The 56697-nt window shown below is 65.1% G+C and carries 50 protein-coding genes and 3 pseudogenes (1 of these 53 cut by a window edge); 25 read left to right on the top strand and 28 right to left on the bottom strand.

Annotated elements, in window-relative coordinates; all coding sequences use genetic code 11:
* A protein-coding gene (locus ACFQ9K_RS01915) for a rhodanese-like domain-containing protein (protein ID WP_378982786.1) crosses the window boundary here: on the bottom strand, positions 1-22 show its start. It extends 356 nt beyond the left edge of the window; the window shows 22 of its 378 coding nt (coding positions 1-22); it begins with the start codon at positions 20-22; the stop codon falls past the left edge of the window.
* An 11-nt stretch (positions 23-33) separates the two neighbouring features.
* Positions 34-558: a cysteine dioxygenase gene (locus ACFQ9K_RS01910; RefSeq protein WP_378715803.1), complete on the bottom strand. Its 525-nt coding sequence runs from the start codon at positions 556-558 to the stop codon at positions 34-36.
* 381 nt (positions 559-939) lie between these two features.
* On the opposite strand from ACFQ9K_RS01910, the gene ACFQ9K_RS01905 reads away from it, so the two are divergent.
* From ACFQ9K_RS01905 to ACFQ9K_RS01885, 5 genes are read left to right on the top strand one after another with little or no spacing between them, the layout of a single operon-like run.
* Positions 940-2265: an aromatic ring-hydroxylating dioxygenase subunit alpha gene (locus tag ACFQ9K_RS01905; RefSeq protein ID WP_378715855.1), complete on the top strand. Its 1326-nt coding sequence runs from the start codon at positions 940-942 to the stop codon at positions 2263-2265.
* Positions 2252-2866, top strand: coding sequence for a 3-phenylpropionate/cinnamic acid dioxygenase subunit beta (locus ACFQ9K_RS01900; RefSeq protein WP_378715805.1), 615 nt, complete (start codon positions 2252-2254; stop codon positions 2864-2866). The genes ACFQ9K_RS01905 and ACFQ9K_RS01900 overlap by 14 nt, the downstream gene beginning before the upstream one ends.
* Positions 2863-3165 (top strand): hypothetical protein, encoded by a 303-nt coding sequence (locus ACFQ9K_RS01895; RefSeq protein WP_378715807.1) that lies wholly within the window; start codon positions 2863-2865, stop codon positions 3163-3165. Before ACFQ9K_RS01900 ends, ACFQ9K_RS01895 begins: the two co-directional genes overlap by 4 nt.
* Positions 3162-3965 carry a 3-(cis-5,6-dihydroxycyclohexa-1,3-dien-1-yl)propanoate dehydrogenase gene (hcaB, locus tag ACFQ9K_RS01890; RefSeq protein ID WP_378715808.1) on the top strand — a complete coding sequence of 268 codons (804 nt, stop codon included), beginning with the start codon at positions 3162-3164 and terminating at the stop codon, positions 3963-3965. Before ACFQ9K_RS01895 ends, hcaB begins: the two co-directional genes overlap by 4 nt.
* A 2-nt stretch (positions 3966-3967) precedes the next feature.
* Positions 3968-4393 carry a hypothetical protein gene (locus tag ACFQ9K_RS01885; RefSeq protein ID WP_378982675.1) on the top strand — a complete coding sequence of 142 codons (426 nt, stop codon included), beginning with the start codon at positions 3968-3970 and terminating at the stop codon, positions 4391-4393.
* Positions 4394-4657: 264 nt separating this feature from the next.
* On the opposite strand, the gene ACFQ9K_RS01880 is transcribed toward ACFQ9K_RS01885, so the two are convergent.
* Positions 4658-5011 (bottom strand): YciI family protein, encoded by a 354-nt coding sequence (locus ACFQ9K_RS01880; protein WP_378715812.1) that lies wholly within the window; start codon positions 5009-5011, stop codon positions 4658-4660.
* A gap of 201 nt (positions 5012-5212) precedes the next feature.
* Here ACFQ9K_RS01880 and ACFQ9K_RS01875 point away from each other — a divergent pair, with 201 nt between their 5' ends.
* Complete coding sequence (locus ACFQ9K_RS01875; protein WP_378715814.1) at positions 5213-6817, top strand: MFS transporter; 1605 nt, start codon at positions 5213-5215, stop codon at positions 6815-6817.
* A gap of 222 nt (positions 6818-7039) precedes the next feature.
* Here the strand turns inward: ACFQ9K_RS01875 and ACFQ9K_RS01870 are convergent, their stop codons facing one another.
* The gene (locus ACFQ9K_RS01870) at positions 7040-8284 is read right to left on the bottom strand and encodes an RNA polymerase sigma factor (protein ID WP_378715815.1); all 1245 of its coding nucleotides are present in this window, start codon (positions 8282-8284) and stop codon (positions 7040-7042) included.
* Complete coding sequence (locus ACFQ9K_RS01865; protein ID WP_378715817.1) at positions 8281-8643, bottom strand: YciI family protein; 363 nt, start codon at positions 8641-8643, stop codon at positions 8281-8283. The genes ACFQ9K_RS01870 and ACFQ9K_RS01865 overlap by 4 nt, the downstream gene beginning before the upstream one ends.
* 568 nt (positions 8644-9211) lie before the next feature.
* On the opposite strand from ACFQ9K_RS01865, the gene ACFQ9K_RS01860 reads away from it, so the two are divergent.
* From ACFQ9K_RS01860 to ACFQ9K_RS01850, 3 genes are all read left to right on the top strand, one after another.
* Complete coding sequence (locus tag ACFQ9K_RS01860; protein ID WP_378715819.1) at positions 9212-9364, top strand: hypothetical protein; 153 nt, start codon at positions 9212-9214, stop codon at positions 9362-9364.
* 414 nt (positions 9365-9778) lie between these two features.
* Entirely contained in the window at positions 9779-10603 is an 825-nt protein-coding gene (locus ACFQ9K_RS01855; protein WP_378715821.1) for an NUDIX domain-containing protein, read from the top strand.
* A 30-nt stretch (positions 10604-10633) separates the two neighbouring features.
* The gene (locus ACFQ9K_RS01850; RefSeq protein WP_378715822.1) at positions 10634-10894 is read left to right on the top strand and encodes a hypothetical protein; all 261 of its coding nucleotides are present in this window, start codon (positions 10634-10636) and stop codon (positions 10892-10894) included.
* Between the two features lie 993 nt (positions 10895-11887).
* Here ACFQ9K_RS01850 and ACFQ9K_RS01845 read toward each other — a convergent pair.
* Positions 11888-12262, bottom strand: coding sequence for a hypothetical protein (locus ACFQ9K_RS01845; RefSeq protein ID WP_378982672.1), 375 nt, complete (start codon positions 12260-12262; stop codon positions 11888-11890).
* Between the two features lie 478 nt (positions 12263-12740).
* Between ACFQ9K_RS01845 and ACFQ9K_RS01840 the strand changes: the two genes are divergently transcribed.
* The gene (locus tag ACFQ9K_RS01840) at positions 12741-13094 is read left to right on the top strand and encodes a hypothetical protein (RefSeq protein WP_378715826.1); all 354 of its coding nucleotides are present in this window, start codon (positions 12741-12743) and stop codon (positions 13092-13094) included.
* A 492-nt stretch (positions 13095-13586) separates the two neighbouring features.
* Here ACFQ9K_RS01840 and ACFQ9K_RS01835 read toward each other — a convergent pair whose 3' ends face one another.
* The 3 genes from ACFQ9K_RS01835 to ACFQ9K_RS01825 all read right to left on the bottom strand — a co-directional run bounded on the left by ACFQ9K_RS01835 (position 13587) and on the right by ACFQ9K_RS01825 (position 14876).
* Positions 13587-14093 carry a hypothetical protein gene (locus ACFQ9K_RS01835; protein ID WP_378715827.1) on the bottom strand — a complete coding sequence of 169 codons (507 nt, stop codon included), beginning with the start codon at positions 14091-14093 and terminating at the stop codon, positions 13587-13589.
* Positions 14094-14308: 215 nt separating this feature from the next.
* Positions 14309-14527: a hypothetical protein gene (locus tag ACFQ9K_RS01830; protein WP_378715829.1), complete on the bottom strand. Its 219-nt coding sequence runs from the start codon at positions 14525-14527 to the stop codon at positions 14309-14311.
* Between the two features lie 7 nt (positions 14528-14534).
* Positions 14535-14876, bottom strand: a complete 342-nt coding sequence (locus tag ACFQ9K_RS01825) for a hypothetical protein (RefSeq protein WP_378715830.1) — start codon at positions 14874-14876, stop codon at positions 14535-14537.
* An 824-nt stretch (positions 14877-15700) separates the two neighbouring features.
* On the opposite strand from ACFQ9K_RS01825, the gene ACFQ9K_RS01820 reads away from it, so the two are divergent.
* The 5 genes from ACFQ9K_RS01820 (at position 15701) to ACFQ9K_RS01800 (ending at position 20435) form a co-directional block, all read left to right on the top strand.
* Positions 15701-16204 carry a hypothetical protein gene (locus tag ACFQ9K_RS01820; protein WP_378715832.1) on the top strand — a complete coding sequence of 168 codons (504 nt, stop codon included), beginning with the start codon at positions 15701-15703 and terminating at the stop codon, positions 16202-16204.
* Positions 16153-16722, top strand: a complete 570-nt coding sequence (locus tag ACFQ9K_RS01815) for a hypothetical protein (protein WP_378715833.1) — start codon at positions 16153-16155, stop codon at positions 16720-16722. Before ACFQ9K_RS01820 ends, ACFQ9K_RS01815 begins: the two co-directional genes overlap by 52 nt.
* A 1245-nt stretch (positions 16723-17967) precedes the next feature.
* Positions 17968-18135: a hypothetical protein gene (locus tag ACFQ9K_RS01810; protein ID WP_378715834.1), complete on the top strand. Its 168-nt coding sequence runs from the start codon at positions 17968-17970 to the stop codon at positions 18133-18135.
* Between the two features lie 552 nt (positions 18136-18687).
* Positions 18688-19023 (top strand): hypothetical protein, encoded by a 336-nt coding sequence (locus ACFQ9K_RS01805; RefSeq protein ID WP_378715836.1) that lies wholly within the window; start codon positions 18688-18690, stop codon positions 19021-19023.
* A gap of 452 nt (positions 19024-19475) precedes the next feature.
* On the top strand, positions 19476-20435 hold the full coding sequence (locus tag ACFQ9K_RS01800) for a hypothetical protein (RefSeq protein WP_378982669.1): 960 nt from the start codon (positions 19476-19478) through the stop codon (positions 20433-20435).
* A gap of 190 nt (positions 20436-20625) precedes the next feature.
* On the opposite strand, the gene ACFQ9K_RS01795 is transcribed toward ACFQ9K_RS01800, so the two are convergent.
* Positions 20626-21480 carry an epoxide hydrolase family protein gene (locus ACFQ9K_RS01795; RefSeq protein ID WP_378715840.1) on the bottom strand — a complete coding sequence of 285 codons (855 nt, stop codon included), beginning with the start codon at positions 21478-21480 and terminating at the stop codon, positions 20626-20628.
* A 279-nt stretch (positions 21481-21759) separates the two neighbouring features.
* On the opposite strand from ACFQ9K_RS01795, the gene ACFQ9K_RS01790 reads away from it, so the two are divergent.
* Both ACFQ9K_RS01790 and ACFQ9K_RS01785 read left to right on the top strand, forming a co-directional pair.
* Positions 21760-22452 (top strand): hypothetical protein, encoded by a 693-nt coding sequence (locus tag ACFQ9K_RS01790; protein WP_378715842.1) that lies wholly within the window; start codon positions 21760-21762, stop codon positions 22450-22452.
* A 308-nt stretch (positions 22453-22760) separates the two neighbouring features.
* Positions 22761-23153, top strand: a complete 393-nt coding sequence (locus ACFQ9K_RS01785) for a hypothetical protein (RefSeq protein ID WP_378715844.1) — start codon at positions 22761-22763, stop codon at positions 23151-23153.
* Positions 23154-23320: 167 nt separating this feature from the next.
* On the opposite strand, the gene ACFQ9K_RS01780 is transcribed toward ACFQ9K_RS01785, so the two are convergent.
* The 3 genes from ACFQ9K_RS01780 to ACFQ9K_RS01770 form a co-directional block, all read right to left on the bottom strand.
* Positions 23321-23488, bottom strand: a complete 168-nt coding sequence (locus ACFQ9K_RS01780; protein ID WP_378715845.1) for a hypothetical protein — start codon at positions 23486-23488, stop codon at positions 23321-23323.
* A gap of 151 nt (positions 23489-23639) precedes the next feature.
* On the bottom strand, positions 23640-24314 hold the full coding sequence (locus tag ACFQ9K_RS01775; RefSeq protein WP_378715847.1) for a response regulator: 675 nt from the start codon (positions 24312-24314) through the stop codon (positions 23640-23642).
* Positions 24315-25496 carry a sensor histidine kinase gene (locus ACFQ9K_RS01770; protein WP_378715849.1) on the bottom strand — a complete coding sequence of 394 codons (1182 nt, stop codon included), beginning with the start codon at positions 25494-25496 and terminating at the stop codon, positions 24315-24317. It lies immediately after the preceding gene.
* Between the two features lie 228 nt (positions 25497-25724).
* On the opposite strand from ACFQ9K_RS01770, the gene ACFQ9K_RS01765 reads away from it, so the two are divergent.
* The gene (locus tag ACFQ9K_RS01765; RefSeq protein ID WP_378715851.1) at positions 25725-27224 is read left to right on the top strand and encodes an alpha/beta hydrolase; all 1500 of its coding nucleotides are present in this window, start codon (positions 25725-25727) and stop codon (positions 27222-27224) included.
* A 383-nt stretch (positions 27225-27607) separates the two neighbouring features.
* Here ACFQ9K_RS01765 and ACFQ9K_RS01760 read toward each other — a convergent pair whose 3' ends face one another.
* The 4 genes and pseudogenes from ACFQ9K_RS01760 to ACFQ9K_RS01745 all read right to left on the bottom strand — a co-directional run bounded on the left by ACFQ9K_RS01760 (position 27608) and on the right by ACFQ9K_RS01745 (position 29333).
* A complete protein-coding gene (locus tag ACFQ9K_RS01760; protein WP_378715858.1) occupies positions 27608-27838 on the bottom strand; it encodes a hypothetical protein in 231 nt (76 codons plus the stop codon).
* A gap of 85 nt (positions 27839-27923) precedes the next feature.
* Positions 27924-28100 (bottom strand): annotated as a pseudogene (locus ACFQ9K_RS01755) (cold shock domain-containing protein); the annotation flags it as partial.
* Positions 28101-28146: 46 nt separating this feature from the next.
* The gene (locus tag ACFQ9K_RS01750; protein ID WP_378715852.1) at positions 28147-28359 is read right to left on the bottom strand and encodes a hypothetical protein; all 213 of its coding nucleotides are present in this window, start codon (positions 28357-28359) and stop codon (positions 28147-28149) included.
* A gap of 551 nt (positions 28360-28910) precedes the next feature.
* Positions 28911-29333, bottom strand: coding sequence for an Hsp20/alpha crystallin family protein (locus tag ACFQ9K_RS01745; RefSeq protein WP_378721022.1), 423 nt, complete (start codon positions 29331-29333; stop codon positions 28911-28913).
* 367 nt (positions 29334-29700) lie between these two features.
* On the opposite strand from ACFQ9K_RS01745, the gene ACFQ9K_RS01740 reads away from it, so the two are divergent.
* Entirely contained in the window at positions 29701-30324 is a 624-nt protein-coding gene (locus ACFQ9K_RS01740) for a class I SAM-dependent methyltransferase (protein ID WP_378721021.1), read from the top strand.
* Between the two features lie 18 nt (positions 30325-30342).
* On the opposite strand, the pseudogene ACFQ9K_RS01735 reads toward ACFQ9K_RS01740, so the two are convergent.
* The 4 genes and pseudogenes from ACFQ9K_RS01735 to ACFQ9K_RS01720 form a co-directional block, all read right to left on the bottom strand.
* A pseudogene (locus tag ACFQ9K_RS01735) lies at positions 30343-31552 on the bottom strand (zinc-dependent alcohol dehydrogenase).
* A gap of 105 nt (positions 31553-31657) precedes the next feature.
* Positions 31658-32269: a flavodoxin family protein gene (locus tag ACFQ9K_RS01730; RefSeq protein ID WP_378721020.1), complete on the bottom strand. Its 612-nt coding sequence runs from the start codon at positions 32267-32269 to the stop codon at positions 31658-31660.
* A gap of 42 nt (positions 32270-32311) precedes the next feature.
* A complete protein-coding gene (locus ACFQ9K_RS01725) occupies positions 32312-33151 on the bottom strand; it encodes a glucose 1-dehydrogenase (RefSeq protein WP_378721019.1) in 840 nt (279 codons plus the stop codon).
* A gap of 153 nt (positions 33152-33304) precedes the next feature.
* Positions 33305-34033 (bottom strand): TetR/AcrR family transcriptional regulator, encoded by a 729-nt coding sequence (locus ACFQ9K_RS01720; RefSeq protein WP_378721017.1) that lies wholly within the window; start codon positions 34031-34033, stop codon positions 33305-33307.
* 102 nt (positions 34034-34135) lie between these two features.
* Between ACFQ9K_RS01720 and ACFQ9K_RS01715 the strand changes: the two genes are divergently transcribed.
* Positions 34136-34303, top strand: a complete 168-nt coding sequence (locus ACFQ9K_RS01715; protein WP_378721016.1) for a hypothetical protein — start codon at positions 34136-34138, stop codon at positions 34301-34303.
* A gap of 136 nt (positions 34304-34439) precedes the next feature.
* Here ACFQ9K_RS01715 and ACFQ9K_RS01710 read toward each other — a convergent pair whose 3' ends face one another.
* The 3 genes from ACFQ9K_RS01710 to pcaB form a co-directional block, all read right to left on the bottom strand.
* On the bottom strand, positions 34440-35084 hold the full coding sequence (locus ACFQ9K_RS01710; RefSeq protein WP_378721015.1) for a DJ-1/PfpI family protein: 645 nt from the start codon (positions 35082-35084) through the stop codon (positions 34440-34442).
* Positions 35081-36070 (bottom strand): GlxA family transcriptional regulator, encoded by a 990-nt coding sequence (locus ACFQ9K_RS01705; protein WP_378721014.1) that lies wholly within the window; start codon positions 36068-36070, stop codon positions 35081-35083. The genes ACFQ9K_RS01710 and ACFQ9K_RS01705 overlap by 4 nt, the downstream gene beginning before the upstream one ends.
* A 78-nt stretch (positions 36071-36148) precedes the next feature.
* Complete coding sequence (pcaB, locus tag ACFQ9K_RS01700; RefSeq protein WP_378721013.1) at positions 36149-37495, bottom strand: 3-carboxy-cis,cis-muconate cycloisomerase; 1347 nt, start codon at positions 37493-37495, stop codon at positions 36149-36151.
* A gap of 131 nt (positions 37496-37626) precedes the next feature.
* Here pcaB and ACFQ9K_RS01695 point away from each other — a divergent pair, with 131 nt between their 5' ends.
* Together ACFQ9K_RS01695 and ACFQ9K_RS01690 are read left to right on the top strand one after the other, a co-directional pair.
* Positions 37627-38529: a LysR family transcriptional regulator gene (locus ACFQ9K_RS01695; RefSeq protein WP_378721012.1), complete on the top strand. Its 903-nt coding sequence runs from the start codon at positions 37627-37629 to the stop codon at positions 38527-38529.
* 61 nt (positions 38530-38590) lie between these two features.
* The gene (locus tag ACFQ9K_RS01690) at positions 38591-39058 is read left to right on the top strand and encodes a winged helix-turn-helix transcriptional regulator (RefSeq protein WP_378721011.1); all 468 of its coding nucleotides are present in this window, start codon (positions 38591-38593) and stop codon (positions 39056-39058) included.
* Here the strand turns inward: ACFQ9K_RS01690 and ACFQ9K_RS01685 are convergent.
* A pseudogene (locus tag ACFQ9K_RS01685) lies at positions 39044-49846 on the bottom strand (amino acid adenylation domain-containing protein); the annotation flags it as partial. The gene ACFQ9K_RS01690 and the pseudogene ACFQ9K_RS01685 overlap by 15 nt on opposite strands.
* Before the next feature lie 224 nt (positions 49847-50070).
* Here ACFQ9K_RS01685 and ACFQ9K_RS01680 point away from each other — a divergent pair.
* The gene (locus ACFQ9K_RS01680; RefSeq protein WP_378721010.1) at positions 50071-50739 is read left to right on the top strand and encodes a lysophospholipid acyltransferase family protein; all 669 of its coding nucleotides are present in this window, start codon (positions 50071-50073) and stop codon (positions 50737-50739) included.
* 325 nt (positions 50740-51064) lie between these two features.
* A complete protein-coding gene (locus tag ACFQ9K_RS01675) occupies positions 51065-52084 on the top strand; it encodes an alpha/beta hydrolase (RefSeq protein WP_378721009.1) in 1020 nt (339 codons plus the stop codon).
* A 62-nt stretch (positions 52085-52146) separates the two neighbouring features.
* On the opposite strand, the gene ACFQ9K_RS01670 is transcribed toward ACFQ9K_RS01675, so the two are convergent.
* Positions 52147-52425 (bottom strand): hypothetical protein, encoded by a 279-nt coding sequence (locus ACFQ9K_RS01670; protein WP_378721008.1) that lies wholly within the window; start codon positions 52423-52425, stop codon positions 52147-52149.
* 147 nt (positions 52426-52572) lie between these two features.
* Here ACFQ9K_RS01670 and ACFQ9K_RS01665 point away from each other — a divergent pair, with 147 nt between their 5' ends.
* On the top strand, positions 52573-53289 hold the full coding sequence (locus tag ACFQ9K_RS01665) for a spermidine synthase (protein WP_378721007.1): 717 nt from the start codon (positions 52573-52575) through the stop codon (positions 53287-53289).
* A gap of 3 nt (positions 53290-53292) precedes the next feature.
* On the opposite strand, the gene ACFQ9K_RS01660 is transcribed toward ACFQ9K_RS01665, so the two are convergent.
* Together ACFQ9K_RS01660 and ACFQ9K_RS01655 are read right to left on the bottom strand one after the other, a co-directional pair.
* Positions 53293-53796, bottom strand: a complete 504-nt coding sequence (locus ACFQ9K_RS01660) for a metallophosphoesterase family protein (RefSeq protein WP_378721006.1) — start codon at positions 53794-53796, stop codon at positions 53293-53295.
* A 13-nt stretch (positions 53797-53809) separates the two neighbouring features.
* Complete coding sequence (locus ACFQ9K_RS01655; RefSeq protein WP_378721023.1) at positions 53810-56671, bottom strand: RND family transporter; 2862 nt, start codon at positions 56669-56671, stop codon at positions 53810-53812.
* Between the last annotated feature and the right edge of the window lie 26 nt (positions 56672-56697).

Genomic DNA, 56697 nt, shown 5'->3' with positions numbered 1-56697 from the left:
TTGCCCGCGCTCGCGCGAGCATCGCCGCGGCGTTCATACGCCTGCGAAATCCGTCAGGGCCCGATATTCGCGCATCGGCCGCAGGGGTGGGGAGTAGGCGTGTACGGAGGCGGCCTGGTGGCCGCTTCCGTTGTACAATCGGTGAGCACGGTCCGGCCCGAACGCGACCGTGGAACCGGCTGTCCGGACTGCACCGCGGACTCGTCCGTTCGGATAGATATAGTCTTCTTCCAGCGCCCCGAGCAGCACCGTGAACGAGCCGCAGGCACCTCCGTGATCGTGCGGCACGGTCCCCTGTCCAGGAGTCCAGGACAGCAACCACAACTCGACGCCCATGGTCAGCGCGAGCCGCGCCCACCAACGTCGCCGAGAGTCGTACCGCAGTATCCCGAGTAGCGGCGCGGTCAGGTCGCGTGCGACCGCGCTGGTCAGTCCTTGTAGTTCGGCCGGCGTCCACAGCGCGCGTTCGGCATCGACGAGATCATTGAGCAGCGGGAAGTCGATGTCTGAATGGATGTCTTTGGCGTGCTTCAGATTCACCGGCAGAGATGTAGTCACAGTGTGCTCCTGGCATGACGATGTCGGGGAAGGCCGGGCGGGTCACCGACAACACGCACAAGCCGCGACACGAACCAGGTCGACAACCCGATCGCTCGTCAAAAGCAGCTTTGGCACGAGCAGCAGATTACACCGAACGCACGGTCACGCCGAGTTTCCCATCGCCAGGAAACATCGCGACGGACGCCGACGCCGACTCCGCGATCACCACTCTGGCCCTGCGCACACCAGCATCATGTTCCCAACGGTGGCAAGTAGGGACAGGTTCGGGTCGATCAGGCTAATAGCATCCGGCCGCCAGCAGAACGGGCATCGTCGGCGCAACGGTAGGGAGACGACGTGAGCGATCCGTCCGCCATAGTGCCGGACGTCGGCGGCGGGATGATCCCGGCCCACATCTATAACGATCGGGAACTCTTCGATCGAGAGAAGACCCATGTCTTCGGCTGTGCCTGGATCTTCATAGCACACGAGTCGGAAATACCGCGGCGTGGCGACTACGTCGTCCGCCGGATAATTGATGATTCCTTCATCATCATCAGAGACGAAAACGACGAAATCCGCGCCCATTTCAACATGTGCCGCCATCGTGGTATGCAGATATGTCGCGCCGAAATCGGCAACGCCTCGCATTTCCGATGCCCTTATCATGGGTGGTCATACCGCAACGACGGCCGCTTGGTCGGTGTGCCTTTCCACGATGCCGCCTATGGTGGGGAACGCGGCCTCCGCCGCGAAGAATACGACCTGCTACCCGCGCCCGGCCTCGACACCTACAACGGGCTGATCTTCATCACGATGGACCCGGACGCAGTCCCCTTGTCCGAATATCTCGGTGATTTCAGGTTCTACCTCGACTACTACACCAAGCAAAGTCCCAGCGGCATTGAGATACGCGGCCCGCAGCGGTGGCGGATCAACGCGAACTGGAAAATCGGGGCCGAGAATTTCGCCGGCGACATGTACCACACTCCACACACCCACTCCTCGGTGGTGGAGATAGGGCTGTTCCGTGAGGCCAAAGGCGCGAAACGCAAGGACGGCGCCACTTACTGGGCGGGAAACGGCGGCGGTACCACCTACAAGCTGCCGCCGGGGGACTTCGACAATCGAGTCCGCTACGTCGGTTACCCGCAAGAAATGGTCGACCGTATGAAGAAATCTTTCTCCGAAGATCAAATCAACATCATCGGAACGGACGGCTTCATGGTTTCGGCCGCAACCCTGTTCCCTAATTTGTCCTTCGTGCACAATTGGCCGCGCATAGCGGACTCCGAAGACGTCTTGCCGTTCATCTCACTACGGCAATGGCAGCCGGTCAGCGAGCACGAGACTGAAGTTCTCTCCTGGTTCGCGGTCGATCGCGAGGCCCCGGAGTCCTTCAAAGCACTTTCCTACAAAGCCTATCTCATGTGCTTCGGCTCGACCGGCATGTTCGAGCAGGACGATGTTGAGAATTGGGTGTCGCTGACCGATACGGCGGCCGGATCGATGGCACGCCGGCTATCGCTCAACAGCCGGATGGGAATGCTCGAGGACGGCACCGATCTCGTCCAACCGTTGCCTTGGGACCAGTTCCACGGACCCGGTAGCGCACGTGTCGGTTACAGCGAACACAACCAGCGCGAGTTACTTACGCGATGGACCCACCATCTCGAACGGCGGCTGGCTCCCTCCGTGCGGGAGGACGTCGATGCTCCCCGATGAACATGATGGACATGTCGCGCCCGTTATCGACACCTACGCCGGTCGATCAATACTCGGCGCTCACGCCTCCCGGATCCAACGGACCGGCGCCGCACTGCCTTTCGATCACCCGCGGCATCTGCAGGCACACCACTGGCTGGTGCAGGAGGCATGGCTGCTGGACGCCCAGGACTACACCGCGTGGCTCGAGCTCCTCACCGACGACATCCACTATCTGATGCCGTCCCGGGTGACGACCGCCGTCGGCGCCGGTTTCGACACCACGCCGGGCATGGCACATTTCGACGAGGACAAATACTCACTCGAGCGTCGGATCGCACGCTTCCGAACAGAGCACGCGTGGACCGAAGATCCACCGTCACGGCTCCGCCATCACCTGTCCAACGTACGTACATTCGCTACTCCGGACGCAAAGCACGTGGTCGTCGAGTCCGCCACTCTGCTGTTCCGGAACAGAGGCGACGTGCATGCGGGAGCATTGATCTCGGCCGGACGCGAGGATCTGTTGCGACACACGGAAATTGGGTGGCAACTCGCGCGGCGCACCATCGCGGTCGACGATGCGGTGATCCGTATGCAGAACCTGGCGATATTCCTATGACGTCGCGGGAAGGCGACGATCGCACCGCCACGGACGCCCGACTTGATGATCTGATCGAGCACGCCGTTGGTGAATCGCTCCGAGTAGCCAACGAATTCGCCGAGGTCAACGTACGCCGGGTACAGACCCGCAATGGCGCCCGGCTGCTGATCGAATCGCCCAAGTCGGGTAAGTGGGTATGTCTGTGTCCGCTGGAGCTGGAAGCACTGACGTGGCAGAACACGGCAACTTTCTCGGCCATGATCGGCAACCCATTCCAGCCGCTCACAGCGGACGAACACGAACGCCGATCCGAATGAATGGCTGGTTGGTCGGCCGCCGTGCGCTCGTGATCGGCGCAGGCTCAGGAATCGGCCGGGCCGTAGTGGCCGCTTACAGGGCCGAGGGGGCTCAGGTCGCCGTGCTAGAGCGCGACTCCGCCAAGGCGGCCGCGCTGCGCCGCGAATTCGCCGACGTGCCAGTCACTGTCGGCGATGCGACGACCAGGGCCGATAACGTGGCCGCAGTCGAGAAGGCGGTTGAAGCATTCGGCGGTTTGGACACGTTGGTCACCTGCGTCGGGGTCTTCGACTTCTATCGAAGCATCGTGGACATCGACGGCGCCATCTTGGACGAAGCCTTCGACGAGATGTTCCATACGAATGTCAAAAGCATCCTGCACTCCGTCCGCGCGGCTTTGCCCGAGCTACTCGCCACCGACAGCGCGGTCATCCTGCTGACCGAGTCCAGCTCGTCCTACTATCCTGGCCGCGGCGGCGTGCTCTACCTGGCTTCGAAATTCGCCGTCCGTGGGTTGGTCACCGCGCTGGCCCACGATCTCGCCCCAGACATACGAGTGAACGGCGTCGCACCGGGCGGCACACTTGGTACGGATCTCCGTGGCTTGGCGAGTCTGGCAATGGCGCAGCGAAGCCTTGGCGACATGCCGGGACGTGCCGAAGAGCTTGCTGCTCGGACACCATTGCGAGTCGCACTCGAAGGTGCCGATCACGCGTGGAGCTACGTCTTCCTTGCTTCGGATCGGGCCCGCGGCATTACCGGCGACACCGTGCACTCCGACGGCGGAGTAGCCATCTCGGCCCCGAAGAAACGATCCTGATGATGACCGCACAAATCCGCAATTTGGAAGAAGCGCGCCGAGCGATCGACTCGCATGTTCATTTAGTACTGGAATTGTTCGGTCGGGCAAGCGGAATAGATTTCGGACTAAACCGAGCCTCCTTGCGATGGCTCGACGATCTGATCGAACTTCAGCGCGCAGCACCAGGTTTCGACCCAGAGCCTGTCGTCGAAAGTCTGACGTCGCTGATCGGTTCGTTTCTGGGTGCCTGCATCGTTGCCGACACCAAAGGTGACTGGCATATCAACGAGAAAGGGTCGCTGGGTGTGCGGCTGCCAAACGGGGTTTTCGTGAATCCATTTCAACAGACGAAGGAGGCGATTCGTCGGGGAGTCGAATCAGGTGCGACTATCTCCCGATTCCATCAGGCGGCAGTCGGTCGTGTTGCAATAGGCGGGGAGGAATGATCGCCACCGGTAGGAGCCCGACCTCGATCAACGGGCATCAAGCTGACGTGTGGACACGACATCCAGCTCGACGCAGACGAACTCATGGCATTAAGGTTCGCAAACGCCGGTTCCCCATCAGGGCACCGCTGGGCAGCCCCCTACAACCTCCTGATGATCGCGCCGCTAGGACGGCTACCGGCGGCAGTGCAGGCCGATGGTCAGGGGTTTCCACCGGCCTGCACTTATTCGGAGGTCACACACCCAGGCGGAGAAAACTGTTGGTCACGACGCCAGGTAGATGACCGGGCGGACTTCGATGACGTTGATGCTGGCGTCGGGGACCTGGGCCGCAATCTCCAGAGCTCGATCCCTGCTTTCCGCCTCGATCAGATAGTAGCCAGCGAAGAACTCCTCCGACTGTGTGTGGGGTCCCTCCGTGGTGGTGGTGTCACCGGCCCGCACACGCACGACGGCACTCTGGGAAGGATCGGCGACCGCCAGAGCGCCGATGAACTCGCCGGACTCGGTGATCGTCTTCTGGAAGTCACCGTGACCATCTATCACCTCCTGCTGTTCGTGCTCGGACAGACCGTTCCAAATCTTCGGGTTCATGTAGTTCACCAGCAGAAACTTCATACTCGCTCCTTGCTTGCCGATGCGTCCCACTCGGACGCCTTCATCAGTAGGTCGGAGCGAACCCATAGGTCTCGACATTTCGGCTGCGACAGATTCGGTGAAGTCACCGATGTCGAGAGCCGACCTTCAGCTCCGACCTATTGGTGAGGACGTCCGAGAGACACGAGGACGTCAGCGTTCGTCAACAAGGAAGGATTCATCATGCACGACCCGACACCGGTGGCCGCCAACCAGCGGGCAGGGCGGAAGGAATGGATCGGCTTCTCTGTCCTAGCTCTGCCTGCCCTGCTGACGTCCCTGGATATGGGTGGGTTGTTCCTGGCACTGCCGCATCTGAGCACCGAGCTCGACGCGACGAGCACGCAACAACTGTGGATCAGTGACATCTACGGTTTCACGCTGGCCGGCTTCCTTGTCACCATGGGTACACTCGGCGACCGAATCGGCCGACGCAAGCTGATCCTGATCGGAGCGGCGGTGTTCGGTGTCGTCTCCATCCTGGCCGCGTACTCGACCAGCCCCGCAACGTTGATCATCGCCCGCGCAGTGCTCGGTATCGCAGGAGCGACGTTGATGCCGTCTACCCTGGCCCTGGTCGGCAACATCTTCAAGGACGAGAAGCAGCGCGGAACGGCCATCTCCTGGATCTACACATGCGTAATGGTCGGCTCGGCGCTCGGCCCGGTAGTCGGCGGCCTGCTGCTGGAGAGATTCTGGTGGGGCTCGGTGTTCCTGCTCGGCGTGCCATTCATGCTGCTGCTGCTTGTGACCGGGCCGATTTTTGTGCCCGAATACAAGGCACCGCAGAGCGGGCGGCTCGATCCGATCAGCGTCGTCCTGTCGCTCGCCGCCATACTCCCGGTTATCTACGGCATGAAGCAGTTGGCAGCAGGTGACTCCGGCATGCCGATCGTGCCCATCGCAGCGATTGTGTGCGGGGTGGTGTTCGGCATTTGGTTCGTGCTGCGACAGCGCGGGAGCACGAATCCGCTGCTGGACATGCGGCTGTTCGGTAACCGCTCACTCAGCGCCGTACTCGCGGCATTGTTACTCGCCGGCGGATGCATGGCTGGCACCTTCTTGCTGACCAGCCAGTACATCCAGACGGTCCTAGGGTACGGGTCGGCCACTTCTGGGCTGCTCCTGGCGCCAACCGGTCTTTCCATCGCGGTAGGCCTGATGCTGGCTCCCAGCATCGCCAAACGAATCGGTTTGCGCATCCCAATCGTGGGCGGCCTCGTCATAGGGGCTGTCGGCTTCATGCTGATCACCCAAGCCCAGAGCTCGGGTGGGCTACTCCAGGTCGTGATCGGTCTCGCCATCGTGCACTTCTTCGTCGGCCCCCTGCTGGGGCTTGGTGTCGGTGTGATTATCGGGGCCGCTCCGCCGGAGAAATCCGGATCGGCCGCGTCCCTCGCAGAGACGAGCAACTACCTCGGGTCAATGCTCGGGATGGCCGTGCTCGGGTCGATCGGCGCAGCTGTCTACCGTGCGGGCGTGGCTGACTCGATCCCCGACAGTCTGACGCCCGAGGCAGCGCGAAACGCGCACGAAACCGTTGCCGGTGCGGTGGCGGTAGCTCCGCAGCTAGCCCCTGATCAGGCGACACCGCTTCTGGATGCAGCACGAGATTCCTTCGCATCCGGCCTCAGTATCGCTGGTGTTATCGGCGCTGTTGTCTTCATCGGCCTCGCTGCGCTCACCGCGATTACGCTGACGCCCAAGCCGAATAATCTCGCACCCGCCGAGGTCGAGCATTCTAGCCGCGCAGTCAGCAAGTCCATTCCAGAGACAGCAGACGACTGACCATGACAACAGCGGATAGCTGGCAGACAGAGCTGAGGCCGACAGACACTACCAAAACCGTATAACGGAAGGCTTCCTGGTGATTAGCGCCGTTGCGTAACATCGCCAGGGATCTTCTTTCTCGGCGGTTCCCTCGGCTCGTTCCTGCTAACCATGGCGTCCGTCGGGCAGTGCGAATCTATGACGTACCACCCAGCAGACCAGATTGACGCGGTGGAATCGCTAGGCAAGCCGGTCGGCCATGCCGTACAGATAGCGCTGCTCGGGAATGCTTGTTGTACGCCTGGCGGCCTGTTGATAGTGATCACGGGCCGCCTGGTAATCACCGTCCATCTCCAGAAGGTGTGCGCGGACGGCATGTAGCCGGTGATGTCCAGTCATCCGACTGTCTTCGTCCAATGTAGTGAGCACGGTCAGGCCCGCCTTGGGACCTTGAGCCATCGCAACGGCGACAGCACGGTTGAGCGTGACAACCGGGTTGGGCGCGACTTGCTCCAGGAGGCGATATAGGGCGGAGATCTGAAGCCAGTCGGTATCTGCGGCGCAAGCGGCTTCCGCGTGGATCGCCGCTATCGCCGCCTGAAGCTGGTATGGGCCGAGTGGGAAGCGGCTCAGCGCATCTGAGATCAACACAAGGCCTTCAGTGATGGCATCCCGATCCCACAGTTCCCGATCCTGTTCCGCAAGTGGCACCAGGCTGCCGTCCGAGCGGACACGGGCCCTCCGGCGGGCTTCGGTGAACAGCATCAGGGCCAGTAGGCCGACTACCTCACCATTGTCGGGCAGCGTGCGGTGCACCTGTCTGGCGAGCCGAATCGCCTCTCCGGTGAGGTCGCATCGTTGCAGATCCGATCCCGTTGTGGCGGTGTAACCCTCGTTGAAAATCAGGTATAGAACCTGCAGCACGACGTGCAAATCGCCAGTACGTTCCGCCGTCGGTTGCAGCCGGAAGCCAGAACCCGCGGCCTTGATGCTCTGCTTCGCCCGACTGATGCGCTGTGCCATCGTCGACTCCGGCACCAGGAATGCCTTCGCGATCTGTGCAGTGCTCAGACCTCCTAACGCTCGTAAAGTCAGGGCGACCTGCGAAGCCGCGGACAGCGCCGGATGACAGCAGAGGAACAACAGCACGAGCGTGTCGTCCTGGTCGTTCGCCTGTGTATTGTCCGGGCCTTGTACCAGCAGCAGCTCGTCCGCAGGGGTCATCGCGGCGACAGTCGCCTCCCTGCGGCGGCGGGCGTCCTCACTACGGAGCTGGTCGGTCAGTCGGCGGCCGGCGACTGTCACCAACCAGCCGAGCGGTTTATCCGGTATGCCCTCCGACGGCCACTGGACGACGGCGGCGAACATGGCTTCTTGACCGGCGTCCTCGCACAGGTCGAAGTCGCCGAAGCGGCGTACCAGCGTACCAAGGAGCCGCGGCGCCAGTTCCCGCAGCAGCACCTCGACATCGGCGTGGACGATCACATCTCCACACCTGAGCCGTGCATGACGGGCCGTACCTCCATCGCCCAATACTTGGCGTCGGGCCACCTCGCCGCGATGTCGATCGCGCGCTGCTCGGTCGTACATTCGATGACCAGGTACCCCGCGAGCTGTTCCTTCGACTCCAGATAGGGGCCGTCGGTCACAGCCGGCACGCCGTTGCGGACCCGAACTGTCTTACTTGTCAGCGGATTGGCGAGCGCCTCGCCGCTGACGAACTCCCCGGTGCCCTTCAGCTCCTGCCAGATCGCAGTAGCTTCGTCCATCACCTTCCGCATCTCGTCTTTGGACAGAGCCTCGAAAGCGGCTGGGTTCTGGTAAATCATCAGCATGTACTTCATTCAGGCGTCTCCACTGTTGTGTCGTCACGTTCAGTTTAGTGTGCTCTCCGCAGCATTATTGATCTCGGCGCGTCTCATCAGACGCTGTTGACGCGCCCTTGGATCCGGGCACACGTCGGCGACCGCGAGGAATTGGCCTAGCCAGGACCAGTTCGCCTACAGATAGCCGCCACTGCCGCCGCCCAGCACCAAGGGCCAGCGACGTGATTCCTCACCGCCAACCACATCGAGGCAATAATAACAACCAGAGAGCTGTTTGCGTCCGGCGATCGCTCCTATCTGAGTTTAACCGACACCGACGCTGCGGGTGGTTGTGCGGACGGACATAAATCTCAGGCGACGCTTAACGCGATACCTCATGGCGGGGTCGGGCAGGTCCACAAACCCTCGACTGTCGAGGCGCCGACAACTCCGGCGCTCTTCCCAGGCGTGGCCCGCATCGATAGGCGCACGATCCTTCTATCATTGGCGTCACTGCATCAGCCGTACACGACGCGCTACCCATCTGGGATCCCAATCCATCCCACAGACGGGCACAACTGTCGGCATACGCTTCAAGAGGAATCGCGTGAACGAAGCCAGCAACGCCTTCAAGAAGCTTCGCGATCGCTTGGCACGAAAGCTGCGGCAAATGGCTGACGATGCATCCGCCAGATCTTTGTCGGCCAGCAAACAAGCCAAGGAGGTAACGAATACAATTATCGACAAAACGACGAATTAGGAAAAGCAATCAGAACGACCAGGAACGACGAACGCGACCTAAGTACAGAGCCACAAAGGACGCAGCCCACTTCTGACAACTTGGAAACACTGACTGTCTCGACAGCCGGAGGTGCAGTCCCTCACGCGGCTCCGGCGCGGCTCTCAGATGGTGAAGTCTACGCACTGGAAAGCTACTCCGCATACGATTTCATAGGACACAACCGGGCGTTACGTCAAGACCTGGAGATATCCGAAGATCGACTGGAGCGGATCAACAATATAAGGAGCGCACTCGCCAAATTTCCAAATTTTGAGGGCCTCCTGCATCGAGGCGTCAACCTACCCAAAAAGGTATTGGATCTCTACCAGGAGGGGGCGATAGTCAAGGATAAGGGATTCATAAGCGCCACAACTGTTTTCAACTCAAGGTTTCGTGGCAATCTCGACGCCCGGATCCATTCTAAGACCGGCAAAGATGTCACCGACATACCTGATCGCTCCGAAAGGTAGAGAGATTCTGTTCAACGATGGAACCTTCATGGAAGTGCTCAGGAGGCGCGAGAAAATATATGAGGACGAGATAAATAATTGGGGAAAGTTCAGAACAAAGTATGTCGAGGTCGAGCTTCTGGAGCGTCCCGATCTTCTTGGAGCCAGTCACAGCAGCCTTATCGACAATAGTCGTTCAGATAATTTCCCGCTGCTGAAATCAGACTCAGGCACGAGTGCCGATTTGTCCAACGAAGACGCCGCGCGCCCGTTTAAGATTCTAGACCACCCCGGCGAGTCTGGCGATCGATACGTCGCGCCAGGAGCAAAGGGAGCATATGGCGCAGCAGGATTGCTTATTCGAAATATAGGCGACGATGGCGTTGCACGGTATCTTATGACGAAATCTGCTCTGGGGTTCTCGGAGGGAAAGTGGAAGCTGCCAGGGGGGATACTCTACTCACTGGAGAGGCCAGCTCAGGGACCAGCTCGTGAGACGAGCGAGAAAGTAGGCATCGACCAAGCTTATTTGGACCGAATGAGACTTGCCGGGGAACATGTCGTAAACGGGCCGAATGACTGGAAATATACCAACTTTGCCGCGACTGCTCCCGAACGTTTTGTGCCAACGATAGACGGGTACGAAACCTCCGCCGCAGGCTGGATACCCCATAATGAGCTAGTCAATCTGGTCCGCCAAGGCAAGGTTCACTCAGCACTGTCGAGAGAGCTCGATTCAATTCTCAAACTGTTCGAATCGTCCGAGTGAGCTCGATGATACCCACATGCGGAGGTGCGTATGAGCAATTCCATCGCGACCAAACAGCACATCACCCTGCTCCCCTCGGGCATGAATTGGATACCGGCCTGCTTTCGTAATCAGGTCCTGGGCTGCGGCTCGGGAAGTACGGTGCTGCGGCTCGTGGCGGCAGGCAAAGCCACATCGCCGAAGCACAACGCGCAGGCTGGCTCGGCGAAGCCGAAGAACTCAGATCAGCCTCGCCGACACCGAGGACAAACTCGTCCGGATCGGGTGCCGACACAGCACTACACGCAGTAACGCGGCAATACTCGAAAACTCGCGATTTCCGCCACTGATTAGCTCAATCGCCGGTGGTGGGAAGCTGATATCCTCACCCATAAACCAGCTCCCGAAACGCGCGGCACTCGACAAGATCGATTCGACGGCTACCACAGGAAGATACAACGGCAATGGTGAAGCGCATTGCGGCCATGACATTCGGTGACGACTTCGACCCGGAAGAATTCAAGCGTCTCGTATTCTCGCTCGGCGGGACGATTGACGACCTCTGGGACGCGACACTGCAACGCGGAGACTCGGCGGTCTGGATAGACATCCAGCCGCCCCTCCACCCATGCGGTCTAGCATCACGATACAACGAGAGTCGCGAATCCGAATTGTCTCACCGCCACCGTATATTCCTTCACGTGTCGAGTGATCCCGGATCAGAATGGCTTGCCGCTGAGATCGTAACAGCCGCCACAGATAAATGGTCATTCACACTGCACGGATTCGACGAGAAACCGCTCAGCATAAGCGAATTAGAGAAACACATCACCCGACGAGCCAGTCGAATCTTCTGGTCCAGAAACCGTTCATAAACAATCAGCACCGGACAATCCTGAGGACATCGCGCACGCCTCGGAGCTGGTCGTCGGTGACGGACGCACCGAAATCGCCCGCCACAAAATGCTTCTGTCCCAAGCCGGATCCGGCTTGAACTCATCACTGCTCGTAAGGATTGCTGCGCAGGACCGGCGCTTTGCCGGGTGGGACCGCGCTCGAACAAGCCACAATCCCCACGCCGTCTACAGCACAGCCGCTGACACCACCCGTCAGCTCATGAACCCAAACCCCTTATCACACAATTCATCTCGATGATCGCGCCCACTTCGTGGTCACCCGCACACTCACCTCCCCCGTCGACGACAGCCGGCCACACATCCTCGGAGCCGTCTACACCACAACCGTAACCATCGCAGCATGAACAACAAACAGCGGTCATCGAGCCGATGCGCGTCTGCTGCGGACTCAAGGGATCTGGCGAATTCCGCGCAGATAGATCGTGATTAGGCGGCGGCACGTGGAAACCCAGCCGGGATCGGTCGGACGCGGCTGCGTGACGAGGGCGCCGAAGGCGACGATGTCGTCGTGCGTAGTGTCCGGTCGCAATGTCTGATCGGCGATGCCTTGGTCGATGATCAGTTGCACCCTCTTATGGATCTCGTCGCGAAGACTGGCGGTATCAGTGTCGGTGACTGACGGTCCGGCGCGCAGGGGCAGGACGAGGTCGTTTCGTTGGTCGATCACGGCGGCGATGAATAGCTCGAGGCGCTCGGCCGCCGTAGCCCCTTCGCGTTCGGCCGCTTGCAGATAGACGAGCACCTGCTCGAACGAGCAATGCATCAGGTGACTCAGTAGCTCGTCACGGGTGGCGAAATGCCGGTAGGGTGCCGATCCCGGCACCAGCCTCGGCGGCGATGGACGCCATCGGAGCGTGCGGCTCCTCCCGATGAAACGCGCTTGTCGCGGCGCGGAGCAATTCTGGCTACTTGTCGCAGCGCCGAGGAGTTCTCGTTGATTACGCAGCGCGTCACGGGCGCAGGTCGCGAGCGGTCATAGTGCTATTGTCGCTGCTCTCCTTGAACCGAGCTGATGCGGTTGACAACCTCCGAATTGGTGAAAACCTGTGCCAAGTCAGAGGATGTGGCTCGCCCCTCAGCTTCCATGCGATGTCCACCACGGCATCAGGATGATCAACCAACACAGCACACGGGTGTGTTCGCTGAGCGCAGCCCATGGTGTTGGCGGCGGTTGACCGGCGACACGAGCGTGGTGACCTTGAGCCGACGCGGTGGGGGTGGTGTGCTCGGATAATTGCGTCGTGACGGGTTTCGGGCAGACTGCGCGTTGTGGCGCTGGGGCAGATGGTGGCGGGGAGACCACAGAGCGTGGCACCTTCCGGCTCTGGGTCGCTGAACAGCGGCGGGAATGGTCCGACGAGGTCGCCGTCATGGACGGATACCAGCCCGGTGCAGTCGAGTTGACCACCGAATTGCTGCTCTCACATAAACATCCCGACGATCGCACGCAGGTCGCCGCGGCGCTGGAGGGGGCATCGAGACTGGGCAGCCGTTCTGTAGCCGCCGACCGTGCCCCCGCGCAGCATGCGTCGATAAAGCCGATCTACGTTGCTGTGTCGAGTCCGGTTCAATATTGGTTCTGGCACGCTCGGTGATTGACCCTGTTCGGGATTTGCTAAGGGGTCAGTCTTCAAGGAGTTGCTGACAGCGTCCCGATTCCGACAGGTGGTCCCAGGCGCGCCCCACCAGGACTCCGATGACCCCCAGCCATCGCCGCGATCAGCGCCACAGTCATGCGCTCGCCTCCCCCCACTTGCATCCTTTCAATCAGCGTAACCACCTTGCGGACTAGGAGAGTCGAGTTCTTCCCCACCGTCAGGGCGCGAGGAGAACTCTCCCGGCCCGAGCGTAGGACTCGACGGCTCGGCCGAGTCGGGCCTTACGCTCGGCGCGTAGCCCCGGTATCTGGTTGAAGGTATAGCATCGCGGCGAAGCACCGACGATGGTCTAGGCAGAGCTCTCAGACGGGACCGGGTTTGGCGCCGGAGCCGCACTGCCCAGACTCAATCCGCGGCGGCGAGGGGGCGTTCTCGACTCAGATGGAGGGTGATGGGAATGGTGTGCCCGGACACATGGCAGGGCGGGGATCAAATGGTCCGGCCGAGTCCGGCCAGCGCGGAGCCGGGGATCCCGGAACGGAGTAGTGGTAGGCACCGGTCGATGTCGGAGAGCAAGCCTCCGCCGCCGGTTGGCCATAAGGACCGATCCGCCACGGCCACACCGAAATACGCGCACCCGGGCTCTTCCCAGGTGGGGTCGACCACGATACCGTCCGGGCTCACGCACCATGCGTGCTGGACAGGCAAGATGTGGAACGCGAAACCCTCGGTGTAGACCAGGCCCAGTTCGGGGTGGGATTCCGCGGTGTGTGCGGCGTTGCGGTAGCAGAACCCGTCCGGCATCTTGGGCACCTGCGGTGGTCGCGAGCGCGCAGTGAAGAACCTCCCGTGCTGCAGCAGAAGGTGGTAGGCGGATCGGAACTGCCATTCCGGGCGACCGTGAGCGGACTGGTCGACGATTTCGGCATTCATCCGGACGTAGTCGACGACGCAGTCCTCGAATACCCGATCCGGTTGCGGAACATTAGGGCTCATGCCTTGGTCGCGGATCGTCGATCCCGTAGACGGTGACATCCGGCCGATCGCGGATTCGCACTCGAGGGCATGCGGTAGACCGTAATCCGTTCACGACTGTCCGCCAACGCTTTCCTGCGCCGACGGCACGTTCCAGTTCAGAGGTTGCGGCAATATCGCCCCTGCCGGAATGGCGGGCGCCAGGTCGGCAGTCGCGCATCGAGTAGATTGGGGTGCTAGCTGGGGAAGAAAGCCAGTTGTTCCGCGATCCGCGCACGCGCGCAGGATCGGACCGTCCGTGGGCGTCCTGTGGCGACATAGGCGAGGGCTTCGACGATGTCAGCCGCAGCGGCCGGATTGGGCAGGTCTAAGACCGCGCGGACGCGGGCCGGGTTTGGTCGGGTCAGGCCCATCGCCGCAGCGACGACCGCGGGGTCGATGCCGAATTCGAGCATTCGGGAGTCAAAAGGTGTAGCACAGGATGCCCAAGGACAATCGCGGCGATCCGGATTCGCGGCCGATGTCACTGACGAGGCGGTCGATGGAGGCCCTGACGAGTCGAGTGTCGCGGCCATCGCGGGAGATGGACAGTGCACGGCGCCGGCGGCCCGAGCGGCGGAGGATGGCGCGGCGCTCGATCATCCAGCGCCGCAGTGCCTCTCGTGTGCTGGTGGCCAGCACGGTGGTCCGGACTTGGCCGTTGAGGCTGCGTACGCGCAGCACGCCCGCGTCGTCGGTGATGGTGAAGCAGTCCGTGTCGAGTAGGTGCAGCTGCGAGACGGTCAGGCCGTTGTGCAGCAGCACCCCCGATCATCGCGTCTTCGCGTGGTCCGCGTGCGGGCCGCCGCGTGTAGTAGGTCGCGCTGTTCGTCATTGTTCAGGGTCCGTGGGCTTTCCGATTTGACCTTGACCCGTGCGACCGCAGCCGGCCAGAGGCCACGCCAGCGATAGAAGACGTCGATCGCTGCGAGGGCCAGCTTGGCTGTCGAGGCTCGGCAATATGCAAGCAAGTGGTCGCGGTACGCCGTGACCGCCCGATCGCGGGCTGCTGGATTGTTGAGCGCGCCGGGGTGATGGTCGTGGTCCCGAGCCAGGCGAGCATGTCTGCGACCCGCTCGTGATAAATGTTGTCGGCGCGGTCATCTCGGCCATCCAGGTAGGCGCGGAACCGTTCCAGCAACTCACATGCCCACCTGGTGCGCGGTCCTCGCCGACGGTCGAACTCGCCGACGACCGCCATGATGCCTGCGACTGCGGTCATGATCACCTCCACGGAATTCTCACCGATCAGAACCGCAGCTGACACCGACATCTCGCGAGCTTCGAACACATGACGACGCTTAGCCCGCGCCAGCGAAAAACTGGCGCGGGCTAACCATCGCTAGATTGGGTGCAGCAGATAAGGGGTTCCCGCACAGGATGTTCGTCGACAACTCGGCCATTTCAGGTTCGACTATGCGTCCTGCGCGGGAGTTCAGTCGTCTCAGAACGGGCTGAGGTAGCTGCAGCAATCGAGCCTTTGTGCCAACTGCCACTGTGCGCTCAAGCGAGCGAACACCGCCAAGCGTGATGGCTACCCGCTACCATCGCATGGCCGCAGCGATCGTCAGGGGATATGGAGGTCCGGTATGGGCGTGCCGGGGCTGTTGGAGTCGCGGACCCGGGCGTTGTTCGACATGGTGACCCGCAGTGCGCGCGAACCGCGGAATCGCCTCGTATCCAACGGCCGAGGTGAATTGCTCGACGGGCTGGCCGACGGCGCGGTGCTGCTGCGTTTCGATGATCCCGCATGGGATCCCCAGCGCCGGGCGCAGGCGGCCGGGGAATTCGCGGCCGCGAGCGTCTATCACCTCTGGGAACGAAATCGCATCACCTATGCTGTGCACCCCGATCTTGTGGAGATCCTGGAAGGCACCTCCTCGACGTCGATTCCCGGGCCGGTGTGGAGTCAGCTGCCCCACACCGAGCCTCTCGTCCTGCTGCCCGGATCAAGGGGGCGAATCAGTCTGCGGACCAGTGAATCCTGGCGACTAGCCGGCTTTTCACCCACGGCCGCCGCGCCGATGGAGGCCTCTGCCTGGTGCACGACCACACCCGTACCGCGCTGGGGTTGCTGTTTCTGGTGCAGGTGAGCGGGCGGCGGGAATTCGACGTGGTGCGTACGACCATCGACACCGACAAACCTCTGTCCATTGATGAGATGGTCTCGGCGTCGCTGGCACGATTCCAGACCTGCGGTGGGCCGCCGCCATCAGACCCGGCGTGGACGCGATACCTGCGAACGCTGGTCAGCGCCGCGTTGACGGTGCTGCTCTACGCGTGCACTGACAACCGAGACCTCGGCAAGGTCGCGACACCCGCAGGCCGCCACACCAGCCGCAAACTCAAGCCTGGCAACGATATTCACGCACTCGGCTGGAAGTTCGGCCCGAAGCTCTATGCCGCACGGATCCGCGCAGACCGGGGCGAATTCGCCGAGGGCACCGGGCGCGAGCAACCACCCCACCAGAGATCACATTCGTTCCACACCTACTGGACCGGCCCCGGCCGGCAGGTCCCGAAACTGCGTTTCGTCCTGCCGTACTGGGTACGGCTCGACCGCGTCCCCGATCCGGCGGACATGCCGCACCGGGTCATACGCATCGAGTAATCCGTTCGGAACAACCCTGCCCACTGCATGTCGGTGAGCGAATGCGACGCGTCAGCCAACCGCACGCCCCGGCAAGGCCGCTGAAAAGCCGCGCGTTGGTACGACGATGCCGATCCGACGACCTGTGCCGACACGGACCTGTGCAGGCCTCCGAAAGCCGCCTGCGCTTCGAAGACCACTGCACTGATGCCCCATCGGCGCCACGCGCCAGCGGTTCACGGCGGCCTTTGTTGGCCGTCCTGTCCACCAGCCGCTATACCGGCCTGCAAGCGTGCGACCGCCGAGAACGGTTGCGATCCTCAGGAGTTGACCAGATGAGTGAACGGGCCCGTGTGGCGCTTCAGCGCGAGTGGCGCGACCTAGAGTTCTTCACGGTCGAGCACGTTGTTGCCCGCGAACCTGACGACGTCTCGGCGATCTCGCTGCGGCGTCCCCACCGGCCACTTGTACCCGGCCAGCACGCCGATCTACAGCGCTCTGGAATACCGCGAGCTCCATCCCAAGCGGTCCGGACTTCACCCGGCTCGCCGACGTTCCAGAGGACCTCATCCACAGCAAACCTTTCGCCGACTCATCCTTGCCACCGACCACACCCCACACCGACAACTGAAACCTTCGCCTCGCGCCCAGCAACAGACTCAGTCACCACGAAAAGAACTACAACACAACACGATAAGCGGAAACGGCATGCACCACCACGCTCGTGCTACGCTCCAGCGACGTATAACAACAGCTCTCGAATACGCGGCGACGTCATCACTGACGCAGAGGCGAGCTCGAGTCCCCTCTCGCGCACCGCCGCTACGCGGCATTTGTGTCACAAATGTCGCGTTCGGGAGCCCCCCGATCCCGCCCCTGACGCAGATGCGCCATACCGCCCTCTCCCAGCACACTTTCAGCGCTCAACACGTGCGCATGTGGGCATAAGCGCCCCTCCCGCCCGCAACCGCGACCCAGTTGAGCCACGCGAGAGATTTGCTGAAACCAGCCAGAACCACTCCCCATACCCGACCGAGTGGCCTCTTCTGAATAACGGAACGATCGCTGGTCCATCTCGGACGAAGGATCCACGTGTCGGCGTGTCTCATCGAGCACGTTTCCCCGAACCCATGCGAAGCCAGCAACCAAGGTGTAATAGCCCCACAAACGCCCCTACCCCAAGCACAGGCTGCCACCCCTCCGTTCGCCTGGAAGTAGCCGTTACCGAAACCGGGGCGCTGTTGCTGTGCCCGGGGGCGCGGCACGGTGATCGTCACCGGCAACGGGCATATCCGGCTGCCGTATCGCCGGCGCCGCCGGGTGAGCCTGTTCGTCGAGGACCGGGTGCTGCTGCTGGGGCGCTCCAGCACCGCGCGCCTGCTCGTCTATCCCCGGCCACGCTCGGCGAGCTGGTGGCGGCCGCGCTGCCGATGACCGCGGCGGTGACCGCGTGGACGCCCCGTGCCCGGGGTAGGCGCGGAGACGCTCGCCGCGGCAAAGCTGCTACTCGCCCAAATGGGGATCTCCCCAACCGACCTCGTCGCCTGGTCCACGGTGGTGCCGACCTTCGCCGAGGTGTCGGATGGAAGGGGGGTGCGGCAGAACAACAACCTTTTCATCCACCAGGCAAACGGTGGCGACCCCACTCCCCGCCGATCCGAACCCGCCGAAGGATCTTGCTCCCGGCAAACAAGAATGGTCCGGCGACACCCGGTATCGAGAACTGGGATATGAGAGCAATTCCTACGCTGAATGGTGCCCGACCATCCTGGCGCAACCACCGGCACAGTGCGGATGGGCATCCGGCAGCAACCAGCCGATGCTTCCTGGACCACCACTGGTGTCGATGTTTGGATCGACGACAAATATCAACACCTCTTGCCCAGGGAGGTCGCACCCGGCACGTACCCTATCGAAGTACGGTTCTATTGAGATCGTCAGCAAACCAACGGGCGAAGTCAAACTATCGAAACCAGGCGGCGGACAATGAGCGATGTCGATCAGGAATTGGTTCAGATGGTGCGGAAAGAATTCGGGCCAGACATCGTGTTCAAATACGCCAAGTTACCGTCGGGAGTTCTGGATCTCGAGCTTCGCTGGAGGGGACATTTTGCAGTAATTCAAGGAAAGGGCAACGAATGGGGCCTGTCGGTAGATATACCCGACGGTGCAGAGTTCATGCCACACGACCATTTCTTCGAAACATTCCATGACGCTTTGCAAGCCGCGAAGCCGATGATGCTCAACCCGAAACCACGTCTAGACACCGGTAGCACGGGAGGATTCATCAAGAACCGGCTCACCGAAACAACTGACAACTGAGCAACCGGACAGGCTCGCACATCGGCAGTTGCGGACTTTCGCGAACGCCCGGAACACCGCGGCAGTATCGGATGTTAGCGCGTCAACGATCGGGATCGCTGACCGGAGCCTGCGCAACGATCGCCGGCACTCCCGAAGGAGGTGTTCGTAGTGCGTGACAGAGAGCGCATCATCGGTGAGCTGCGAACACGGGCTCAACGGGGAGATACTCCAGCCGAAGTCGGCACCTGGTTGGTGGGCGAGCTCGGATCAGTCCACACCATCCAGCTCGCTGCGTACCTAATTCATGCTTTCGAAATCTCCTTGAAGTCTCTCAAAGAGTCGTCGAACTGGGTTGGCCTCGGGCGCAGCGGAACGATGACAGATGCTGAGCTCAATCAGCTGATAGGTCCACTGGTTCCTCGTTCCGCCGACCGAGAACTGACGCAAAACCCGGACGGCTCCTGGAGTGTGTGACGGTTCGGCAAGCGTTGGGTCGGGCGCTGGGCTCCATGTTTATGCTGGTAGCGTTCATTTTCGTGATGCTTGGCGATCTCGTCGCGCGGGCGGTGGCGGTCGGAGCGACACCGGGTGTTCCAGCGTCGGAAGCCGAGGTGGCCGCCGCTGAAACGCGGCTGGGAGTTCGCTTCGATTCCCAGTATCGCGAGTTGATGGCCATCGGCAGCGGAATCGAAGGGCTCGGGTCATGGTTCTGGTATCCCGTCGCCGAGCTCGGTGTCGGGAAACGCTGGCTGGAAAGCAAAACCTTTCTTATCGAGGAGTATTTCCACCCGCCCGATGCGCCGTTCCTCAACGAGGAGAGCTACCGCGGCGAACCGGTTCGTGGCAGGTTCCATCCGGCTCCGGCAGGACGACGGCATGTGCTGATCGGTGAGAACATCGATCTGCCTGGATCGTTGGTCACGAACTTTCCTACATCCGATCCGGCGGCCAGCAGTGATATTGCCTATTGCCGTTGGGAGCCTGAGATTTTCGGTGATGTGGCCCAAACCCTGACCCAGCTGATCGAGGAGACCGAACGCCGCAACGCCAGGGGCGACCCCGATGATCTACCACTCGAGCAGTGGGACCGCTCCGGGGCGTCGACGGCACTGATGAACCTGCGTGACGGAATCTCTGAGGAGCATGCGCTGAAGATTCGGCACGCGTTGTCGACGCGTCGGCGCCGAGAGTTCGACCAGCGACCTGTCACGGAATCGATCAGGAGGCTGCGAAAGATGATGTGGTGCGACGGAGCAGAGCCACAGTTCAGCTATACCGCTATCGAGCATGCTCTCTGGGGACCCGGCGTCCCTCACCTGCGGGCCGCGGCGACATTCCCGGAGAGTTCGGGCATGCCTGTTCGCGAGGCGATAGTCGGTGTCGTGCAGGAGAATACGGTGTGGCGGGTCGATTCCATGTCATGGGCCTGATCGACCACACCCAACACCGACAACTGATATCCGAGCCTCCCGCCCAGCAACACATGCGGGTGTCTCATCGAGCACGTTTCCCCGAACCCATGCGAAGCCAGCAACCAAGGTGTATTGGCCCCACAAACGCCCCTACCCCGAAGCACAGTCTCCGAACCCGACACCGCTACGCAGCAGTTAGTCCCGGCTGTCACTCGCGGAGTTGCCGGAAGAAGCTGCGAATGTCGTCGGTGAACAGCTCGGGGACTTCGAAGGCGGGGAAATGCCCACCCTCGGCATGGTCACGGAAGAAGGCGATGCTGTCGCCCGCGCCGAGCGCCTTGCGGACGAGCGGATCGCTGTGGAACAGCGACTGGCCCTGCGGTACCGGAGAGGACCCGCCCCAGCCGGTGTTCTCGGCGTGGGCCATTTCCCAGTAGAAGTCGGCCGCCGCGGCTTGGAGTTGCTTGCGCTCCTCGGCGTCGAGGCCGGCCGGAGCCGGGAGGTCCTCACCGATCGTGCCGAGCTGGAGACGATCGCCATGGGTGTGTGCGCCGATGACCCGGTCGGGCAGCAGGGCCGCCTCGGCGGTCCGGTCGAGGTGCCAGCCGCGCGCCGAGAGCGGGCTCGAGAACGCGAAGCCCGGCAGGGACGGGATCACCAAGTGGAACGCGTCGGCAGGGTCGCCGCCATGGGCTCGCGGATCGGTCAAAGGCCCGCTCGCTGTGCGGAATTCGACGAACGATGTCGGATAGCTGTGGTTGAGCAACAACGGGGTCGCGCCCGGCTCGGGTGAGCGGAGGTGGACGAAATGGATTGTCTGGCCGTCGATCTCGGTCACGAAATGTGGGAGCGTATTCAACTCGGTTTCGTGCGCACGCCAGTCGAACCCATCGGCCCAGTAGGAGGCCAGGTCGCGCAGGTAGTCCGGGGCTATCCCATGGTCCCATTGCGCGCCGGTGCCGGGCACCGGGTACGGCGAGCGGGTCCGGGACAGTCGGTCACGCAGATCATCGAGCTCAACCTGCGGAATCCGAATCCGAAAGGGAATGATGTCAGCGTTCATGCGGATCAACCTAGATGCCGGCTAGGCCAAGATCTGTCCTAGATCATTCGCCCGCGCGTGTGCCAACCGCCACACCCGGCCGCGGTGAACCCTATCAACCGCCCCTGGTAACGCGCTCGATTCGTCTACCCGATACTGCCGGTCGGACTGCTCACCCAAGTGGGGTTTTACGCACGCGTTAATTGATGTCCATCCAACCCTCAGGTGGCAACGAAGATTTTTCGGAGGAGACCATCGAGGAACGGAGTGACTTTGGATACCAGGCGGTGCGGTGGATTGGTGCTCGCGGCGTTTGCCGCGGTGCTCTGTGTCGGTTCGATCGAGGTCGGGTCCTGTCCAGTCGCGGTCGCGGACGAACCCAGCAGCGAGATGGCGACCGACCGGGATCTGGAGAATGCGAAACAAGAGTTGCGTACAGAGATCGAGCGCGTCACCGACGAGGAGCTGAAAGCCGCGAACCTCTGTACCTCGGCGGAGGAGAAGGAGGACGGGGCGGCCGAGAAATGTGACAAGAAGCGCGAGGCCAGCGCCGAAAAGCGGCTCGACGCCATCGATCTCGACAGCGATCGCCGACCGAGTACCCACCCGCAGCCCTTCGAGATGAGGGCCGACATCGGCGTCGCGCCACCGCGGGGGTCAGCCGAAGCCGCGGCTCGCGATGTATGCGTTTACATGACCCAGTTCGGCGGAGCGTACTGCGGATCGTGCGAGAAGATTCCGAGCGAATACCTGGATTGGTGCAATGTGATAACCGGGCGGTCGTTCGGGTCGGGTACGAGCAGGCACCACGACAGCAATCTGGGCGCTTTGGAAATCGACGTAAAGGCGGCCGCCTACCTCGCCTTCGAAGAGAACAAAAAGGGCGACGCCGACGTTCGCACGAGGGCCGACAAGGCCGAGGCGTACGCGGTCCAGATGTGGGAGCAGATCGGCTGGCCGAAAGAAGGGCATGTGGGACGCTCGGACGAGTAAAGATCCATCGCGCAACTCGTCGTCTATTCGAGTTTCTCCACAACAACATCGCCCCTCATCCGCCCACGCGGGTGAGGGGCGCTTCCGGCCTGCCCTATAGCCGCACGAACCATCGAGGTATCCGATCCCGCGCACCTCGATGAGTTAGTCGATCTGCTCCGTGCGCCCGCCGGCGGCCACCGACCCGAACACCCGGAACACGACAGCGCGTGCGTTCGAATGGAACTCGAGATATGTTGCTGCACAAGCAATCATCGTCCCAGCAGCGATGCGCTGATGTTCCCCGGGCAGGGCTCTACCATCGCGAGATGGGTGACGATGTGCGCGGGAACGAGCCACTGGTAGACGGCATGTACGTCTCGCTGCGGTACCGCCGAGACTTCCACATCACCGATGCGTCGCGTCTGCTTGCTGCCGCTCGACAAGCGTATCTCGACCTTCATCCGGGCAGTGATACCCGCGAGGCGGCACAGCAGGTGAGTTGCGCTGCTGATGCACTCTTCACGATCCTCGAGCACGCGGGCATCCTGAGTGACGATGCCGGCGAACGCCTCGACCAGTATCAACCCGACGGCCTCGATCTCGCCGGCTGGAAGGCGACGGTTGTCATCGACGAGCCCTGGCCGTTGAGCAGCGATCCCCTCGGCAATTGCCTTCGCGGGGACGTGTTCGCGTTATCCCAGGCCGAAGACGACTCCTGACGGGAGCTTGTACGGGATCGCCGAAGCCCGGGCCATAGCTCACCACTGATCAGGCCGTGACGAGGTTCGGCGAGCGCTCGCGGACAGCCCGCACCGACTGCCTGCCTGGCGCGGCTCGCGCACCCGGCCCGGAAGCCCAGGGTCATCGCGGCGGCACCGCGCGCCGTCTACGTTCCGTCGGGAGCAGCGTCCGTGTGCCCGGCGCCCTTCTGCCTGTTGAGAACTTTTCTCGTCGGATTGTCGGTGACGATATTGTTGAATACCCCGTCGTTGTTGATCGACCCCTGCACGGCTTTCGGCGCCTGCGTATCCGCCGTCTGGTCCTTCTCGGTCATGCCGCACCTCCGTAGTTGGTTTTGATCAGCGTATTGCTGGTCGAATGACCATCCGTGGCAATGGATTTGTTCGGAGTACTTTCCGGCAATCGGCATGTCGATGCGTCCGGCCGGACCGCGGCAGCGGAGCGACCCGAAACCGCCGTCTAGGTCATTCTGCGTCCCGAACCAATAGCGCGATCTGGACTCGATTGGCGACACCCAGCTTGGTGAACAGATTGCCGGTGTGTGCCTTGACGGTGGCGACGGTGACCTGCAACCGGTCCGCGATCTCCGGGTTGCCCAGCCCGTCGGCGATGGCTCGCGCGGTATCGAGCTCGCGTTCGGACAGGGCGGCCAGGCGTTTTCGCGCGGCATCGCGGGAATCGCTGCGGGATTCGGCGGAACCCGGCCCGGTCGCCGCGGCGATCACCCGCGCCGTCACCGTGGGCGACAGCACGGGGTGGCCGGCCGCGACGGTGCGTACCGCGTCGACGATCCGGGCGGGTGGGGTGTCCTTGAGCACGAAGCCGAGCGCCCCGGCGCGCAGGGCGGCGAGTACCAGTTCGTCGGAGTCGAAGGTGGTCAGCATGAGTATCGCCGGCGCGGCCGGCACGGTGCGCAGGTGCCGGGTGGTGTCGACGCCGTCGCGCCCGGGCATCCGCACATCCATCAGCACCACGTCCGGCCGATGTTCGTCCACCACCTGAATCGCGGTGTCGCCATCGGCGGCCTCCGCGACGACGGTCAGATCCGGCTCGCCGTCGATGACGAGCCGCAACGCCATCCGCACCAACTGGTCGTCGTCGACGATGACCACGCGAACCAGGTCCTGTTCACTGTGCACTCAAGCTCTTTTCTCGCGGTCGTGCTCCGGCCAGGGAAGTTGCGCGGCGAGAACGTAGCCGTTGTCGGCCGTGCGATGGTGGTCGAGTGTTCCGCCGGCGAGGCTGATTCGTTCGGCGAGGCCGAGCAGCCCGAATCCGGAGGCCGGTGGCCGGGCGACCGCGGCGGCGGCCGAATTACGAACGCTGACATGCAGTTCCCTGCCGGGCGCCCCGTCCACGCTGATCTGGACCGCCGCGGCGGGGGCATGCTTCGCGGCATTGGTCAGCCCTTCCTGAACTATCCGATAACCGGTCCGTCCCAGGGTCTCGGGCGGGGTAGCGGTCACCGTCGTGGCGAGGGTGACGTCCAGGCCCGCCGACCGCGCCTCGGCCACCAGATCCGAGATCCGATCCAGGGTCGGTTGCGGCGGTTCGGGGCGGTCGGGGTCGGCGCGAAGGACGCCGAGGACGTCGCGGAGTTCTTCCAGCGCCTGGCGGGAACCGTCGGCGATCCCGCGGGTCAGCGTGCGCTTGTCCACGGCCGAGAGGTCCTCCCGGTGGTCCAGGACCCCGGCTTGCATGGCCACCAGCGAGATCCGGTGCGCCAGTACATCGTGCATTTCGCGGGCGATCCGGTTGCGTTCGGTGGCCTGTGCCTGCGCCGCCCGGGCGGCCTGTTCGCGTTCGGCGCTGTCGGCGCGGTCCCGCAGCGATCGCATTTCGGCGCGACGAGCGTCGATGGCCACGCCGGTTGCCACCGCGACCCCCGCGGTCGATACCAGCAGCGCGAGTTGCAGCCAGATCGGGGCGGGCAGGCTGGCGATCGGGTAGAGGTTTTCGCCGAACCGCGCCGCGGTCACGTAGGCGACAACGACCACCACGATCTCGACCGGCCGACGGCGAGTGGACAGCGAACACAGCGCCAGCAGCGCGGCACCGGTGGCGAGCGCCGACGCGGCCGCGGCGATCACGACCGCCAGAGCGACGAGGAACGGAAACCGCCGCCGCCACAGCAGCGCCGCCAGGCAGCCGAGGGCGATCAGCGGATCACCGGTGACGAACCAAGAACACGTATCGGCCACGCAACCCGGGGGCAGCGCCGTGGCGAGGGAGAACCAGAAGGCGACGCCGAGTACCGCTGCCGCCGCCAGCCGCCAGCTCTCCTGCCATACCCCGAGTCGGGGGGCGCTGTCGGTGTCCACCCGGTCATTATCGCGATACCGACCGGCCTCCAGCAGCCACCCAGCGGCTGAGGCGTGCTCGACCCCGGTCCAATCGCCGCTTCGACTTTCGTCGAACACGATTGCCGCCGCCGGAGCGATGTGCGGGCGGGATGGGCTCGACAGACTCGGTCAGGTACCAGCCGGACCACGAAGCCGCTGCGGACGGCTTGCCTGTGGCCGGCGCCATTTCGTCGGGAGTAGGAGCGCATGAATGGAAAACGGAACCTGAGCCTGCTGGCCGTGCTCGGTCTCGCCGGAGCACTGGTCGGGGCGCTGGTGGTGGCCGCGGAGCCGGACGAAGGTCCCGTGGCGCGGGTGTCATGGGGTGCGTGTCCGGAGGGGGTCGAAGATCCCGCGGCCGGGCCGTCCCACTTGCAATGCGCCACCGTGCCGGTGCCCTTGAATTACGGCGAGCCCGAGGGCGCGCGGATCGAGCTCATGATCTCTCGCCTGGCGAGTAAGAATCCGGACAAGCGTCGCGGAGTGTTGCTGCTCAACCCCGGCGGTCCGGGTGGACCGGGTCTGGACCAGCCCACGTTCCTGGCTGCGCACGGGCTGCCCGCCGACGTGCTGGACAGCTACGACGTGATCGGTATAGACACCCGCGGAGTCGGCCATTCGGCGCCGGTGAGTTGCGGGTTCACCGACAACCAAACGTACTTCGGCAATATCTCGCCGTACGCGGTGAACGATGCGGCGGTCACCGAGCGGGCCACGGTCGCCCAGGGGGTCGCCGAGCAGTGCGCGGCCAACGACCACGAGGGCCGGTTACGCTACGTCTCGACCGCGAATATGGCCCGTGACCTGGATCGGATCCGGGCGGCGCTGGGTGCGGACAAGGCCAGTTTTCTCGGTTACTCCTACGGCACCGCGCTGGGCGCCGCCTACGCCTCGATGTTCCCGCAACGGGCCGATCGCATCGTGCTCGACAGCAATATCGGCGACACCTATCTCGACCACGACGGGATGCGCCTCTACGGCCTCGGCATGGAACAGACGTTCCCCGACTTCGCCGCGTGGGCCGCCGCCCGCCACGACACCTACGGTCTGGGCCGCACGGTCGAAGAGGTGCGGCGGACATACCTCACCCTCGCCGAGCGACTCGACGCGAATCCGGTGGACGGTCTGGACGGCGGTCTCTTCCGGTTCGGCACCTTCTTCACGCTCTATCGCCCGGCGCTGTACAAGTCGTCGGCCGAGAGCTGGAAATCGCTGCTCGAGACCGGGCATCCCGGACCCGCGGGCGGCAGGCAGCCCGGTACCGGCGCGCCTTCGCCGAACGACAACGCCTGGTCGGTCTTTCTCGCGGTCACCTGCAACGATGTCGAATGGCCCGAGGACATCCAGACCTATCGCCGTGCCGTCGCCGAGGACCGGGAACGCTACCCGCTCTTCGGCGCGGCCGCCGCGAACGTGATGCCCTGCGCCTACTGGAAGCTCGGGCCGTCCGAGCCGCCGGTGCGGATCGACAACACCGGCCCCGCCGACGTGCTGATCGTGCAGAATCAGCGCGACCCGGTCACCCCGCTACGCGGCGGCGAGTTGCTCCACGAGAAGTTCGGTCAGCGGTCTCGGTTGGTCACCGTCGACGGAAGTGGGCACGGGGCTTATCTTCTCGGCGCCAACCCGTGCACGTCCGACGTCGTCACCAGCTACTTGGTGAAGGGCACCCTGCCGGAGCACGACACGACCTGCCCGGCAGGCTAGCCCCGGTGCGGAGGCTCGCGACCAGCGAGCCTCCTAGGCCAACTGGCGAATACCACGCGACCCGATCGCAGCGGAATGCCCGTGAGCCGAAACATGCTGTGGCGCAATAACAGAGCGCTAACCGGCGCGCGGGTGGGACGGTTTCATGACGCTGTCCCACCACGACTCCAGGCGACTCGGTTCGGGCCAGCGCACCACTACCGTGTCCTCCGGATCGGTTGTGGCCGTGTGGTTTCGCTGGACTATCCGAGTGTGCGCATCGCGATGGGGACGGCGGGTGAGGTCAGGCGTGGTCACGTAATCTCCGATCTTCAACTATGCGCCCGGGCGAGCTCGTTCGCGCGGGAACGAACGACCGTCTGGGCGCAGCGATCAACGGACGATCAACCGGCTCGTTCCATTCCGGCATCGGCCCGTCTCGCAGGTGTGGCAGTCGTCCCCGTGGCGCGGGCGTCGAGCCGGTGCTCGGGGTGGTACAGCAGCGCGGCCAGGATCCCCATGGCCACGAGCGCCGGCAGAACTAACAGGACGACCGGGGGCGCCCCTAGTGCGGCGAGGATGACCAAACTGGTGAGCAGGACCAGAACGTAGTGATGTGTGTGCAACAGTGCCATCGGTTTCCTTGGTCTCGGTACGACGTCGGGGGTCGGTGGCGGGATGATCTGGACGCGACGTGGTCACGGCCCGGGCGTACGGGTGAACCCGGTCGGCTTCGGGTCCGCGACCGCGGTCGACGGCGGTGAATACCACGGGCCGGCCGGCGTCGAGGGCTTTGTAACCGGGCACTTGAATGCTCGTGTATTCGACGAACACCGGACCGGTGTGGTCGTCGGGTTCGATGAAGCCGAACCCTTTCTCGGCGTTGAACCAGGCCACGACGCCGTGGCGCCAGTACGGGCGCTCGGCGGCCGGGGCGGCGAGGTCAGTAGGCGAAGGGATAGTCGTCATCGGGCATCGGAATGATCAGGGATTGTTCGATTCGGTCGACGGTGTCGGCGGGATCTACTGCGGCACGGAGGTTTTCCGCCGCCGGGGCCAATGCCGCGGTATCCATGCCGATGTCGTAGTCGGCACTGTCGACGAAGCTGGACTGTTCGGCGTAGTCGGCATCGTCCCGGAAAGGGATCGTGGTCATGGTCAACCTCCCGGTGTCGGGTCGGGGCGGGGTGGGCCACCGGGCCCACCCCGCAGACTGGAAGAGTGACGTGACAATCGACAGATTCGCGTCGGCGGCGATCCACCCGGTCGTGCCACAGGAGTGGCGGTTACGGGTTCCTCGACCGCACGATGGTGCCGGGCGTATCGGCATCACCGCCAACGCTTTTCATTCCACCGAGTCGGATACGGGCATCACCTCGCTTCTTTCGGAATGGATTCGGCCATCGGTTTCCGGGACAGCGCGGCGGAGGTCCGCGCTGAGTAGCCCGCCCGGTACCAGGGCGCCGGCCACGCAATCGCTGGTAGTACTGCGACCGCACGGGGCAACTCGGCGTTCGAGGTCCCGGCACCGGGACCGGGGCGGATCCGGCCGCTGCGGCCGCGCGCAGGATCTGCTCGACCTCGGCGAACAACGGCTCCAGGTCGGGGTCGAGCATCAGCAGCCGTGGACTGAGGCAGTCCGATGATCCGGCGCGCGTGATGTTTTCGGTCATGACGCCGCCTCCTGAACAGAAGCGCCGCTGCGGGTCAGGCGTTGATCGCCTGATGCTTTCCGTTGCGGTGTCCGATTTCGATCTTGCGTGGCTTGGCCTGCTCCGCGACCGGAATCACCAGGCGCAACACACCATCGGTGTAGTCGGCGCGAATGTGGTCGGTATCGAGCCCCTCGCCCAGGAACAGCTGGCGGCTGAAGACTCCGCGCGGGCGCTCCGCGGCGATCATCGACCGCCCCGAATCCAGCTCCGGCCGAGCCGCTTTCACGGTCACCACATTGCGTTCGATGTCCAGGTCCAGCGATGCCGGGTCGATACCGGGCAGGTCGAGTTCCACCAGGAACTGATCACCGTCACGCCAGGCGTCCATAGGCATCGTCGCGGGCCGAGCCGCAGTGCCGAACACCTGCTGCGTGAAACGGTCCAGATCACGGAACGGATCGGTACGCATCAGCATGGTCGTCACCTCCAACACACTCCATTCTCTCCTTGTCGGACCAGATAATCTGTGCCATCCGGCATAGATATGTTTTAGCACTCTCCACGCGCGAGTGCAAGCATCCGAATCCGCGACTTTTCGTGTCACGTGCCCGGCGGAACCACGCCGCCCGAGTCCGACCGGAGGCCGGTCGGCGCCCGCGCCCCGTGCCGCGTCGTAGGCCCGCGCTCGTCGAGATAGCCACTCCCGCTGGACATTCGACGCCCTGTCCCGTTGCAGGCGGATCCCGCTGCCGGGCGGGCGATTCGCGGGCAGGCCCACCGACGGCACAACGACCGCCCGTGGCACAGTGAGCCGGGACGACCCGAGCGAGGAGGAACCGACAATGAACGGACGCACCCCCAGTCAGTGGGAGCAGCTCACCGCTGCCGACCCCGGACATTCGACGTTCTATGTGGAGCGGTTCCGGGCACTGGCGGCCGACGGCACGGATATTTTCGGGGAGGCGCGGCTGGTCGACGCGATGCTCGAGCGCGGAAGCCGGGTCCTGGACGCGGGGTGCGGCCCGGGACGGGTGGGTGGCTATCTGCACCGCGTCGGCCATGTCGTGGTCGGGGTCGACGTCGACCCGGTGTTGATCGCCGCGGCCGAGCAGGACTATCCGGGTCCGACCTGGATCGTCGGCGACCTCGCCGAGCTGGACCTGCCGAGCCGCGACATCGCCGCCGGCTTCGATGTGATCGTGTGCGCGGGCAACGTCATGACCTTCGTGGCGCCCACCACCCGGCACGCGGTACTGGCCGGGTTCGCTCGCCATCTCGCCCCGGCCGGTCGGGTGGTGGTCGGGTTCGGCGCCGACCGTGGTTACGAATTCGCACAGTTCCTGATCGACGCCGAGGCCGCCGGGCTCACGGTGGATTCGCGACTTTCGACGTGGGACCTGCGCCCGTTCACCGACGAGTCCGACTTCCTGGTGGCGGTGTTCTCCCGTCGCGAGGGCCGGCCGTAGCGATGACTACCCGCCGACTCACGGCGTCCGCGAACCCGGTGCCGCGCCCGGCCGGAGTACCACCTTCACCGCCCCGTCGGTCTTCTGCTGGAACATCGCATATCCCTGCGCCGCTTCGGCGAGCGGAAGATGGTGCGTGGCAAACGAATCCACGTCCAGCGGGTCGCCGTCGATCAGCAGCGGCATGATGTCGTCGGCCCATCGTTTGACGTTGGCCTGACCCATCCGCAATTGAATCTGCTTGTCGAACAACACCCGCATCGGCAACGGATCCAGCATGCCGCCGTAGACGCCGATCAGCGAGATCGTCCCACCGCGCCGCACGATATCGATCGCACTGTTCAGCGCGGCCAGACGATCGATGCCCGCGGTATCGATGACCCGCTGCGCCACCGCATCGGGCAGCAGGCTCGACCATTTCTGGGCCATCGTCGCGACCGGCGAACCATGTGCTTCCATCCCCACCGCGTCGATGACCGAGTCGGTGCCGCGCCCGCCGGTCAGCTCACGTATCTGGTTACCGAGTTCGCTGCCCCGCCGCGTCGAGGTCGATGGTTTCGATACCGCGTCGCGCCACCCGCGCCAAACGCTCGGGCACCCGATCGACGCCGATGACCCGCAGACCCCGGTGCGCGGCGACCCGGCACGCCATGTCCCCGATCGGACCGAGGCCGAGCACGGTCACCGAGCCGCCCTCGGGCACCGACGCGTACTCCACGGCCTGCCACGCGGTCGGCAACACGTCCGACAGATAGAGGAAGCGATCATCGGGCGCGTCGACCGGAACCTTGATGTGGGTGAAGTCGGCGTGCGGCACCCGCAGATACTCCGCCTGCCCGCCGGGCACCTGCCCGTACAGCTTGGAATAGCCGAAAAGTGCTGCGCCGCTTCCTTGCTCACGAACCTGAGTCGTCTCACACTGGGTCGGCAAGCCCTGCCCGCACATGAAGCAGTCACCGCAGCTGATCTGGAACGGCACGACCACCCGATCCCCCTTCGCGAGATTCGTGACCGCGCTGCCCGTCTCTTCCACGATGCCGATCGGCTCGTGTCCGAGCACATCACCTTCGCTCATGTACGCGCCGAGCACCTCGTACAGGTGCAGGTCCGAACCGCAGATGCCCGACGACGTGACCAGAATGATCGCGTCGGTCGGCGACTCGATGCGCGGATCGGGCACCGTCGACACCTCGACCTTGCGTTTGCCTTGCCACGTCACGGCTTTCATCGCTGCTCCTTGTCCTGGATCAATACCTGCCTCGGCGCTACCCGCAGGTATTGCTCCGAAACCGGTAGCCCCGCAGCGGCGTTGGCTACTCGTGCCCCGCAACCGCTATTCATAGGCGGGGTAGCCCTGCGCGTTCAACCGCCGCGCGAGATGAGCGGCGTTGCGCGCCATGGCCTTTGTCGCCGACACGATCCGGTCCGGCACGGGATCGAGGTCTCGGTAATCGGTGCCGCCCATCGCCTCCCCGTTCCAGTAGGTACACCCCTGGGCGGGAACGGAGAAGCCGATGTCGTTGAGGGCCTGGAACAAGTCGCCGACGATCTTGTGCGCCCCATCCTCGTTACCCACGACCGCGGCGATACCGACCTTGCCGACCATGGTGGGGCGGCCCGCGTCATCGGTCTCGGACAGTTCCGCATCCAGGCGTTCGAGCACCCGCTGGGCGACCGAGGACATGTGCCCGACCCACGTCGGCGTCGAGACGAGCAGAATATCGGCGGCGAGAATGCGTTCCCGGATGGCGGGCCACTGGTCGCCGGAACCTTCATCCGTGCTGACACCGGCGTGCACGTCGTAATCCACCACGCGCACGAGATCACCCTTGATGTCGCTCTCGGCGAGCGCGTCCAGCGCATGCCGGGCGATGAGGTCGCTACTGGATTCCGCGGGCGACTTCTGCAATGTGCATACCAGTGCGAGTGCGGTCGGATCAGTCATGAAATTCAGCCTCCTGACGGTGATAGTGCGGGAACGCGCTGATCAGAGAATCGGACGGCCGCCGGTGACAGCGATTCGCGCGCCGGAGATGTAGCTGCCGTCGTCGGCGGCCAGGAGGACGTAGGCGGGGGCGAGTTCGGCGGGCTGACCCGCTCGCCCGAGCGGTGTGTCATCGCCGAACTGGCTCACCTTCTCCCCCGGCATCGTCGAGGGGATCAGCGGCGTCCAGATCGGCCCGGGCGCGACACTGTTGACCCGAATCCCTCGCTCGCCCAACAGCTGAGCCAGACTGGCCGAGAAGTTGGCGATGGCCGCCTTGGTGGCCGCGTACGGCGCCAAGGTCGGCGAGGGCATGTCCGAATTCACCGACGAGCTGCCGATGATCGACGCGCCGCGCTCCATGTGCGGCAGTGCCGCCTTGACGAGGTGGAAATAGGCCCCGACATTGACCTTGAACGTGTAATCGAATTCCTCGTCGGAGATCTCCTCGATCGTGTCGTGCGTCATCTGGTAAGCCGCATTGCTGACCAAGACATCGATGCGACCGAATTCCGCCACGGCCCGGGCGATCACCGCGCGGCAGTGGTTGGGGTCGGAGAGATCGCCGGGCACCAGCACCGCTGTGCGGCCGGCCTGTTCCACGAGTTCGGCGACCTGCTTGGCGTCCTCGTCCTCGTTGAGGTAGGAGATCAGCACGTCGGCGCCTTCGCGCGCGAACGCGATGGCGACGGCACGTCCGATGCCGCTGTCGGCGCCGGTGATCACCGCGGCCTTGCCCGTCAATTTTCCGCTGCCCCGGTAGCTGGTCTCGCCGCAATCCGGTTGCGGCGACATCCGGGCCTGCACCCCCGGAACCTCTTGTTGCTGTTCGGGAAATCCCATGATCGACTCCTCCTGCGCGCGGACAACTCCTGGCCCCGGACGCCTACCCGGTGGTCGTCGTCCCAACCAGGCCGGCGTCGCGGCGGGCGCGCTGCCGTGCTCGAGTGCGCAGTTCAGCGTTCGGATTCACGGCTTCCGAACGCGCAGGAGCGTTCAGTCCGCGACCGGAGTGGGTGCGAGGTTGTCGATGAGCAGCCCGAGGGCGAAGTCGAACCGTTGGTGGCCGGTGCCAGAGGTCAGCTCGGTCACGTGCTTCCTCGTGTTCGGGAACGTGGCCTCGGGCAGGGCGCTGAACCGGGCCGCCAGCTCCTCGGGACTCAACACCCAGGTCTCGTCCTCGGCCTTTTGCCGCTGCCGGACCAGGGAGGTTTCCAGGGCGTAGCCGGCGACGTAGAGGGAGAGCGCGTCCATCCCCCAGGCCGCGGCCTGCGGCTCGATGCCCGCGGCCAGCAGGATCGAGAAGATCCCCTCGGCCACCCGCAGCGCCTCCAGGTTCGTCGGCACCATCGCCAGCGCGGCCCGGGAGATCCCCGGATACTTCAGGTACTGGTCGCGCAGTTGGACGTACACGTCACGAATCTGCTCGCGCCACCGTTCCGGATCGGGTGTCGGCAGCACGATCTGCGCACACAGCCGGCCGACCAGCAGATCATCGATATCGGCCTTGTTGACGATGTGGGCATAGAGCGAGGACGGCCCCGTGCCCAGCACATTCGTCACGCTCCGAATCGTCAGCGCGTCATACCCCTGCTCGGCCACGACCCGCAACGCCGCATCGGTGATCCGCTCCACCGTAATCGGCGCCTTCCGCGCCGACGGCGACGCCGCGGCCTCGGGCTGAGCATGCCGCGCAGCCCGCCGCTGCCTGGGATCGCTGGCCATACCCCGGACTATAACCCGCCACGATCAAAGTTCGTACACCAGAACTTAGATCGTCAACCACTCATTTGCCCGCCGAATCGACTACATGTCAATGGTGGCGCAATGCCTGGCCACGCTATCGACAAGCCGAGCACGCAAAGCCGCCAGCGCCGAACCAGCGCTGCCGCCATCGGCTTCGGCCAGCGCCGCAGGCAGGCAAGCCGCATGTCATGGTTCTATAACATTGCCTACTGCGAACAAGATCCGGTGATCTGGGTGAAAAGCGGATAAGGACAATCGCTCAGCAGCGAGTACAAACCATCCGATAGCACCAGAACCCGGGCGTCGTGTCACAGATCCGTTCCATCGTCTGCATGTTATGAATCCATAACATCGACAAGTGGGTAGCCGGCCGACACCCATTCACTCAGGATGGTTGGGGTTCTCGGTGGCGGGTGGATTCGCGGAAGCGGGTGACGAGGTGGGTGGGGGCGGTGGTTGGGGAGCCGGCGTTGTACGGGGGTTGGGGGGCGTATTCGGCCATGAGTTGGATGGATTGGGCCGCTTCGTGGCCGGCGATTTTGCCGACGAGGGTGAGGGCCATGTCGATGCCCGCGGAGACGCCGGCGGCGGTGACGTATTTGTCGTCGTGGACTACGCGTTCGCTGACGGCGGTCGCGCCCAGGGCGGTCAGGTTGTCGAGCGCCAGCCAATGGGAGGTGGCGCGGCGGCCGGTGAGCAGGCCGGCGGCGGCGAGGATCAGCGAACCGGTGCATACCGAGGTTGTCCAGGTGCTGGTTTCGTCGACCTGTCGCAGCCACTGGTGCACGGGTCCGTCGGCCATCTGGGCGGACTGGCCCGGCCCGCCGGGTACGAGCACGATGTCGGGGTCGAGCACCTCGGACAACTCGGCGTCGACGACCAGCTGAAGGCTGCCCGCATCGTTGCGAACCGGCCCGACGGACTCCCCGACGAAGACGACTTCGGCGCCGGGCAGGCGACTGAGCACCTCATAGGGCCCGACGGCATCCAGGGCGGTGAAACGATCGAACAGCAGGATCGCGATCTTCATGATTCTCCTAGGGACGGTACGAAACTCGGTTGGAAACGTCGCCGATATTCGGCGGGCGCGACGCCGACCACCCGCACGAACGCGCGCCGCATCGCCTCCGTCGTGCCGTATCCGCAGTCGTCGGCGATTTCCTCGATGCTGTGATTGGTGTCCTCGAGCTGGCGACGCGCGGACTCCAGGCGAACCCGGTCGACGTACCGCCCCGGCGACATACCCACCTCGGCCGAGAACGCCCTGGTGAACTGCCGCGGCGACAAGTTCGCCCGCTGCGCGAGCGCCTCGACGGACAGGTCGGAATTCGGATGCTCGGCCACCCACTGCTGAACCTCCCGCACGGGTTCGCGCTGAGCCATCTGCGTCGCGAGCTGAACGCTGAATTGCGCCTGACCACCGGGCCGGCGCAGAAACACCACCAGGTGCCGCGCCACGACCAACGCGGTATCCCTGCCGAGGTGGTCCTCGACGATGGCCAACGCGAGGTCGATACCCGCGGTGACCCCGGCGGAGGTCGCGATGGCCCCGTCCCGAACGAAAATCGGCTCGGTCAGCACCTCGATATCAGGAAAACGCTCGGCCAGCGCGGCGCAGTGCGCCCAGTGCGTCGTCACCCGGCGCCCCGCGAGCAGGCCGGCCTCGGCGAGCAGGAACGCGCCCGTGCAGACCGAGACGATCTGCAGCGCCCGCCCGGCGTTGTCCCGCACCCACGTCACCAGTCGCGGGTCGTGCTGCCCGCCGCTCAATCCGCCGGGCACGAGCAGGACATCCGGATCCTCGACGCGGTCCAGATCGGTGTCGGGAACGATCAGCAGACCACTCGACGTGCGCACCGGCTGCCCGCCGAGACTCGCCGTGGTGATCGCGTAGGCCGGTTCGAGGCCGTGCCGTGCCCGGGCGGTATTCGCCCCGGTGAACGCCTCGAGCGGTCCCGTCACATCGAGGCTTTGCACGCCCTCGAAGCAGACGATGAGCACCTTCCGAATGGCCATGTCTCATCGTGGCCCCACCCGGATATGGCCGCAAGGTCGAATATCCCACCTTTTAGGACATCGCCAGTGTCGCGTCGATCAGCGCGACTGCCAATCGCGCAGTGCCCGCCGGACGAATTCCGCCGCGGAACCCAGATAGCTCGCCGGATCGAGCAAATCCTCGATCTGGTTGCGGCTCAAATACTTTCCGATCGTCGAGTCCGCGGCCAGCAGGTCGGCCAGATCGCCCGACGAGCCGCGCAGGCAGCAAGCCGCGACCAGGTCGGTCGCCTCCTGCCTGCCCACCGCTCCTCCCGCGGCCGACACCAGCTCGATGGCGACGTTCTCGACCACCAGCAGCCCACCGGCGCTTTCCAGGTTGTCGCGCATACGAACCGGATCGACCTGCAGACGTTCCAGACTCACGCGCAGCCAGTGCACCGCCGAACCGGTACTGCGCAGCAGCTCGGTGAGCGGCTGCCACTCGGCATGCCACGCGCCGGCCGCCCGCTGGTGTTCGTGCGCCCCGGCGGCCAGCAGATTGGCGACCAGCCCCGGCGCCTGAGCGGCCGCACCGGCGGCCAGGACGGCGGCAACGGGATTCTGCTTGTGCGGCATGGTCGACGACCCGCCGCTGCCCGGCGGCCCCTGCTCGCGGACCTCGGCGATCTCCGTCTGCGCGAGCAGCGTGATATCGCGGGCGACCTTCGCGACCGCCACACACGTCTGCCCGAGCGCCCCCGCGACCTCCGCGATCCGACTGCGCTCGGTATGCCAGGCCAGCGCGGGCTCGGCCAGCTCGAGCCGACGGGCCAGCTCGCTCAGCACGGCAATTCCGTTGCCCCGCAACGCCGCCAGTGTTCCAACCGCACCACCGAACTGCACCGCGAGCCGTTCCCGGCGGATCAGATCGATGCGATCCAGCGCCGCGACCACCCCGCCGAGCCAGCCCGCCGCGGTGAGCCCGAAGGTCACCGGCAGCGCCTGCTGGAGCAGGCTGCGCCCGGCCAGCACCGTGCCCGCGTGCTCCTCGGCCAGCTGCGCCAGCCGCGTTGCGCAGACGTGCAGGTCGGTGCGCAACGCGGCCAGCGCCCGCGCGCTCAACAGCATCGCGGCGGTATCGATGACGTCCTGACTGGTCGCGCCCAGATGCACATAGGCGGCGGCCGCCGGCTCGACCCGCGCGGTCAGCGCGCGCACCAGCGGCCCGGCCGGATTGCCGATCCGCACCGCGTCGGCGCCGAGTGCGGCGATATCGTAAATCTCGGCCCGGCAACACTTTTCGATCGCCAGCGCGGCGTCTTCCGGAACCACGCCTACCGCCGCCGAGGCAGCCGCGAGCGCCGACTCGAAGTCGAGCATCGCCTGCACCCAGGCCCGATCACCGACCGTCTCGGCGACCGGACCCGCGGCGAACACCCCGTCGAACAGCCCGCCCGCAGTCATCGGCGAACACCCTGATCACGCATCGAAACCGCGACTGACCGGGACAGCGGCGGGCTCATGTGGCCTCACGCTACGATCACCCACACCAGAAATCCAATAGATCTTTTGCGATCTGCGTATAGAGGAGATCTATGGGCGCCGAATTCGACCTGAACCTCATCCGGACCTTCGTCCTGCTCTACGAGACGCGGAGCGTGACGGCGGCGGCCGACGTCCTCGGTGTCACCCAGCCCACGGTCAGCTACGGCCTCGGCAAGCTGCGCCGGCGACTCGGCGACGAACTGTTCGTCCGCGGCCCCGGCGGTCTGGTGCCGAGCTCGGAGGCCGAGCGGCTCTATCCCCCGCTGCGCACCGCCATCGAGCAGCTCGACGTAACCATCGGCGCCGCAACCCAATTCGACGCAACCGGACCGGTCAGCTTCTCCATCGGCCTGTCCGACCTCGGCGAGGTCAACTCGCTGCCGCTGATCCTCGCCGAGCTCGCCGTCCGCGCGCCTGCCGCGACCCTGCAGGTGCACGCGTTCGACATCGACACCGCGACAGACGAACTCACCCGCGGCCGGGTCGACGCGATCGTGGCCAGCCCGATCCTGGATTCGGTGCGGCTCAACCGGATACCGCTGTTCACCGAGGGTTACGCGGGCATGGCCGCCGCCCAGCATCCCCGGCTCAGCGCGGGCACACCGACCGAGGCCGAACTGCGGGCCGAGCGCCTGATCGTCGTCGACGGAACCACCGGCCACCCCGCACCTCGGCGCGCCCTGCGCACCCACGGCCTGGAGGGCAACATCGCGGTCCGGGTCACCCGCTTCGCCACGCTGCCCTACGTGGTGCAGGACAGCGAACTCGTCGCCATCGTCCCGCTGCGCATAGCCCGCGCACTGGCCCGCACGCATCCCGTCCGCACCTTCGAGCTGCCATGGCCCATCGAACCGGCCGAGGTCGCCGCCTACACCCGCCGCACACCGGGCCGCAGCGCCGCGCAGGCCTGGTTCCTCGACGTCATTCTCGCCGCGCTGCAAGACCTGCCCTGACAGTGACACAGGCAGCACGATCAAAGTTCCCTAAGGGAACTCAAATGACTAGACTGATGCCATGCAACGGACGAACTTCGGCGAGATGGCTTGCTCGATCGCGCGCACCCTCGATGTCATCGGCGAGCCGTGGTCGCCGTTGATCCTGCGGGACGTGTGGGTCGGGTTCACCCGGTTCGAGCAGATCCAGGCCGATCTCGGCATCTCCCGCAAGGTGCTGACCGAGCGGTTGAACCACCTGGTCGAGCACGGCGTGCTGGCCCGGAAAGCCTATGACCAGCGGCCGCGATACGAGTACGTGCTGACCGAGAAGGGCACCGAGCTGATCGACGTGCTCATGGTGATGGTCGGCTGGAGCGACAAGTGGCTCGCCGGTGCGGCGGGGCCGCCGGTGCTCTATCGCCATCACGCGTGCGGTGAGATCAGCCGGGTGGACCTGCGCTGCGTGCACTGCGGCGAGCCGATGCACGCGGGCGATATCGATGTGCTGCCGGGACCCGGCGCGGCGGTCCGGTCAGCGTCCGTCTGACCTTCCCGGCTGGTCCAACCGCTTGCCCAGGTTGCGGACCGTTCGTTCGGTGAACACATCCCTCAGTTCGACTGTGGCGCCGATGGATTCCGCGATGCGGCGGGCAAGCCGGACCACCAGGAGCGAGTGCCCGCCCAGATCGAAGAACGAGTCGTCGATGCCGACCTGCTCTACGCCGAGCACGTCGGCGAACACACCGCACAACCGCTCTTCGGTGGGCGTCCGCGGTGCTCGGTAAGCGCCGCCGGTGAAGACCGGGGCCGGCAAGGCCTTTCGATCGATCTTGCCGGTCGGCCCCAACGGCAACGCGTCGAGGACCACCAGCGCGGCGGGGATCATGTACTCCGGCAGATACCTGGAGACATACTCTTTGACCGTCGAAACATCCACTCCCGCCTCGCGATCGGCCGGGACCAGGTAACCCGCCAACTGCCGGCCGGTATGACTGTCCCGCGCGATGACGACCGCCCTTGCCACCGAGGGATGCCCGGCCAGCGCCGCCTCGACCTCACCCGGCTCGATGCGGAATCCGCGCACCTTCACCTGGTCGTCGGCACGGCCGGCGAATACCAACTGCCCGTTGGCGTTCCAGCGCACCAGATCTCCGGTCCGGTACAACCGCCCACCCGGCTCCGGCGCGAAGGGATCGGCGACGAATCGCACGGCGGTCAGTCCGCCGCGGCCCAGGTATCCACGCGCCAAACCGGCACCGGCCACGTACAACTCGCCCACCACACCCCGCGGCACCGGGTGCAGAGCGCGGTCGAGCACGAACACCCTCGTGTTGTCGACCGGCGCCCCGATGGGCACCGATACCTCGTCGACGCCGTCGGCCGCCGCCCAGGTACTGTCCGCGCTCACCTCGGACGAGCCGTAGAAGTTCAGTAAACGGCTGTCCGGCAACAGCATCGAGAACGACTCGGCGACCGGTTTCGGCAACGGTTCACCGCTGCTGACCCACATCGCGCAGCCGGCCGCACGCCCGATTCGGTCGTCGGCCAGCATCGCCGACAGCAAGCTGGGTACCAGCACGATCCGCCGGACCTCGTGCCGCTCGATCAGGGTGATCAATTCGGCGACGTCACGAACCTGCTCACCGTCGGCGACAACCACGGTCCCGCCGTTGGTCAGCGGCCCGGCGAGCTCGAACAGGGAATCCAGGAAACTCAATGATGTTTTCGCGCACACGGTCTCGCCCGGCGCCCACGGAAACTTCCGGCGGTACCAGGCCAAACGATTCGTCAGACCGGCGTGCGTACCGACCACGCCCTTCGGCTCGCCGGTCGAACCCGACGTGTAGACGATGTACGCCGCGTTGCCCGGATCGACAACAGGGAGCGGCGCCCGCCCGGCGTGGCGCTGAGCAGCCGACATGGCCGACGGGTCGAGCACGGTGACCGGCCGCGAATCCGCCATCATGTACCGGATCCGGGATTCGGGGTACTCCAGATCCACCGGCAGGTAGGCGGCTCCGGCTTCGAGCACGCCCAGCACGGCGATCACCATCTCCGCCGATCGCGGCAGGCACACTGCCACAACGTCTTCGGCACCGACGCCGCGCGCGATCAACCACTGCGCCAGCTGATCGACCCGGGCGGCGAGCTGAGCGTAGGTCAGCTCGACGGCGCCGCAGATGAGCGCCGTCGTGTTCGGCGTCGCGGCGGCCTGCGCGGCGAACATCTCCGGCAGGGTCGCGGTCGGCACGGCGACCGCGGTGTCGTTCCACTCGTGCAGCAGTTGCCGCTTCTCACCGGGCAGCAGTATCGCCAAGTCCGACAACGTCATTGCCGGGTCCGTGACGACAGTGTCGAGCAGGCACAGGAATCGATCGGTGAGCAACTCGACCGTGTGCCGATCGAACAGATCGGTCGAGTACTCCACCGTGCCCGCATAGCCCTCGTCCGGGCGCTGTTCCTCCAACGCGAAGAACAGGTCGAACTTGGCGGTTCCGGTGCCGGCCGATACCGGAACCGCAGCGACACCGGGGAGGTCGAACTCGTGGGACATGTTGTTCTGCAACGAGAACATGACTTGGAACAACGGGTGATACGCCGTCGACCGCACCGGCTTCAGCAGCTCGATCAGCCGCTCGAACGGCAGATCCTGATTCTCGTAGGCGCGCAACGCCTTTCCGCGCACCTGATCGAGGACATCCGCGAACCGGAAACCCCCGGCGATCTCGACCCGCAGCACCCAGGTGTTCACGAAGAACCCGACCAGATCGACCAGTGCCTCGTCGGTCCGTCCGGCGATCGGGCTGCCGATCGGAATGTCCTCTCCCGCACCGAGTTTGTGCAACAGGACAGCGAAGGCCGATTGCAGAACCATCGACGCGGTCGCTCCCCGGCTCCGCGCCAGCCGCTCCACCGCCGATCTCAACTCGGCGCCGACCGCGAATTCGAGCACCGCGCCTCGGGAACGGGCGTCCTTCGGCCGCGGCCGATCGAACGGCAACGTCAACTGCTCGGGGAGACCGGACAGCTCCTCGGACCAGTACTCGAACTGGAGCGACGACAGACTGCCCGGATCGTCCGGGTCGCCCAGCAGCTCCCGCTGCCACAGCGCGTAGTCCGCGTACTGGACCGGCAGCGTCGGCCAATCGGGTTCCCGCCCAGCGCGTCTGGCCGCGTAGGCGGCGGAAAGGTCGCGCGCCAATGGCGCCAACGATCCGCCGTCCGAGGCGATGTGGTGAAGCACGAGCACCAGGACGTACTCGTCGATGCCCATACGAAAAATGCTGGCCCGCAGCGGAATCTCGGTCGAGAGATCGAATGGACGCCGCACTGCGCCCCCGATCGCGTCGTCGGCGTCCACGAGGTCCGTCACCTCCACCGGAACCTCGACCGCGTCCAGCACCCGCTGCACCGGCACGCCGTCCACCTCGGCGAAAACCGTCCGCAGGGCCTCATGCCTGCGCACCACGTCACCCACCGCCGACACCAACGCCTCGACCTCGACCGGTCCGGTCAGCCGCACCGCCAGCGGCACGTTGTACGTCGCCGACGCACCCTCGAACCGGTCCAGAAACCACATCCGTTGCTGCGCAAACGACAACGGAGCCGGCCCCGAACGAGCGCGCCCGCCCAACGCGGGCCGCACCGGCACCCCGGTGTCGAGGCAGGCCGCCAACGAGGCCGGGGTCGGCGCGTCGAACACCGTCAGAATCGGCACCTCGATGCCCAGGACGGCACGGATTCGGCTGACCAGCCGAGTAACCACCAGCGAATGTCCACCCAGTTCGAAGAAGTCGTCATCGACGCCGACCCGGACCGCGCCGAGCACCTCCGCGAATAGTTCGGCCAGGATCTTCTCCTGCGTGGTCACGGGGGCCCGGTAGCCGGGCCGTGGTGTGGGCTGTGCCGTTGTGGCGGTGGTCGATTGATCGAGCGAATGCGCCGCACCGATCACCATCGCCGGATCGGTCACCGCCCGTTCCAGCACGCGCACGAACCGCTCGGCGAACGAACGCACGGTGGGTCGATCGAACAGGTCGGTCGAGTACTCGACCACGCCCGTGTAGCCACCCGCACCGGAATCCCGCTCCTCGAGCGCGAACAGCAGGTCGAACCGCGAGGTCCCGGTATCGATCGGCATCGCCGCGGCCCGGACACCGGGCAGATCGAATTCGTGAAACGTGTTGTTCTGCAGCGTGAACATGACCTGGAACAGCGGATGGTAGGCCGTCGATCGGACCGGGTTCAGCAACTCGATCAACCGCTCGAACGGCAGATCCTGGTTCGCGTAGGCGCGCAACGCCTTTCCACGGACCTGATCCAGCACATCCGCGAACCGGACCGGGCCCGACAGGTCCACCCGCAGCACCCAGGTGTTCACGAAGAACCCCACCAGGTCCGCCAGTGCCGCGTCAGTCCGTCCAGCGATCGGTGTCCCGATCGCGAGGTCGTCACCCGCGCCGAGTTCATGCAGTAGCACGGCGAAGACCGTCTGCAACACCATCGACGCGGTCCCGCCGTGGCTTCGCGCCAATTCCCGCACCGCCGCACGCAATCCGGCGTCGACGGTGAATTCGATGACGTCGCCGCGGAAGCTCGGCGCCTTCGGCCGCGGCCGATCGAACGGCAACACCAGCCGTTCGGGCAGATTCGCCAGTTCCCCACGCCAGTACTCGAACTGCGCCGACGAAACGCTCTGCCCGTCCGACGGATCACCGAGGAGCTCCCGCTGCCATGCGGCGTAGTCCGCATACTGCACCGGCAACGGCGGCCGGTCCGGTTGCCGCCCAGCGAGTCCGGCCGCGTAAGCAGCCGAGAGGTCCCGAATCAACGGGTCCAGCGATCCGCCGTCCGCGGCGATGTGGTGCACCACCAGTACGAAGACCCAGTCGCCGGCACAGCGAAAGATGCCGGCCCGCAGCGGAATCTCCGCCGAGAGATCGAACGGATAACGCGCCGCGCTCCGAACCGCGCCATCCAGTTCCGCCGCATCGACCTCGGTCACCGGGACCGGCACATTCACCGCATCCAGAATCCGAGGTACCGGTACACCATCGACCTCGGCGAAAACCGTGCGAAGCGGCTCGTGCCGATTCACCACCTCCCGGACCGCCGACACCAGCGCCGCGACATCCACCTGCCCGGTCAGCCGCACCGCCAGCGGCACGTTGTACGTCGCGGACCGCCCGTGCGCCCGAGCCAGGAACCACATTCGTTGCTGTGCGAACGACAACGGGACGTGGGCCGGATCGGCGCGCCGGGTCAGTGCCGGACGGGTAGGCAGGTCCGCATCGAGCCGCGTCACCAGCCGGGCCGGAGTCGGCGCGTCGAACACGGTCAGGATCGGCACCTCGACGCCCAGCACCACGCGAATCCGGCTGACCAGGCGGGTAACCGCCAGCGAGTGCCCGCCCAGCTCGAAGAAGTCGTCATCGGCGCCGACCCGCGCGACGCCGAGGATTTCGGCGAACAGCTCGGTGAGCATCAACTCCGGTAGCGACCCCGGCGCCCGATACCCGGCCCGAGCAGCGAACCGCGGGGCGGGCAGTGCCCGCAGATCCGACTTGCCGTTGGCGGTCAACGGAATCGCGTCGAGCACCATCACCGCCGCGGGCACCAGGTACGACGGCAACACCTCGACGAGATCGGCGCGCACCGCGTCGGTATCGATCTCGAGGCCCGCGGTCGCGACCAGATAGGCGACAAGCTGCTCGCCCAGATGCTCGTCGGTGCGAACCACCACGATCGCCTGCGCGACATAGTCCAAGGCGGTCAGGGCGGCTTCGATCTCGCCGGGCTCGATCCGCATGCCCCGGAGCTTCACCTGGAAATCCGTGCGGCCCAGATACTCCAGCTCGCCGGCCGCGGTCCACTTGGCTCGGTCACCGGTCCGGTACATCCGTTCCCCCGGCACGAACGGATCGGCCACGAACCGATCCGCGGTCAGCCCCGCACGTCCCAGGTAGCCGCGCGCCAATTGCGCACCGGCCACATACAATTCCCCCGCCACACCCGCGGGGACCAAACCCAGCCCGGCATCCAGCACGTAGGTCCGCGTGTTGAACACCGGCCGGCCGATCGGCACCGTCACGGCGTCGGCCGCGGTCACCTCGTGGTAGGTGACGTCCACCGCCGTCTCGGTGGGGCCGTACAGGTTGTGCAACCGGGCGCCGGTCAGCTTCCGCAGTCGCTGGGCGGCACTGCCCGGCAGCGCCTCGCCCGACGCGAAAACGTTACGTAAGCAGCGACATTCGGCGGCCATGGGCTCGGATACGAACACCGAGAGCATCGACGGTACGAAATGTACGGCGGTGACCCGCTCTTCGCTGATGACCTGCGCCAGATACCGCGGATCGCGATGCCCGGCAGGCTGCGCGAGCACCAGGCGTGCGCCGATCTGCAACGGCCAGAACAACTCCCACACCGACACATCGAAGGTGACCGGAGTCTTGTGCAATACCACGTCATCCTGGCGCAGCCCGTACTCCGCCTGCATCCAGACGAGGCGGTTGACGATCGCACCGTGCGAGATCGCGACACCCTTGGGTCGTCCGGTGGAGCCGGAGGTGAACAGGACATACGCGGTGTGCCCTGTACGCAGTCGCCGGGGCCGGTCGGCGTCGGTGAGCGGGTCGGCGTCGAAGTCCGCTAGGTCGAGCTCGTCGACGCGCACTTGCCGCGCGAACCCGGTCGGCAGGTCGACGCCCGAGGTCAGCACGACGACCGGCCGCGCGGTGTCGAGCAGGTAGTCGATGCGCCCGGCCGGCTGATCCGGATCCACCGGCACCCACCCGCCCCCGGCCACCACCACCGCATACACGCCGAGGAGCAGATCGACCGAACGCGGAATCCCCACACCTACCAGCGAATCCGGCCCCACGCCCAGCGAGATCAGATAGCGCGCCAACCGATTCACCCGACCGGCGAACTCGCCGTAGGACAGCGTGACTCCCTCGAACGTCACCGCGGGCGCCTGCGGGGTCCGCGCCACCTGCGCATCGAACAGCGAGGCCAACGTCGCACCGCCATCCACGGCATGAACGGACTCGTCCCAGGCCGCGACAAGCGACGCTCGCGCACCGGGATCGAGCAGCTCGATCGCGCCGACTGCCGTTTCCGGATTGCCCACGACCGTTTCGAGTACCCGAATGAACCGGTCGATCAGCAACTCGACGGTGTGCTGATCGAACAGATCGGTCGAGTATTCGACCCGCCCCGCATAGCCGTCCGCGCCGGAGTTCGGCTGCTCGAGTGCGAAGAACAGATCGAACCTCGAAGTCCCGGTATCGACCTGCCGTGGGGCCGCGTCCAGGACGTCGAACTCATGAAACATGTTGTTCTGCAACGCGAACATCACCTGGAACAACGGATGATGCGCGGTGGACCGCACCGGATTCAGCAGCTCGATCAACCGCTCGAACGGCAGATCCTGATTCTCGTAGGCGCGCAACGCTTTTCCCCGCACCTGGTCGAGCACATCGGTGAACCGTCGCTGCCGGGTCACCTCCACCCGCAGCACCCAGGTGTTCGCGAAGAACCCCACCAGGTCCGCCAGTGCCGCGTCGGTCCGTCCAGCGATCGGGCTGCCGATCGGGATGTCCGCACCCGCGCCGACCTTGTGCAACAGAATGGCGAAAGCGGACTGCAAGACCATCGAGGCCGTCGCGCCTCGACTCCGCGCCAGTCGCTCGACCGCCTGCCTGAGTCCGCCCCGGACCCCGAATTCGACCACCGCGCCCCGTGAACTCGCGACCTTCGACGGCGGCCGGTCGAACGGCAGCATCAACCGCTCGGGCACCCCCGCCAGCTCCGCCCGCCAGTATTCGAACTGCCGCGCCGACAGACTCGTCGCATCCGCCGAGTCACCCAGCAACTCCCGCTGCCAGACCGCGTAGTCCACGTACTGCACCGGCAACGCGGGCCAATCCGGTTCCCGCCCCGCGCATCTGGCCGCGTACGCGACCGACAGGTCCCGCGCGAACACCGGCAACGAGCCACCATCGGTCGCGATGTGATGCAGCAGCACGACCAGCACGCGTTCGTCGACCTCGCTGAACACGCTGACCCGCAACGGAATATCGACCGACAGATCGAACCGGTAGCGCGCGGCTGACCGCACCGCGGCATCGATATCCGCGACCTCGGACACCGCGATCGGCACCTCGACGTCCGCACTGTCGAGCACCCGCTGCACCACAGCACCCTCGACCTCGGCGAACACCGTCCGAAGACTCTCGTGTCTACCCACCACATCCCGGAAGGCCGCGCCGAGCGCATCGAGGTCGACACCCGCGGGCAACCGCACCGCCAACGGCACGTTGTAGGTCGCCGACGCCCCATGGAGCCGATACAGGAACCACATCCGCTCCTGAGCGAACGACAGCGGGACCCGATCCGGACGGGCACGCGGGGTCAACGCCGCCCGCGCGGGAGCCCCGGCATCGAGGCAGGTCGCCAGCGAGGCCGGTGTCGGCATATCGAACACCGTCAGGATCGGCACCTCCACGCCCATCACCACGCGAATGCGGCCGACCAGGCGGGTGGCCAGCAGAGAATGCCCGCCCAGCTCGAAGAAGTCGTCATCGGCCCCGACCCGGCCGACACCGAGGACTTCGGCGAACAGCTCGGCGAGCGTCCGCTCCGCCGGCGTCACCGGCTCCCGGTATCCACTCGCGGACACGAACTCCGGGGCAGGCAGCGCACGAATGTCCAACTTGCCGTTGGGAGTCAACGGGAACTCATCGATCACCACCACCGTCGGCACCAGGTATTCGGGCAATCGATCGAGCAGATATCGGCGCAGCACCGAGGCCGATAGCCGAGCAGCCGGATTGCTCGCATAGTGGGAGGGAGCGCGCAACGGTCCGGTCGGCAGATGGACGTCGGTCAGCGGACGTCCGGGACCCCGGCGCACGAAAACAGCGTCCATACAACCTTTTCGGGCCGACCAGGTAACCGCCGTCGCGTAGCCGTACGCACGGCCGAGGAGATACAACTCTTCGGGCAGCATTCCGGAGGTATCGACCGGCCGCGCACCGGTTGCGCGGGCAACCGCCTGCCTATCCCGACAGATTCCCGCGTGCGGGATCGCCGTGATGCGCAGTGGCTGAGCGTCGTTCGAAGAGAGGGCGGAGCGCAGCGCGGCCCGGTCGGCAAATCCCACACTCGCCACGTCGCGCAACGACAATGCGCCCGTTGGCTGTTTGCGCAGCACGACGTCGTACCGATAGCAGGTCAACTCGTTGACCACGTTCCCGCGCTTCAATTGGATATCGACGGCGCCGATCTCGACGACCGCTCGCTCCAGCGCGGCGAAGTACTCGGGCGCCAGGAGCAGCTCCTCCTCGGCCTGCCTGGCCGCCCGAGCCCGAGACCGGATGAACTCCGGCTCGGCGCCGCGGTGCCTGGCCGCCTGCACCGCCGTCGAAAACTCGTCGAGCAGAGTCAGATTCCGAATGTCGCCGAGAAAGATCGCCCCGCCCGGCACCAGCAACTCCAGCGCCAGCCCGATCACCCGGCGCAGATAGTTCTCGCTCGGAAAGTACTGGACCACCGAGTTCACGATGATGGTGTCGAACCGGCCACGCGGCAATCCCCGCGTGTCATCCGCCGCACGAACCTCCAGGACGATTCCTTCGGCATCGCCCCACCGCTGCCGCACATTCCGGACGGCAGCCGCCGAAACATCGGTGCCCCAATACTCTTCGCACTCCGGAGCAAGCTCCGACAGCAGCAGACCGGAACCCACGCCGATCTCCAGAACACGTCGAGGGCTCAGCTCGCGAATACGATCGACGGTCACGTCCCGCCACTGCCGCATATCCTCGACCGGGATCGGCGCACCGGTGTAGCTGTCATTCCAGCCCGCGAAATCCGATTCGGCCGTGTCGCCCGAATACACTTCGTCGTAGAGCCGATGCCACTGGCCGACGATCTCGGCCTCGCCGTCGTCACCGGAATCGACAGCCCGATCAACGGTGACATATCCGAGCAACTGGTGCTCGCCCTCGATCCCCGGTCGAGCGGTGACAACCGCGCGAGCCACCGCCGGATGCGCGGACAGCGCCGCCTCTACTTCGCCGGGCTCGATTCGGACGCCGCGAATCTTCACCTGAAAGTCCGTGCGTCCCAGGTACTCCAACTCACCGCCGGCGGTCCACCGCACCCGATCCCCGGTGCGATACATCCGCTCACCCACCACGAACGGATCCGCCACGAACCGTTCCGCCGTCAGATCCGCACGCCCCACGTAGCCCCGCGCCAACTGAACGCCGGCCAAGTACAACTCGCCCGTCCCGGCCGGCCGCAACCGGTCATTCAACACATAGACCCGAGTGTTGGACACCGGCAGGCCGATCGGCACCGACACCGAATCGGCCACACCCACCTGGTGATAGGTGACATCCACCGCCGCCTCGGTCGGACCGTACAGGTTGTGCAATCGTGCGCCGGTAGAGCAGATCAACGCTTGCGCAACGGTCCCCGGCAACACCTCGCCCGACGCGAAAACGTCACGGAGACTCAGGCATTCACTCGCCTTGGACTCCGCGACGAACACCGCCAGCATCGACGGCACGAAGTGAGCGACCGTGACCCCCTCCCCCACGATCAGATCGGCCAGATACCGCGCGTCCCGATGCCCACCCGGCTGTGCCACCACTAGCCGAGCACCAACCTGCAACGGCCAGAACAACTCCCACACCGAGACATCGAACGTCACCGGAGTCTTCTGCAACACCACGTCCCCGGCCCCCAGCCGGTATTCCGCCTGCATCCACACCAATCGATTCACGATCGCCGCATGCGGCACCGCCACCCCCTTCGGCCGGCCGGTCGAACCGGACGTGAACATCACATAGGCGATATTCGACGCCCGTAACACCCCCAACCGCTCTGCGGCGGACACCGGCTCTGCCGAAAAGCCTGACACATCAACACGATCGACCTCGACGACGCCCACACCCGGATCGAATCCCCCGCGCGATGTCGTCAATACACACACCACATTCGTCGTCTCGACCACGTATCGCGTACGCCCACCGGGATGTTCCGGATCCAACGGCACGAACCCGCCCCCGGCCACCACCACCGCATACACACCCACCACCAGATCGATGGAGCGCCCCATCCCCACCCCGACCAGCGAATCCGGCCCCACCCCCAGCGAGATCAAATAGCGAGCCAACCGGTTCACCCGCCCGGCGAACTCCCCGTCCGACAGCGACGTCCCGGCGAACGTCACCGCCACCGCCTCCGGAGCCCGCGCCGCCATCGCCCCGAACAACGAGACCAGCGTCGCCGCATCGTCATCGCCCCGCGGTCCCGCGGTCAACGCCCGCTCAGCAGGATCCGACATGCCGATTCCTTCCTCCGCTGTCAGCTCGGGAAGATCAGCGGGACCCCGATTGCACACCTCGTTCTGCAACCATTCATCCCTACCGGCGGTCGTGGGTGAAGCCCCGAATTCCTGCGAATATCGCGACCGAGGGGGACGGCCCGGCACATCGGTAACCTGAGACGAGGGTTGGGAACACGAGCCGGCCGGACAGCGGGGAAACGATGAACGAGGAATCGGCACGGCGGCCGAAGGGGCTGGGCAAACGGGCGTGGCTGACCACCAAACTGGTGCGCCGGGTATTGCGCGCGCTCGCCTGGTCGAAGGTCGTGCACGTGACGGTGATCGGTCGCGCGGTGGTGCCGAAGACCGGTCCGGTGATCGTGGCCAGCAATCACATCTCGATGCTGGACGCGGTCTTCCTCTGGGGCGCCCTGCGCAGGCGGGCCATCGCCATCGCCATGGCCGAGCTCTGGTCCTGGCCCGTGGCCGGCTGGCTGGTCCGCAGGCTCGGCCAGATTCCGGTGCTGCGCCGCAACAGCGAGTCCGGTCGATCCGCGCTGACCCAGGCCGAACAGATCCTCCGGCACAACGGCGTCCTGCTCATCTATCCCGAAGGTCGCCTCGTCGCCCCCGGCGAACACGAACCCTACAAACCCGGCGTCGCCAAGCTGGCCATGACCACCGGCGTTCGGATCATCCCCGTCGGCACCACCGGCACCGACCGAGTCCTGCCCATGCGCCGCACCCGCGGCACCGGCCCCGCCTTCGACCGCCACCAGCGGGTCACCATCCACTTCGGCGCCCCGATCGACCCCGCCGACTTCGACGACCCCGAAAAACTGCTCGACCACCTCCGTCAGCAGATCGAGGGCCTGCGCGTCGTTGATTGATCGCCCGGTCGTTCGCCCGCCGGAAAGCTTTCCCGAGGCCCGGTAGGCGCCTCGGCCGGGTGATGTGACCTCGGTTACTCGCGGGATCTGCGTCCGCTCGACCGACTTCGCTTGCGCCCATTAGGATTCAGGCGTCCTGGTCGGCCTCAGCAGGTCGGCCCGCAGGCACCGCCGAAGCCGGATTCCGAGGTAGAGTCGACCGCTGATCGGCGCTGTCATGTAACGGTTTCGCCTCGACGGAAGACGCACTGTGTGGGGATTGGGGCAGCCCGCGCGCCGGTTCGACGCACAGCCGATAAGGGAGTACTAGATAGATGCAGGTCCGATGAAGATTTCCGCACTACGCACCACCGCCGCGTTGCGGACCACCGTGATCGCACTCGCCGCTACGTTGTCCGTGAGCCTGCTCGGCGCGGCCGCCTCGGCCGAGCCGCCGAAGCCCTCGGCCGTCACCTCCATCGACAAGGCGGGGCGGACCTGGCACCTCAAGGTGTACTCGGCCGCGATGAACACCGAAATCCAGGTCGACGTGCAGCGCCCGGCCGACGAGTCCAAGCCGGCGCCGAACCTCTACATGCTCAACGGCCTCGACGGCGGCATCGGCACCGCCAGCTGGCAGGCCCAGACCAACGCGCTGGAATGGCTGTCCGACAAGTCGGTCAATGTCATCCAGCCGATCGGCGGCCGCGGCAGCTACTACACCGACTGGCTCAAGCCCGACCCGACGCTCGGCACGAACAAGTGGCGGACGTTCTTCACCGAGGAGCTGCCCCCGCTGCTCGACAAGACGCTGCAATCCACCGGGCTCAACGCGCTGACCGGTCTGTCCACCTCCGGCACCTCGGTGCTGCAGCTGGCCGAGGCCAAGCCCGGCCTGTTCAAGACCGTCGCCGCCTACAGCGGGTGCGCGCAGATCGCCGACCCCGCGGGTAAGCAGTTCGTGAAGCTCGCCACCGAGACCTGGGCCGGCGGCGACACCAAGAACATGTACGGTCCGGACAACAGCCCGCTGTGGGCCGAGAACGACCCGGTGATCAACGCGGAGAAGCTGCGCGGCACCCTGCTCTACGTCTCCAGCGGCAGCGGCATCCCGGTGCTCGACGACGTCAACTACTACCTCGGCAGCTCGCCCGGCCCGTCCGGCGCGGTCAACCTCGGCCTCGGTGTGATCATCGAGGCGGCGGTCAACGGCTGCACGAACAACCTGAAGAACCGGCTGGACTCGCTGAACATCCCGGCGACCTACCAGTTCAACCCCGTCGGCACCCATTACTGGCCGTACTGGGAACAGGCGCTGCACGATTCCTGGCCGCTGCTCGCCCAAGGCATGAACCTGCCGCACTGACCCACCGCGCACGTTCACGGGAGGGAGTCCAACCGGACCCCTCCCGTTTTCGTGTCCCGGCCTCAATCGGAGCCGACCACCGCCCACCACGCCACGAGCCGATTCGCCAGCGAATCCACCCCGTAGTGGTCACGATGGTGATACGGACTCAACCCGAAGTGATTTTCCAGCTCCCCCCACAGAAACTCACTGACCACAGCCGCCCCCGCCCCCGCCCCCAACCTCGTCAGAATCGGCCCAATCAAGCAGTCATACTCATCCTCCACCACATCCGCCACCCCAATCGGATCCCACTGATTCAGCAGATACCGCAGATTCCCCTCGACATCGACCTCTCCCACAGGTGCATCATGGCACGACCGTCCGCGATCACAGCGGGTCCGAATCGTCGTCGCCGTGGTCGTATTCGTCGACAGCGATTCGGCTCGCCGAGGTGACTCTCGCTTGTCGGGGCCGAATTCGTGCGGCCAGGGCCTATCGTCACTGCGATGAGTGCACGGTTCGAGGAATTGGGTTGGCAGCGGACGGGGATGGGGGAGATCAGTTTGCGGCGGCGGTTCGAGGGGACGGCGGGGGTTGATGTTTATGAGGTGAAGCTGGGGGATGAGTATCTGATGTCGAGTTTGTTCACCGTGGCGGAGCGGGAGCTTGCTCGGCTGGGGTTGGCGCGGACCGAGGGTGGGGAATTGGATGTGGTGGTCGGCGGGCTCGGGTTGGGGTATACCGCGCAGGAGGTGTTGCGGGACAACAGGGTTCGTAGTCTTACCGTGGTCGAGTACTCGGCTGCGGTGATCGATTGGCATAACCGCGACCTGTTGCCTGACACTGCGGGTTTGACCGCGGACAGCCGAATCTCTGTTGTGTGCACCGACTTCTTCGCCGCGGCGGCGAGCACGACCGGGTTCGATCCGGAGCGCCCTGGCCGGACGTACGATGCGATCCTGCTCGACATCGATCACTCCCCCCGCCACGTCCTGCATCAACCGCACACCGCGTTCTACACCTGGGAGGGCATGCGGGCGCTGTCCGCGCACCTCGCGCCGCGCGGCACGTTCGCCCTGTGGTCGGACGACGCCCCGGACGATCAGTTCCTGTCTATTCTCGAATCCGTCTTCAGCGATGTCGAAGCCGAGGTAGTCCCGTTCGACAATCCCCTGACCCGTGGCCGATCGACCAATACGATCTACCTCGCCGGCCGGTCCTGAAGATCAGGAACGGCGCGGAAGGGCATGCAGCACAACCTCGCTCAGCCGCCCCGCGGCAATCCGCGCGGTCATATACGTGTGCTCGGGTTGTCTGCGCCGATCCGTCGGGGACCCCGGATTGAGCAGCCGTAACCCACTGTCGGCGACCGTGTCCCACGGAATATGACTATGCCCGAACACCAGCACATCGGTATCCGGAAAGTCCCGCGCGCATCGCCGCTCACGCCCGGTGGCCGCCCCGGTCTCGTGCACCACCGCCAACCGAACCCCGGCCAATTCGACCCTGGCGATCTCGGGCAGCCGGGCCCGCAGCGCCGGTCCGTCATTGTTGCCGTACACGCCGATCAGCCGCCGACTGCGCGCCGCGAGCCGATCGAGCAGCTCCACCTCGACCCAGTCCCCCGCGTGCACGACCACATCGGCGGCATCCACCTCGCCCCACAGCCGCTCCGGCATATCCCGCGCACGCACGGGCACGTGGGTGTCGGAGATGATCAGCAGCCGCATACCGTCCGGTGTATCACGCGGATTCGACTGCCGAGGGTCGACGCAGCCGAAGGATATTGATCGGCCACCAGAACCAGCGCCCGGTCAGCGCCGCGATCGTCGGCACGACGAACGACCGGACGATGAGCGTGTCCAGAAAGAGCCCGATACCGACGGTGGTGCCGATCTGCGCGATGTTGTGCGCGTAACTGACCAGCATGGCGAACATCGTCACGCCGAACACGAGCCCCGCGGTCGTGACCACCCCGCCGGTATTGACCATCGACCGGATGATCCCGGTATTGATGCCGGCCGAGAGCTCTTCCTTGAATCTGCTCACCAGCAGCATGTTGTAGTCCGCGCCAACGGCAACCAGGAAGATGAACGACACCGGTGCGACCGACCAGTGCAACGGATTACCGATGATGTGTTGCCAGATCAGGACAGTCAGCCCCAGGGCGGACAGATACGACAGCGCCACGGTGCCGATCACGGCCACCGCCGCGACCAGACTACGCAACAGAATCAGCACCACACAGAACACGAACGCGAACGCCGCGACCACGCTGGTGATGAAGTCTTCACGAGCGAATGCCTCGATATTGAGCAGCGTGCCACCGGGCCCGCCGACACTGACCGTGCTGCCCGCCAGCGACGTCCCCTTCATCGCCTGCAACGACACCGGAATGATCTTGGCGCTCAGCTCCATGGCCTCCCGGCTGAACCCCTCCATCTGCGGCGTGATCACCATCCGCGTCACCTTGCCGTCCGGCGAAAAGAAGTACGGCAGAGCGCTTTTGAACAACGGACTGTCGAACGCCTGACTCGGCAGGAAGAAGAACCCGTTGGGATCGCCCGCGGTGAAGCCCCGGCTGACCTCGTCCAGGAACTGAGTGATCTCCGATATCTGCGGGAGCAGGATGCTGAGCGTGCCCTGCAACGGCGCGAGCACGCCGGTGACCTGGGTGATGAACCCTTGCAGGCTCGCGATCTGGTCTCCGAGCTGCGGAAGTGCTTGCGAGGCAGCGCGAACGCCGCTCACGAGTCCGTCGACCGTGCTGTCCAGCCGGCCCACGTCATCGAACAACGAGAACCCGGTGACCGCGGCCTGGCAGGCGCGGACGTCTTGGCAATTCGGGATCGCGCTCACGAATTGCCTGGCCGGCCCGGCGGTATCGCGCAGCGAGTTCAGCTTCTCGACCACCCCGCCCACGGCCGACTGCAACGCGGCGGCACTGCCGTTGACCTGATCGAATCCCTGCTCGCCGGTGTCGAGCGCCCGCCGCACCCCGTTGATCGTGAGATTCAACTGGTCGATCCGCCCGGCCAACCCGGTCAGATCGTCGAGCCGCGGCGTGAGCATGCTCTTCAACTGGGTGAAGCGGTTGCCGATGTAGCCCGCCTGGTTGGTCAGCGTGCCCTCTTCCAGCGGAGTGGTCAGCGGCCGGGTAATGCCTTGAACCGCACTGACTCCGGGCACCTGCGCCACCGCATTGGTCAGCTTCGCCAGCGCGATCAGATCCGCGGGATTGCGCAGATCGTGATCGGATTCGACCAGAAACATGCTGGGCGACATGATGTTCGGCGGCAGATGCCGATCGGCCGCGGCGATGCCCAGGTTCGCCGGCGAATCGCTCGGCTGGGCGATGCGTTCGTTGAAGCTGGGCCGGAAGGTAGGCAGCACGAGTATCGCGATGACCAGCACGGTGAGGCCGGCCGCGAGCACCGGCCCCGGCCAGCGCACCACGGCGGTCGCGATGCGCCGCCACCGGCGCTGCGACGATTGCGGACGCGGCTCCAGGAACCCGAGCCGGCTGCCGAGCGCAAGCAGCGCCGGGCCGAGCGTCAAGGCCGCTGCGAGCGTGACGCTTACGGCGATCGTGCACGGCAGGCCAGAGGTGCTGAAGATCGCGAGGCGAGTGATGGACATGCAGGCGGTCGCCCCGGCCACGGTCAACCCCGACGCCACGATGATGTGCAGAACCCCGTGCAGCGCTGTGTAATACGCCGTCTCCGGATCTTCACCCGCACGCCGCGCCTCCTGATAGCGACCGAGCAGGAAGATGCCGTAATTCGTACCGGCGCCGAGCACGATCACCGCCAATAACGCGGACGCGAAGATCGAGACGCCGATCACCTGGTGCTCGCCGAGATAGGCCACCACGGGTCGCGCCACCGCCAAACCCATTCCGACGGTGAGCAACGGCATCGCCACCGTGATCGGCGATCGGTAGACGCACAGCAGAACCGCGCCGACCAGCCCGGCGCACACGACGATGAGCAGCACCATCGAATCGTTGATCGCGACGAGTTCGTCGTTGACCACCGCGGACGGACCCGTCAGATGCACGGTGATGCCCGGCGGTGGCGCGGTGTCGGCGATGATGTCCCGCGCCGCCTGCGTGGACTCCATGGCCAGGGCCGTGCCCATGTTCCCGGCGAGGTTGAGCAGCACGTACGACACTTTCCCGTCCGAACTCTCGCTCGCCGGAGCGAAATTCGGGTTGGACCACAGGTCCATCGCCGAGTTGACGTGCTTCTTGTCCTGAATCAACCGGTCGAGCAGCGTCGTGTAGTAGCGGTGCGCGTCGTCGCCGAGCGGCGCGTCTCCCTCGAGCAGCACGTAGACGAAGTTGTTCGTCCCCGCCCCGCCGAAGGAGTTGCCCATCTTGACGATCGCCTGCACCGAGGACGCCGCATCCGGCAGAAAGGACTCGGCGTGCCCGTTCACCACTGTCTCCAGTTGGGGGACAAACAGATTCAAACCGCCGGCGAGCAGCAACCACACCGCGATGATGGGCAGCGAGAACATGTAGAGCAACCGCGCCGATAACGGACGCCCCGGCGCGCGGCGGGCCGACGTCCGGTCGAACGGGATCGACAGTTCGGCGCGCATCCGGACGAGCAACTCGCGCATCCGGA

This window comes from Nocardia sp. NPDC056564 (assembly GCF_042793755.1).
GTDB lineage: Bacteria > Actinomycetota > Actinomycetes > Mycobacteriales > Mycobacteriaceae > Nocardia.
The sequence above is the reverse complement of the archived record's forward strand: the minus strand, read 5'-3'. Positions and strand labels throughout refer to the sequence as shown.

What these genes read in the sequence shown, in the direction of transcription:
- ACFQ9K_RS01695 (WP_378721012.1), top strand. Translation starts at nt 37,627, where the DNA reads ATGGGCGCCGAATTCGACCTGAACCTCATCCGGACCTTCGTCCTGCTC.
- hcaB (WP_378715808.1), top strand. Translation starts at nt 3,162, where the DNA reads ATGAATGGCTGGTTGGTCGGCCGCCGTGCGCTCGTGATCGGCGCAGGC.
- ACFQ9K_RS01760 (WP_378715858.1), bottom strand. Translation starts at nt 27,838, where the DNA reads ATGGCACTGTTGCACACACATCACTACGTTCTGGTCCTGCTCACCAGT.
- ACFQ9K_RS01725 (WP_378721019.1), bottom strand. Translation starts at nt 33,151, where the DNA reads ATGGGATTTCCCGAACAGCAACAAGAGGTTCCGGGGGTGCAGGCCCGG.
- ACFQ9K_RS01740 (WP_378721021.1), top strand. Translation starts at nt 29,701, where the DNA reads ATGAACGGACGCACCCCCAGTCAGTGGGAGCAGCTCACCGCTGCCGAC.
- ACFQ9K_RS01730 (WP_378721020.1), bottom strand. Translation starts at nt 32,269, where the DNA reads ATGACTGATCCGACCGCACTCGCACTGGTATGCACATTGCAGAAGTCG.
- ACFQ9K_RS01660 (WP_378721006.1), bottom strand. Translation starts at nt 53,796, where the DNA reads ATGCGGCTGCTGATCATCTCCGACACCCACGTGCCCGTGCGTGCGCGG.
- ACFQ9K_RS01710 (WP_378721015.1), bottom strand. Translation starts at nt 35,084, where the DNA reads ATGAAGATCGCGATCCTGCTGTTCGATCGTTTCACCGCCCTGGATGCC.
- ACFQ9K_RS01905 (WP_378715855.1), top strand. Translation starts at nt 940, where the DNA reads ATGATCCCGGCCCACATCTATAACGATCGGGAACTCTTCGATCGAGAG.
- pcaB (WP_378721013.1), bottom strand. Translation starts at nt 37,495, where the DNA reads ATGACTGCGGGCGGGCTGTTCGACGGGGTGTTCGCCGCGGGTCCGGTC.
- ACFQ9K_RS01690 (WP_378721011.1), top strand. Translation starts at nt 38,591, where the DNA reads ATGCAACGGACGAACTTCGGCGAGATGGCTTGCTCGATCGCGCGCACC.
- ACFQ9K_RS01835 (WP_378715827.1), bottom strand. Translation starts at nt 14,093, where the DNA reads ATGAGCCCTAATGTTCCGCAACCGGATCGGGTATTCGAGGACTGCGTC.
- ACFQ9K_RS01745 (WP_378721022.1), bottom strand. Translation starts at nt 29,333, where the DNA reads ATGCTGATGCGTACCGATCCGTTCCGTGATCTGGACCGTTTCACGCAG.
- ACFQ9K_RS01900 (WP_378715805.1), top strand. Translation starts at nt 2,252, where the DNA reads ATGCTCCCCGATGAACATGATGGACATGTCGCGCCCGTTATCGACACC.
- ACFQ9K_RS01805 (WP_378715836.1), top strand. Translation starts at nt 18,688, where the DNA reads ATGAGCGATGTCGATCAGGAATTGGTTCAGATGGTGCGGAAAGAATTC.
- ACFQ9K_RS01675 (WP_378721009.1), top strand. Translation starts at nt 51,065, where the DNA reads ATGAAGATTTCCGCACTACGCACCACCGCCGCGTTGCGGACCACCGTG.
- ACFQ9K_RS01680 (WP_378721010.1), top strand. Translation starts at nt 50,071, where the DNA reads ATGAACGAGGAATCGGCACGGCGGCCGAAGGGGCTGGGCAAACGGGCG.
- ACFQ9K_RS01780 (WP_378715845.1), bottom strand. Translation starts at nt 23,488, where the DNA reads ATGACCGAGAAGGACCAGACGGCGGATACGCAGGCGCCGAAAGCCGTG.
- ACFQ9K_RS01715 (WP_378721016.1), top strand. Translation starts at nt 34,136, where the DNA reads ATGCCTGGCCACGCTATCGACAAGCCGAGCACGCAAAGCCGCCAGCGC.
- ACFQ9K_RS01795 (WP_378715840.1), bottom strand. Translation starts at nt 21,480, where the DNA reads ATGAACGCTGACATCATTCCCTTTCGGATTCGGATTCCGCAGGTTGAG.
- ACFQ9K_RS01720 (WP_378721017.1), bottom strand. Translation starts at nt 34,033, where the DNA reads ATGGCCAGCGATCCCAGGCAGCGGCGGGCTGCGCGGCATGCTCAGCCC.
- ACFQ9K_RS01830 (WP_378715829.1), bottom strand. Translation starts at nt 14,527, where the DNA reads ATGCTCGAATTCGGCATCGACCCCGCGGTCGTCGCTGCGGCGATGGGC.
- ACFQ9K_RS01665 (WP_378721007.1), top strand. Translation starts at nt 52,573, where the DNA reads ATGAGTGCACGGTTCGAGGAATTGGGTTGGCAGCGGACGGGGATGGGG.
- ACFQ9K_RS01785 (WP_378715844.1), top strand. Translation starts at nt 22,761, where the DNA reads ATGGGTGACGATGTGCGCGGGAACGAGCCACTGGTAGACGGCATGTAC.
- ACFQ9K_RS01705 (WP_378721014.1), bottom strand. Translation starts at nt 36,070, where the DNA reads ATGGCCATTCGGAAGGTGCTCATCGTCTGCTTCGAGGGCGTGCAAAGC.
- ACFQ9K_RS01885 (WP_378982675.1), top strand. Translation starts at nt 3,968, where the DNA reads ATGACCGCACAAATCCGCAATTTGGAAGAAGCGCGCCGAGCGATCGAC.
- ACFQ9K_RS01820 (WP_378715832.1), top strand. Translation starts at nt 15,701, where the DNA reads ATGGGCGTGCCGGGGCTGTTGGAGTCGCGGACCCGGGCGTTGTTCGAC.
- ACFQ9K_RS01865 (WP_378715817.1), bottom strand. Translation starts at nt 8,643, where the DNA reads ATGAAGTACATGCTGATGATTTACCAGAACCCAGCCGCTTTCGAGGCT.
- ACFQ9K_RS01765 (WP_378715851.1), top strand. Translation starts at nt 25,725, where the DNA reads ATGAATGGAAAACGGAACCTGAGCCTGCTGGCCGTGCTCGGTCTCGCC.
- ACFQ9K_RS01845 (WP_378982672.1), bottom strand. Translation starts at nt 12,262, where the DNA reads ATGCATTGCTCGTTCGAGCAGGTGCTCGTCTATCTGCAAGCGGCCGAA.
- ACFQ9K_RS01880 (WP_378715812.1), bottom strand. Translation starts at nt 5,011, where the DNA reads ATGAAGTTTCTGCTGGTGAACTACATGAACCCGAAGATTTGGAACGGT.
- ACFQ9K_RS01850 (WP_378715822.1), top strand. Translation starts at nt 10,634, where the DNA reads ATGAGCAATTCCATCGCGACCAAACAGCACATCACCCTGCTCCCCTCG.
- ACFQ9K_RS01655 (WP_378721023.1), bottom strand. Translation starts at nt 56,671, where the DNA reads ATGCGCGCCGAACTGTCGATCCCGTTCGACCGGACGTCGGCCCGCCGC.
- ACFQ9K_RS01875 (WP_378715814.1), top strand. Translation starts at nt 5,213, where the DNA reads ATGCACGACCCGACACCGGTGGCCGCCAACCAGCGGGCAGGGCGGAAG.
- ACFQ9K_RS01750 (WP_378715852.1), bottom strand. Translation starts at nt 28,359, where the DNA reads ATGACCACGATCCCTTTCCGGGACGATGCCGACTACGCCGAACAGTCC.
- ACFQ9K_RS01895 (WP_378715807.1), top strand. Translation starts at nt 2,863, where the DNA reads ATGACGTCGCGGGAAGGCGACGATCGCACCGCCACGGACGCCCGACTT.